This is a genomic window from Cellulosimicrobium composti, assembly GCF_009711085.1.
In the GTDB taxonomy this organism is placed as follows: Bacteria; Actinomycetota; Actinomycetes; order Actinomycetales; family Cellulomonadaceae; genus Cellulosimicrobium; species Cellulosimicrobium composti.
In genome coordinates this window covers 1-57671 of the sequence record NZ_WMKA01000009.1, presented here as the reverse complement: position 1 = coordinate 57671, position 57671 = coordinate 1, and the positions used below count along the sequence as shown (strand labels likewise).

42 protein-coding genes (1 of these 42 running past the window's edge) are annotated in these 57671 nt (G+C 72.7%); 12 read left to right on the top strand and 30 right to left on the bottom strand.

From position 1 onward, the window contains the following. The 3 genes from glgX to GJV82_RS06000 all read left to right on the top strand — a co-directional run. Positions 1 to 1389: the 3' portion of a glycogen debranching protein GlgX gene (gene glgX / locus GJV82_RS06010; protein ID WP_404812932.1), read on the top strand. It extends 912 nt beyond the left edge of the window; only the last 1389 of its 2301 coding nucleotides appear in the window; its start codon lies off the left edge, out of view; its stop codon occupies positions 1387 to 1389. A 32-nt stretch (positions 1390 to 1421) separates the two neighbouring features. Next, entirely contained in the window at positions 1422 to 3176 is a 1755-nt protein-coding gene (locus GJV82_RS06005; RefSeq protein ID WP_155098600.1) for an FAD-binding dehydrogenase, read from the top strand. A gap of 131 nt (positions 3177 to 3307) precedes the next feature. After that, positions 3308 to 4579, top strand: coding sequence for a hypothetical protein (locus GJV82_RS06000; RefSeq protein ID WP_024839250.1), 1272 nt, complete (start codon positions 3308 to 3310; stop codon positions 4577 to 4579). A gap of 124 nt (positions 4580 to 4703) precedes the next feature. On the opposite strand, the gene GJV82_RS05995 is transcribed toward GJV82_RS06000, so the two are convergent. Then, positions 4704 to 5420 (bottom strand): DUF559 domain-containing protein, encoded by a 717-nt coding sequence (locus GJV82_RS05995; protein WP_155098599.1) that lies wholly within the window; start codon positions 5418 to 5420, stop codon positions 4704 to 4706. Between the two features lie 588 nt (positions 5421 to 6008). After that, positions 6009 to 8615: an alpha-glucan family phosphorylase gene (gene glgP / locus GJV82_RS05990; protein WP_318657341.1), complete on the bottom strand. Its 2607-nt coding sequence runs from the start codon at positions 8613 to 8615 to the stop codon at positions 6009 to 6011. A 169-nt stretch (positions 8616 to 8784) separates the two neighbouring features. On the opposite strand from glgP, the gene GJV82_RS05985 reads away from it, so the two are divergent. The 3 genes from GJV82_RS05985 (at position 8785) to GJV82_RS05975 (ending at position 14316) form a co-directional block, all read left to right on the top strand. After that, a complete protein-coding gene (locus GJV82_RS05985) occupies positions 8785 to 10878 on the top strand; it encodes an alpha-1,4-glucan--maltose-1-phosphate maltosyltransferase (protein ID WP_318657340.1) in 2094 nt (697 codons plus the stop codon). A 65-nt stretch (positions 10879 to 10943) separates the two neighbouring features. Further along, positions 10944 to 12677 carry a maltose alpha-D-glucosyltransferase gene (treS, locus tag GJV82_RS05980; protein WP_404812934.1) on the top strand — a complete coding sequence of 578 codons (1734 nt, stop codon included), beginning with the start codon at positions 10944 to 10946 and terminating at the stop codon, positions 12675 to 12677. 100 nt (positions 12678 to 12777) lie between these two features. Then, positions 12778 to 14316: an aminoglycoside phosphotransferase gene (locus tag GJV82_RS05975; protein ID WP_196217191.1), complete on the top strand. Its 1539-nt coding sequence runs from the start codon at positions 12778 to 12780 to the stop codon at positions 14314 to 14316. A 100-nt stretch (positions 14317 to 14416) separates the two neighbouring features. Here the strand turns inward: GJV82_RS05975 and GJV82_RS05970 are convergent, their stop codons facing one another. From GJV82_RS05970 to GJV82_RS05925, 9 genes are all read right to left on the bottom strand, one after another. Next, on the bottom strand, positions 14417 to 15769 hold the full coding sequence (locus tag GJV82_RS05970; RefSeq protein ID WP_155098597.1) for a cellulase family glycosylhydrolase: 1353 nt from the start codon (positions 15767 to 15769) through the stop codon (positions 14417 to 14419). Positions 15770 to 15971: 202 nt separating this feature from the next. Then, positions 15972 to 17384 (bottom strand): cellulase family glycosylhydrolase, encoded by a 1413-nt coding sequence (locus GJV82_RS05965; RefSeq protein WP_155098596.1) that lies wholly within the window; start codon positions 17382 to 17384, stop codon positions 15972 to 15974. A 272-nt stretch (positions 17385 to 17656) separates the two neighbouring features. Further along, entirely contained in the window at positions 17657 to 19537 is a 1881-nt protein-coding gene (locus GJV82_RS20685) for a PfkB family carbohydrate kinase (protein ID WP_318657339.1), read from the bottom strand. Then, entirely contained in the window at positions 19534 to 20814 is a 1281-nt protein-coding gene (locus GJV82_RS05950; protein WP_155098595.1) for an AGE family epimerase/isomerase, read from the bottom strand. The genes GJV82_RS20685 and GJV82_RS05950 overlap by 4 nt, the downstream gene beginning before the upstream one ends. After that, positions 20811 to 23324, bottom strand: coding sequence for a glycoside hydrolase family 2 protein (locus GJV82_RS05945; RefSeq protein ID WP_318657338.1), 2514 nt, complete (start codon positions 23322 to 23324; stop codon positions 20811 to 20813). The genes GJV82_RS05950 and GJV82_RS05945 overlap by 4 nt, the downstream gene beginning before the upstream one ends. Further along, a complete protein-coding gene (locus GJV82_RS05940; protein ID WP_396039108.1) occupies positions 23321 to 24187 on the bottom strand; it encodes a carbohydrate ABC transporter permease in 867 nt (288 codons plus the stop codon). Before GJV82_RS05940 ends, GJV82_RS05945 begins: the two co-directional genes overlap by 4 nt. 47 nt (positions 24188 to 24234) lie before the next feature. Next, complete coding sequence (locus GJV82_RS05935) at positions 24235 to 25173, bottom strand: carbohydrate ABC transporter permease (RefSeq protein WP_155098593.1); 939 nt, start codon at positions 25171 to 25173, stop codon at positions 24235 to 24237. Positions 25174 to 25253: 80 nt separating this feature from the next. Further along, on the bottom strand, positions 25254 to 26537 hold the full coding sequence (locus GJV82_RS05930; RefSeq protein WP_318657336.1) for an ABC transporter substrate-binding protein: 1284 nt from the start codon (positions 26535 to 26537) through the stop codon (positions 25254 to 25256). A gap of 191 nt (positions 26538 to 26728) precedes the next feature. Next, positions 26729 to 27745 (bottom strand): LacI family DNA-binding transcriptional regulator, encoded by a 1017-nt coding sequence (locus GJV82_RS05925; RefSeq protein WP_318657335.1) that lies wholly within the window; start codon positions 27743 to 27745, stop codon positions 26729 to 26731. Between the two features lie 88 nt (positions 27746 to 27833). On the opposite strand from GJV82_RS05925, the gene glgB reads away from it, so the two are divergent. Continuing rightward, positions 27834 to 30059, top strand: a complete 2226-nt coding sequence (glgB, locus tag GJV82_RS05920; RefSeq protein ID WP_155098590.1) for a 1,4-alpha-glucan branching protein GlgB — start codon at positions 27834 to 27836, stop codon at positions 30057 to 30059. 83 nt (positions 30060 to 30142) lie between these two features. Here glgB and GJV82_RS05915 read toward each other — a convergent pair whose 3' ends face one another. The 3 genes from GJV82_RS05915 to GJV82_RS05905 are packed head-to-tail and all read right to left on the bottom strand — an operon-like array spanning position 30143 to position 33341. Next, entirely contained in the window at positions 30143 to 31096 is a 954-nt protein-coding gene (locus tag GJV82_RS05915; RefSeq protein ID WP_155098589.1) for a tetratricopeptide repeat protein, read from the bottom strand. A gap of 20 nt (positions 31097 to 31116) precedes the next feature. After that, a complete protein-coding gene (locus tag GJV82_RS05910; RefSeq protein ID WP_024839257.1) occupies positions 31117 to 32145 on the bottom strand; it encodes a hypothetical protein in 1029 nt (342 codons plus the stop codon). Next, the gene (locus GJV82_RS05905; RefSeq protein ID WP_155098588.1) at positions 32142 to 33341 is read right to left on the bottom strand and encodes a hypothetical protein; all 1200 of its coding nucleotides are present in this window, start codon (positions 33339 to 33341) and stop codon (positions 32142 to 32144) included. The genes GJV82_RS05910 and GJV82_RS05905 overlap by 4 nt, the downstream gene beginning before the upstream one ends. Before the next feature lie 369 nt (positions 33342 to 33710). Between GJV82_RS05905 and GJV82_RS05900 the strand changes: the two genes are divergently transcribed. Together GJV82_RS05900 and GJV82_RS05895 are read left to right on the top strand one after the other, a co-directional pair. Next, positions 33711 to 35141 carry a coiled-coil domain-containing protein gene (locus GJV82_RS05900; protein WP_024839259.1) on the top strand — a complete coding sequence of 477 codons (1431 nt, stop codon included), beginning with the start codon at positions 33711 to 33713 and terminating at the stop codon, positions 35139 to 35141. Between the two features lie 3 nt (positions 35142 to 35144). Further along, positions 35145 to 35594, top strand: a complete 450-nt coding sequence (locus GJV82_RS05895) for a hypothetical protein (protein ID WP_115942933.1) — start codon at positions 35145 to 35147, stop codon at positions 35592 to 35594. A gap of 65 nt (positions 35595 to 35659) precedes the next feature. Here the strand turns inward: GJV82_RS05895 and GJV82_RS05890 are convergent, their stop codons facing one another. From GJV82_RS05890 to GJV82_RS05880, 3 genes are all read right to left on the bottom strand, one after another. Continuing rightward, on the bottom strand, positions 35660 to 36448 hold the full coding sequence (locus tag GJV82_RS05890) for an alpha/beta fold hydrolase (RefSeq protein ID WP_318657334.1): 789 nt from the start codon (positions 36446 to 36448) through the stop codon (positions 35660 to 35662). 144 nt (positions 36449 to 36592) lie between these two features. Then, positions 36593 to 37447 carry an alpha/beta hydrolase gene (locus tag GJV82_RS05885; protein ID WP_318657333.1) on the bottom strand — a complete coding sequence of 285 codons (855 nt, stop codon included), beginning with the start codon at positions 37445 to 37447 and terminating at the stop codon, positions 36593 to 36595. Between the two features lie 19 nt (positions 37448 to 37466). Continuing rightward, positions 37467 to 37772 (bottom strand): hypothetical protein, encoded by a 306-nt coding sequence (locus GJV82_RS05880; RefSeq protein ID WP_024839263.1) that lies wholly within the window; start codon positions 37770 to 37772, stop codon positions 37467 to 37469. Between the two features lie 223 nt (positions 37773 to 37995). Between GJV82_RS05880 and GJV82_RS05875 the strand changes: the two genes are divergently transcribed. The 3 genes from GJV82_RS05875 (at position 37996) to GJV82_RS05865 (ending at position 41332) form a co-directional block, all read left to right on the top strand. Then, positions 37996 to 38961 carry an FKBP-type peptidyl-prolyl cis-trans isomerase gene (locus tag GJV82_RS05875; RefSeq protein WP_318657332.1) on the top strand — a complete coding sequence of 322 codons (966 nt, stop codon included), beginning with the start codon at positions 37996 to 37998 and terminating at the stop codon, positions 38959 to 38961. Between the two features lie 94 nt (positions 38962 to 39055). Then, positions 39056 to 39616, top strand: a complete 561-nt coding sequence (locus GJV82_RS05870; RefSeq protein ID WP_155098587.1) for a phosphoribosyltransferase — start codon at positions 39056 to 39058, stop codon at positions 39614 to 39616. A gap of 624 nt (positions 39617 to 40240) precedes the next feature. Beyond that, positions 40241 to 41332, top strand: a complete 1092-nt coding sequence (locus GJV82_RS05865) for a linear amide C-N hydrolase (RefSeq protein ID WP_155098586.1) — start codon at positions 40241 to 40243, stop codon at positions 41330 to 41332. A 112-nt stretch (positions 41333 to 41444) separates the two neighbouring features. Here GJV82_RS05865 and nrdF read toward each other — a convergent pair whose 3' ends face one another. From nrdF to GJV82_RS05800, 13 genes are all read right to left on the bottom strand, one after another. Beyond that, positions 41445 to 42425: a class 1b ribonucleoside-diphosphate reductase subunit beta gene (gene nrdF, locus GJV82_RS05860; RefSeq protein WP_155098585.1), complete on the bottom strand. Its 981-nt coding sequence runs from the start codon at positions 42423 to 42425 to the stop codon at positions 41445 to 41447. Between the two features lie 231 nt (positions 42426 to 42656). Next, on the bottom strand, positions 42657 to 44783 hold the full coding sequence (gene nrdE, locus GJV82_RS05855) for a class 1b ribonucleoside-diphosphate reductase subunit alpha (protein ID WP_318657350.1): 2127 nt from the start codon (positions 44781 to 44783) through the stop codon (positions 42657 to 42659). A gap of 47 nt (positions 44784 to 44830) precedes the next feature. Continuing rightward, complete coding sequence (nrdI, locus tag GJV82_RS05850) at positions 44831 to 45262, bottom strand: class Ib ribonucleoside-diphosphate reductase assembly flavoprotein NrdI (protein WP_024839279.1); 432 nt, start codon at positions 45260 to 45262, stop codon at positions 44831 to 44833. Between the two features lie 82 nt (positions 45263 to 45344). Then, the gene (gene nrdH / locus GJV82_RS05845; protein ID WP_024839280.1) at positions 45345 to 45590 is read right to left on the bottom strand and encodes a glutaredoxin-like protein NrdH; all 246 of its coding nucleotides are present in this window, start codon (positions 45588 to 45590) and stop codon (positions 45345 to 45347) included. Positions 45591 to 46441: 851 nt separating this feature from the next. Continuing rightward, positions 46442 to 47932, bottom strand: coding sequence for a GH1 family beta-glucosidase (locus GJV82_RS05840; protein ID WP_162289799.1), 1491 nt, complete (start codon positions 47930 to 47932; stop codon positions 46442 to 46444). Positions 47933 to 48059: 127 nt separating this feature from the next. Next, complete coding sequence (gene yicI, locus GJV82_RS05835; RefSeq protein WP_155098584.1) at positions 48060 to 50357, bottom strand: alpha-xylosidase; 2298 nt, start codon at positions 50355 to 50357, stop codon at positions 48060 to 48062. Between the two features lie 49 nt (positions 50358 to 50406). Further along, positions 50407 to 51333, bottom strand: a complete 927-nt coding sequence (locus tag GJV82_RS05830; RefSeq protein ID WP_115942949.1) for a carbohydrate ABC transporter permease — start codon at positions 51331 to 51333, stop codon at positions 50407 to 50409. Beyond that, positions 51333 to 52319: a carbohydrate ABC transporter permease gene (locus GJV82_RS05825; protein WP_115942950.1), complete on the bottom strand. Its 987-nt coding sequence runs from the start codon at positions 52317 to 52319 to the stop codon at positions 51333 to 51335. The genes GJV82_RS05830 and GJV82_RS05825 overlap by 1 nt, the downstream gene beginning before the upstream one ends. An 85-nt stretch (positions 52320 to 52404) precedes the next feature. Beyond that, positions 52405 to 53706, bottom strand: coding sequence for an ABC transporter substrate-binding protein (locus tag GJV82_RS05820; RefSeq protein ID WP_024839285.1), 1302 nt, complete (start codon positions 53704 to 53706; stop codon positions 52405 to 52407). Positions 53707 to 53779: 73 nt separating this feature from the next. Beyond that, positions 53780 to 54832 (bottom strand): LacI family DNA-binding transcriptional regulator, encoded by a 1053-nt coding sequence (locus GJV82_RS05815; RefSeq protein ID WP_155098583.1) that lies wholly within the window; start codon positions 54830 to 54832, stop codon positions 53780 to 53782. Positions 54833 to 55086: 254 nt separating this feature from the next. Continuing rightward, positions 55087 to 56367: an N-acetylglucosamine-6-phosphate deacetylase gene (locus tag GJV82_RS05810; protein ID WP_155098582.1), complete on the bottom strand. Its 1281-nt coding sequence runs from the start codon at positions 56365 to 56367 to the stop codon at positions 55087 to 55089. A 68-nt stretch (positions 56368 to 56435) separates the two neighbouring features. Beyond that, complete coding sequence (locus GJV82_RS05805; protein ID WP_024839288.1) at positions 56436 to 56957, bottom strand: DUF1990 family protein; 522 nt, start codon at positions 56955 to 56957, stop codon at positions 56436 to 56438. Continuing rightward, positions 56954 to 57671, bottom strand: a 718-nt coding sequence (locus GJV82_RS05800) for a YndJ family transporter (RefSeq protein ID WP_155098581.1), incomplete at its 5' end; no start/stop codon positions are given. The genes GJV82_RS05800 and GJV82_RS05805, both read right to left, overlap by 4 nt.

Below are 57671 nucleotides of genomic sequence, written 5' to 3'. Positions count from 1 at the left end.
AACCACACGTGCGAGGGCGGCGCGGACGGCTACCACCTGTCGTGGCGCGGGCTGGACAACGCCGGGTACTACCTGCACGACGGCGCCACGCCGGCGCGGCTCGCGGACGTCACCGGGACGGGCAACTCGCTCGACTTCCGCCGGCCCGCCGTCGTGCGCGCCGCGCTCGACTCGCTGCGCCACTGGGCGCAGGTCGTCGGCGTCGACGGGTTCCGGTTCGACCTCGCGGTGACGCTCGGGCGCGGGTCGAGCGGCTTCGACCCGGACCACCCGTTCCTCGTCGCGCTCCAGACGGACCCGGTGCTGTGCGGGCTCAAGCTCGTCGCGGAGCCGTGGGACGTCGGGCCGGGCGGGTGGCGCACGGGCCAGTTCCCGCCGCCCATGGCGGAGTGGAACGACCGGTTCCGCGACGCCGTGCGCCAGTTCTGGCTCGCGGACGCGCGCGAGGCGTCGCACGGGCGCCCGGGCCACGGCGTGCGCGACCTCGCGACGCGGCTCGCGGGCTCGGCGGACCTGTTCGGCCACTCCGACCCGCCGCTCGTGCGCGGGCCCGTCGCGTCCGTGAGCTACGTGACCGCGCACGACGGGTTCACGCTCGCCGACCTCGTCGCGTACGACCACAAGCACAACCTCGCGAACGGCGAGGGCAACCGCGACGGCACCGACGACAACCGCTCGTGGAACCACGGGCTCGAGGGGCCCGTCGCGACGCCGGACGCGACGGCCGACGGGATCGACGGGCTCGGGGTGGAGATCGCGCCGCTGCGGCGCCGGTCGATCCGCAACCTCCTCGCGACGCTGCTGCTCGCCGCAGGCACCCCGATGATCACCGCGGGCGACGAGATGGGGCGCACGCAGCGGGGCAACAACAACGCCTACGTGCAGGACGACGAGACGTCGTGGGTGTCGTGGGACCTCGCGCCGTGGCGCAAGGACCTGCTCGCGACGGCGCGCCACCTCCTCGCGCTGCGGCGCGAGCACCCGGCGCTGCGTGCGGACGCGTTCTTCACGGGGCGCCCGCGGCCCGCCGCCGGGGACGCGGCGGTCGGGGTGCCGGACCTCGTGTGGTTCGACGCCGACGGCGAGCTCCTCGACCACGCGACGTGGCACGACCCCGCGGTCCGCACGCTCCAGATGCTGCGCACCGCGCCGTCGCCGGGCGACGCGGACGTGCTCGTGGTGCTCGCGGGGTCGCTCGACCCGGTCGACGTCACCCTGCCGGGGGTCCGCGCCACCGCGGGCGGCGGCCCGGAGGTGTGGGAGCTCGTGTGGGACTCGGACTGGGAGCACCCCGGCGACCGCGCGCACGTCGACGGCGACGGCACCGCCCGCGCGGGCGACGTCGTCGGGCTCGAGGCGCTGAGCCTGCGCGTCTACGTGACGCGGTGACCGTCGGCGCCCGCGTGCTCTAGTGTTCGCGCATGAGTGACAGCGTGGTCGACTCCTCCTCCACCCACGGCCCGGTCGAGAGCCCCGACGTCGTCGTCGTGGGCGCCGGCCTCGCGGGGCTCGTCGCGGCGACCGAGCTCACCGCGGCGGGGCGACGCGTCGTCCTGCTCGACCAGGAGCCGGCCGCGAGCCTCGGCGGCCAGGCGTGGTGGTCGTTCGGCGGGCTGTTCCTCGTCGGCTCGCCCGAGCAGCGGCGCATGGGCGTCACCGACTCCGCCGAGCTCGCGTTCGACGACTGGCTCGGGTCCGCGCAGTTCGCGCCCGGCGCCGACCGCGGCGAGGGCCCCGACCGCCACGGGTACGCCTGGGCGCGCGGGTTCGTCGACTTCGCCGCCGGGGAGATGCGCGACTGGCTGCACGGCAAGGGCGTGCGGTGGTTCCCGCTCGTGCAGTGGGCCGAGCGCGGCGGGTACCCGGTGCGCTCGGGCGCCGACGGGTCGGCGGCCGGCGCCCACGGCAACTCCGTGCCGCGGTTCCACGTGACGTGGGGCACCGGGCCGGCGATCCTGGAGCCGTTCGTGCGCGCCGCGCTCGACGCCCGGGCCGCGGGCCTGCTCGACCTGCGGTTCCGGCACCGGGTCACGTCGCTCGTCGTGACCGACGGCGCGGTGACGGGCGTGCGGGCGCAGGTCCTCGCGCCGTCCGACGCGGAGCGCGGGGCGCCGTCGTCGCGCGACGTGGTCGGCGAGGTCGAGATCGCGGCGAGCGCCGTCGTCGTGACGTCGGGCGGCATCGGCGCGAACCACGAGCTCGTGCGCTCGCGCTGGCCGCGGTCCGCCGGCCACCTGCCCGCCCGCATGCTCTCCGGCGTCCCCGACTCGACCGACGGGCTCATGATCGGCGTCGCCGCCGACGCGGGCGCCGCGCTCGTCCACGAGGACCGCATGTGGCACTACCCGGAGGGGATCGCGAACCACTCCCCCGTGTGGACCGACCACGGCATCCGCATCCTGCCCGGTCCGAGCTCGCTGTGGCTCGACGCCGACGGCAACCGGCTGCCCGCGCCGCTGTTCCCCGGCTTCGACGCGCTCGGCGCGCTGCAGCACCTCACCGAGCGCGGCGACGACCACTCCTGGTTCGTGCTCAACAAGGCCGTCATGGAGACCGAGTTCGCGCTCTCGGGGTCCGAGCAGAACCCCGACCTCACCGGCAAGGACGTGCGCCTGCTCGCGCAGCGCGTGCTGCCCGGCGCCGTCGGCCCGGTCGCACGGTTCGCCGAGCGGTCGCCCGAGTTCGTCTGGGCGGACACGCCGGCCGAGCTCGCCGCGGGCATGAACGCGCTCGTCGACGCCACGCCCGGGTCGCGCGGGCACGTGGACCCGGCGTCGCTCGAGCGCCTGGTCCGCCTGCGCGACGAGCAGGTCCGCACCGGGCTCGGCAAGGACCCGCAGGTCGTCGCGACGGCGATGGCCCGCCGCTACCGCGTGGACCGGCTCATCCGCGTCTCGCCCCCGCGCCCGCTCACGACGCCGAAGGACGGCCCGCTGCTCGCCGTGCGCCTGTCGGTGCTCACGCGCAAGACGCTCGGCGGGCTGTGGACCGACACGTCCGCGCGCGTGCTGCGCGCCGACGGCTCCGTGCTGCCCGGTCTGTGGGCCGCGGGCGAGGCGGCGGGCTTCGGCGGCGGCGGGGTGCACGGGCACCGCGCGCTGGAGGGCACGTTCCTCGGGGGCTGCCTCTACTCGGGCCGCGTGGCGGGTCGTGCCCTCGCGGCCGAGCTCGGCTGACCCGCTGGTCGCCAGGTAGAGGCCCGGTCACGCGAGGTAGAGGCCCGGTCGCGCGAGGTAGAGGTGTGGTCGCTGAGAACGTCCGCCGGCATCGGTCGCGCACGGTGCTGCGGCGGGTAGGGTCACCGAGCATGAGCGTGCACGACGACGCGTCCCGAACCGGGCGACCTGCCCTCGCCTCGGGCGCGGGACCGGTCGGGCACGACGATCCGGCCGGTCCGGACGGCGTCGAGCAGCCGGGCACCTACCCGGCGACCGCACCCCTCGACGTCACCGCGTGCGAGCGCGTCTTCCGCCGCAACGGGCTGCCGCTGCTCGTCGAGGGGCACTCGCTGGACCGCGACGTGTTCGGGCGGTCGGCACCGTTCCTGCTCGTCGTGCTGCTCGCCGAGCTCACGGGCGCGATCCGGTCCGGCTGGCCGGCATGGGCGAACGCGCTCGCGCTCGTGGGTGGTGCGACGCTCGTCGCTGCGGCGTACGCAGGGCTCAACGTGCTACGGGGTCGCCGCTGGTCGACGTTGCCGCAGTCGGTAGGGCTTCCCGAGCTCGCGTTCTTCGTCCTCGTACCCGCCCTGCTCCCGCTCGTGTTCGGCGGGCAGTGGGACGAGGCACTGCTCACGGTGGCGGGCAACCTGGTCCTGCTCGGGGCCGTGCGCGTCGTGGTCGGGTACGGGGTGCTGTCGTCGCTGTGGTGGGGCCTCGCGCGGGTGGTCGACGAGCTCGGCGCGTCGCTCCTGCGCCTCGTACGGCTGCTGCCGCTGCTGCTCGTCTTCTCGCTCGTGCTGTTCTACAACGCCGAGGTGTGGCAGGTCTTCGACCGCACCCACGGCGTCGCGGACATCGTGCTCGGCGCGTTCTTCGCCCTGCTCGTCGTGGTCTTCGTCGGTCTGCGCGTGCCGGGAGAGGCGCGCGAGGCGCTCGCGGAGACCGCCGCCGACATGCCGGAGCACGAGCGCGCCGCCCGCTTCACCCCGAGGCAACGAGCGAACCTCGCCGCGATGATCGCGACGAGCCAGCTGCTCCAGGTGCTCGTCGTGAGCCTCGGGATGGGCTTGTTCTTCATGGCGCTCGGCACGCTCACCGTGACGCCGGAGGTCATGGCGCTGTGGGACGTCGACGGCGGCACGTGGGAGCGCACGTTCTCGCTCGCGGGCGGGGGCGGCGTCGGCGGCGCGGACCTCGTCGTCACGCAGACCCTCCTGCGCGTCTCGGTCGCGATCGCGACGTTCACCGGTCTGTACTACGCGATCTCCGTCCAGGTCGACGCCGTCTACCGCGAGGAGTTCGTCGACGGGATCCAGACTCAGCTCGCCGACGTCGTCCGCACCCGCTCCCGCTACCTCGAACTCCTCGGCGAGCCCACGGCCCCATCCCCGGGAGAGCCCCTCTCCTCGTCGAGGTAGAGGCAGGGTCTCGCCAGGTAGAGGCCCGGTGCGCCGAGGTAGAGGCCTGGTCACGACCTCACCTCTCCCTGGCTGGACCAGGGCTCCACCTCGGCTCACCAGGGCTCTACCTCGGCACGGACGTCTACCGGCGTGAGGCACGACGGCGCAGAGCGAGACGGCGAGCCTCCGCGAGCCGGCACCCGACCGCCACCGGGTCGCCCAGGTCCTCCCACGTGAACCGGACGACCGTCCAGCCCGCGGCCACCAGCGCCGCCTCGCGGACGTCCTGGGCGCGCCGGACGTCCTCCGGGTCCCCGTACGCCCCGCCGGAGTACTTCACCGCTCCGTCGAACTCGATCACCACCCGGGCGTCGAGCCAGGCCAGGTCGACGTCGTACGTCCCACGCGCCGTCGTGACCGGCACCTGCGGGGTCGGCGCAGGCAGACCGCCCAGCACGGCCGCGAGCCGCACGAGCGTCTCCCCCGGCGACTCGGACCTCGGGTCCGCGAGCTCCAGGGCGCGGCGTGCGCGCACGACCCCCCGCTTTCCCCGCGACTCCTCGACGATCGAGTCGACGAGCCGTCGGTCCGCCCCCATGCGGAGGGCGGAGTCGACGACGACCAGGCTGCGCTCGAGCGGAAGCGCCCGCGCACAGTCGACCAGCGTGCGCTCGAGGCTCGTCACAGGGACACCGTCGAGCTCCGCGCGATCGCGGACCGGGAGGTCGGTCCAGTGCCGCCGCACCACGGCGTCGCGCTCGCGCTCCACGTTCGGATGGCCGAGCTGCGTCAGGTGCGCGAACGGCGGAAGCCGCCAGGTCCAGCATCCCCAGAGCAGCGCGGCGGTGTCGTGGCTCACCCAGAACGATGTGCTGAGCCGATCGACGAGCCCGCGCACCTGCCCGAGCAGCCACTCCTCCCGCGCAGAGGCCGCGACGTGCGGCGAGGGGAGGTAGACACCACGCCGCACCCGGACGAGCTCACCGTCGCGTGCTCGGGCCGCCAGCTCGGCACGCCGCCGTCGTGCGTACGGTACGGCCGGGGGGACCCGCCGCGGTCCGGTCGTGTCCGCGGTGTAGCGACCGGGTGGCCGCACGGTCGCCGGTGCGCTCGCCGGGCGCCGCCGCGCCACGGGGCCGAAGTCCGTCGGGGAGGCCTGCGTCGTCTCGTCCATCGTCCCAGCGTGCCCGGCTCGACGACATCGCGGGCGCGCGCCCGGACATCTGTGGAAAAGCATGCGCCGAGCGGGTCCTCACGCCCGCGCTCCGCCGTCGTGCACGACCCCGGCGGGAGCCACGGGAAGGGCCCCGCCGACGACGGGGCCCTCCTACCGCTACCACGCCTCTACCTCGCCAGACCAGGGCTCTACCTCGCCAGACCAGGGCTCTACCTCGCGAGATCTGGGGTCCACCTCGCCAGGCCGGGGTCTGCCTCGGTGGCGGGGGCGTCAGGCGTTGGTGACGAGGCCGAGGTCGGCGACGCTCGGCAGGCCGTCGTGCGCCGGCACGACGCGCACCGTGTACCCGAACGGCCCGGACGCGTCGAGCACGACCTCGCCGGCGAACGCGTGCCGCCCCGCCTCGTACGACTCCGCGAGCGCGAGCGGCTCGGCCGTGAACTCCTCGATGACGTCGGCCTCGCTGACGCGCCCGTGCACGACCTGCACCTGCACGTCCTCGGGGCGCAGGTCGCCCAGCGACACGTAGGCGCGCACCGTCAGGCGGTCGCCCACCTGGGGCACCTCGCCGATGCCCGACGAGTCGACGTGGTCGACGCGCACGCGCGACCAGCCCTGGCGCACGTCGTGCTTCCACCGGGCGAGCTCGCGCGCCGGCGCGAGCCCGTCCTCGGCGAGCGCGCGCCCGGCCGCGGCGGCCGGGGCGTACAGGCGCGTGACGTACTCGCCCACCATGCGCGTCGCCTGCACCTTGGGGCCGAGCGTCGCGAGCGTGTGCCGCACCATCTCGAGCCACCGGCCGGGCACGCCGTCGGCGTCGCGGTCGTAGAAGCGCGGCGCGACCTGCTGCTCGACGAGGTCGTAGAGCGCGGCGGCCTCGAGGTCGTCGCGGCGGTCGGGGTCCTCGACGCCGTCGGCGGTCGGGATGGCCCAGCCGTTCTCGCCGTCGTACCACTCGTCCCACCACCCGTCGAGGATCGACAGGTTGAGCCCGCCGTTGAGCGCGGACTTCATGCCCGACGTCCCGGACGCCTCGAGCGGGCGCAGCGGGTTGTTGAGCCAGACGTCGCAGCCCGGGTAGAGCGACTGGGCCATCGCGATGTCGTAGTTCGGCAGGAACACGATCCGGTGCCGCACGGCGGGGTCGTCGGTGAAGCGCACGAGCTGCTGGATGAGGCGCTTGCCCTGGTCGTCCGCGGGGTGCGACTTGCCCGCGACGACGAGCTGGACCGGGCGCTCGGGATGCAGCAGGAGGGCCTTGAGCCGCTCCGGGTCGCGCAGCATGAGCGTGAGCCGCTTGTACGTGGGCACGCGGCGCGCGAACCCGATCGTGAGCACGTCGGGCGAGAGCACGTCGTCGACCCAGCCGAGCTCGGCCGGGGTCGCGCCCCGGTCGCGCCAGGACCGGCGCACGCGGCGGCGCGCCTCGTCGACGAGCCGGCCACGCATCTCGCGGCGGATCGCCCAGAGCTCGCCGTCGCTCACGGCACCGTCCCCGTCGCCGCGCAGCCAGCGCGACGACGCGTCGTCGGCCGTGAGCTCGTCGAGCCCGAGCCGCTCGGCCTGCAGGGCCGCGAGCGCCGGGTCGACCCACGTGGGCGAGTGCACGCCGTTCGTCACGGACGTGATGGGGACCTCGCGCGCGTCGAAGCCCGGCCACAGCCCCTCGAACATGCCGCGCGACACCTCGCCGTGCAGGAGCGAGACGCCGTTCGCGCGCCCGCCGAGGCGCAGGCCCATGACGGCCATGTTGAACACCGTCGGGTCGCCGCCGTCGTAGTCCTCCGCGCCGAGGGCGAGGACGCGCTCGACGGGCAGGCCGTCGACGGCCATGTCGCCGCCGAAGTACTGCGCGACGAGGTCGCGGGCGAACCGGTCGATGCCGGCGGGCACGGGCGTGTGCGTCGTGAACACGGTCGCGGCGCGCACGGCCTCGAGCGCCTCGTCGAACGTCAGGCCGCGCTCGACGAGCTCGCGGATGCGCTCGACGCCGAGGAAGCCTGCGTGCCCCTCGTTGGTGTGGTAGACCTCCGGCTCCGGAGCACCGGTGAGGCGCGACCACAGGCGCAGCGCGCGCACGCCGCCCACGCCGAGCAGGAGCTCCTGCTGGAGCCGGTGCTCGCCGCCGCCGCCGTAGAGGCGGTCGGTGACCTTGCGGGCGGCCTCGTCGTTGCCCGGCACGTTCGAGTCGAGCAGCAGCAGGGGCACGCGCCCGACGGCGGCCACCCACACGTGCGCGTGCAGAGCGCGGCCGCCCGGGAGGTCGAGCGAGACGCGCGCGGGCGTGCCGTCGTCGTCGCGCAGGAGCGTCAGGGGCAGGCCGTCGGGGTCGAGCAGCGGGTAGGTCTCGACCTGCCAGCCGTCGCGCGTGAGGGACTGCTTGAAGTACCCGGCCCCGTACAGGAGCCCGACGCCGACGATCGGCACGCCGAGGTCGCTCGCGCTCTTGAGGTGGTCGCCGGCGAGGATGCCGAGGCCGCCCGAGTACTGCGGCAGGACAGACGTGATGCCGAACTCCGGGGAGAAGTACGCGATCGCGGCCGGGAGGCCGTCGCCGCCGTCCGCCGACGCCTCGGCGACCCGCTGCTGGTACCACAGCGCGTCGTCGAGGTAGTGGCGCAGGTCGGCCGCCGCGGCGCGCACGCGCTCGACGAACGCCCCGTCGGCGGCGAGCTCCGCGAGGCGCTCGGGGCCGAGGGCGCCGAGGAGCGCGACGGGGTCGCCGTGCACGGACGCCCACGCCTCGGGGTCGATGCCGGCGAACAGGTCGCGCGTGGGGGCGTGCCAGGACCAGCGCAGGTTGTGGGCCAGCTCGTCCAGGTCACGCAGCTCGGCGGGCAGCAGGGTGCGGACGGTGAACCGTCGGATCGCTCTCACGGAGACGAGAGTACGCAGGCTCGCGCCGCAGCACACCCCCGTGTGTCACAGCCGTGCAACGCTTGCACGACGTTTCACCCGGTGGTCCGGCGGGCGGCGTCCCGTCCGCCCGACGCGCCGGGCCGCGCCCCGAGTGTCGACCCCCCGCGCCCCTCGCTACGTTGTGCGTGTGACGTCGACCTCTCCGGCCCCCGCGCCGCACCGCCCTCCCGCGCCCGCGCCCGCCGCCCCGATCGGCCGCATCCCCGTGCTGGAGGTGTCCCCCGTCGTCGAGGGCGGCCGCTGGCCCGCCAAGGCCGTCGTCGGCGAGATGGTCCCGGTCGAGGCGACCGTGTTCCGCGAGGGGCACGACGCCGTCGCCGCGACCGCCGTGCTCGTCGCGCCCGACGGCACCGAGCGCACCGCGCGCATGGTCGACGTCGCGCCCGGGCTGGACCGGTTCCGTGCCACGCTCCACCCCGACGTCGTCGGCGACTGGTCGCTGCGGGTCGAGGCGTGGAGCGACCCGTACGGCACGTGGGCGCACGACGCCACGGTGAAGATCGCGGCCGGCGTCGACGTCGACCTCATGCTCGCCGAGGGCGCGCGGCTCGTCGAGCGCGTCCTGTCCGACGCCGTCCCGCTCCCGGGCCGCGACGGGACGCCCGGCGCGCGCACGCCCGAGGACGAGCGCGTGCTCGCCGACGCGCTCGCCGCGCTCGCCGACGGGAGCCGCCCCGCCGAGGCACGGCTCGCGGCCGCGACGTCCCCCGAGGTGCGCGACGTCCTGGACCGCGCGCCCCTGCGCGACCACGTCACGGCGTCGGCCACGTACGCGCTGCGCGTCGAGCGCCCGCTCGCGCTCGCGGGCGCGTGGTACGAGATGTTCCCCCGCTCCGAGGGCGCCCGGCGGCTCAAGGACGGGCGCTGGCGCTCGGGCACGTTCACCGCCGCGGCCCGCCGCCTGCCCGCCATCGCGGAGATGGGGTTCGACGTCGTCTACCTGACGCCCGTCCACCCCATCGGCACGACGCACCGCAAGGGCCGCAACAACTCGCTCACCGCCCTCCCGGGCGACCCCGGCAGCCCGTACGCGATCGGGTCGAAGGACGGCGGGCACGACGCGATCCACCCCGAGCTCGGCAGCGAGCGCACGTTCCGCGCGTTCGTCAAGGAGGCCCGGCGCAACGGGCTCGAGGTCGCGATCGACCTCGCGCTGCAGTGCTCGCCCGACCACCCGTGGGTGACCGAGCACCCGGAGTGGTTCACGACGCGCGTCGACGGGTCGATCGCGTACGCGGAGAACCCGCCCAAGAAGTACCAGGACATCTACCCGCTGAACTTCGACAACGATCCGGCGGGCATCTACGCGGAGGTCCTGCGCGTCGTGCGCGTGTGGATCGACCGCGGAGTCACCGCGTTCCGCGTCGACAACCCGCACACCAAGCCGCTCGACTTCTGGGAGTGGCTGCTCGCCGAGGTCCGCGCGACGAACCCCGAGGTCGTGTTCCTCTCCGAGGCGTTCACCAAGCCCGCGATGATGCACACGCTCGCGCGCATCGGGTTCCACCAGTCGTACACGTACTTCACGTGGCGCAACACGCGCGACGAGCTCGCGGAGTACCTCGCCGAGGTATCGGGCGAGGCCGGCGCGTACATGCGCCCGAGCTTCTGGCCCACGACGCACGACATCCTGCCGCCCTACCTCCAGCACGGGGGCGTCGCGGGCTTCGCCGTGCGCGCGGTCCTCGCCGCGCTCGGCTCGCCCACGTGGGGGATCTACTCCGGGTACGAGCTCGTCGAGAACGTGCCGCGCCCGGGCGTCGAGGAGCAGATCGACAACGAGAAGTACGAGTACAAGCCGCGCGACTGGTCGCAGGCCCCCGAGATCGGCATCTCGACGCTCCTCACCCGGCTCAACGAGATCCGCCGCGACCACCCGGCGCTGCGCCAGCTGCGCAACCTCACGATCCACCCGACGACGAACGACCAGGTGCTCGCGTTCTCGCGGCACCTGCCCGCCGAGCACTCCCCGACGGGCGAGGCGGACACCGTCGTCGTGGTCGTCAACCTCGACCCCCACTCCCCGCAGGAGTCGAACGTGCACCTCGACCTCACCTCCCTGGGGCTGCCGCCGCTCGCGGACGGGCAGGACCCGTGGGCCCCCTCGTTCGTCGCCCACGACGAGCTGTCCGGCGAGAGCTACGGCTGGGGCCAGGACGTCTACGTCCGGCTCGAGCCGATGCGCCAGGTCGCGCACGTGGTCCACGTGAGGACGCCGTGACGTTCCCGCGCGACGCCCGCCCGGTCCCGGTCCCCGGACGGGGACCGGCCGCCGGCCCCGCCCCCGTGCCGCCCGTCACGGCCCCGGTCCCGATCGCGGCGCTCCCCCCGCGCCGCCAGCCCACCCCGCCCGTCGACGCGCGACCCGGCCTGTCCGACGACCCGGACTGGTACCGCACGGCCGTGTTCTACGAGGTCATCGTCCGGGCCTTCTCCGACTCCGACGGCAGCGGGACGGGCGACCTGCGCGGGCTCATCGACCGGCTCGACTACCTGCAGTGGCTCGGCATCGACGCGCTGTGGCTCCCGCCGTTCTACCCCTCCCCCCTGCGCGACGGCGGCTACGACGTCTCGGACTACACGGCCATCGCGCCGCAGTACGGCTCGACGACCGACTTCGCAGAGCTCGTGACGGAGGCGCACGCGCGCGGGATGCGCGTCGTCATCGACCTCGTCATGAACCACACGAGCGACCAGCACCCGTGGTTCCAGGCGTCGCGCGCCGACCCCGAGGGCCCGTACGGGGACTTCTACGTGTGGAGCGACGACGACACGCGCTACCAGGACGCGCGCATCATCTTCGTCGACACGGAGACGTCCAACTGGACGTTCGACCCCGTGCGCCGGCAGTTCTTCTGGCACCGGTTCTTCTCCCACCAGCCCGACCTCAACTTCGAGAACCCGCGCGTCGCCGACGCCATGCTCGACGTCGCGCGGTTCTGGCTGCAGATGGGCGTCGACGGGTTCCGGCTCGACGCCGTGCCGTACCTCTACGAGGCCGAGGGCACCAACTGCGAGAACCTGCCGCAGACGCACGAGTTCCTGCGGCGCGTGCGCCGCATGGTCGACACCGAGTTCCCTGGCCGGATCCTGCTCGCCGAGGCCAACCAGTGGCCGCGCGACGTCGTCGACTACTTCGGCACCGAGGACGACCCCGAGTGCCACATGTGCTTCCACTTCCCCGTGATGCCGCGCATCTTCTACGCGATCCGCGACCAGCGGGCGAACCAGATCCTCGAGATCCTCGCCGACACGCCCGACATCCCGCCCGGCGCGCAGTGGAGCACGTTCCTGCGCAACCACGACGAGCTGACGCTCGAGATGGTCTCGACCGAGGAGCGCGCGTCGATGTACGGGTGGTACGCGCCCGACCCGCGCATGCGCGCGAACGTCGGCATCCGCCGTCGGCTCGCCCCGCTGCTCGACAACTCGCGCAAGGAGGTCGAGCTCGCGCACGCCCTCCTGCTCTCGCTCCCGGGCAGCCCGTGCCTGTACTACGGCGACGAGATCGGGATGGGCGACAACATCTGGCTGCCCGACCGCGACGCCGTGCGCACCCCCATGCAGTGGACCCCCGACCGCAACGCCGGGTTCTCGACCGCCGACCCGGGCAAGGTGTACCTGCCGCTCGTCCAGTCGCTCGTGCACCACTACGGCTACGTCAACGTCGAGGCCCAGCTCGAGCAGTCGACGTCGCTGCTCCACTGGGTGCACGGGATGCTCAAGGTCCGGCGCCGGCACAAGGCGTTCGGCACGGGCGACTTCGTCGCGCTCGAGTGCGACAACGAGTCGATCCTCGGGTTCCTGCGCCGCACCGACACCGAGACGATCCTGTGCGTCGCGAACCTCTCCGCGACCGCGCGCTCGGCCTCGGTGCACGTGCCCGGGCACGCCGGCGCGACGCTCACGGACGTGTTCGGCGGAGCACGCTTCCCCGCGGTCGACGACGACGAGCGCGTCGTCATGACGTGGGGGTCGCGCGACTTCTACTGGCTCGTCGTCGAGGACCCGTCGGTGTGACCACCGTTGCCGCGCGGCCCGTGCCCGGGCACGGCCCTCACCCGGCGGGTGCGGCCCGGCCGTGGTGGCATGGGGGCCGAACCTGACGGAGGAGGCGCGCGTGACGGTACGGCGGACGGACCCGCCCTCGGCGGAGCTCATGGCGCTCCTGGACGCCTGGCTGCCCGCGCGGCGGTGGTACCCGGTCAAGGGGGTCGCCGTCACCCACGTGCCGTGGCTGTCGTTCGTGCTCGAGGTCCCGGCGTCCGCCGCGGCACCCGGCCGGCCCGACGCCGCGTGGCCGGGGACCCGGGTCGAGCTCCACCTCCTGCGGCTCGTCGGGGACGGTGTGGACCTCGTCGTACAGGTGCCCCTCGTGCTCGAGCCGGCGACCTCGCCGGTGGGCCTGACGCCGGGCGGCGCGGCGCCGATCGGGACGCTCGCCCCGCGAGGCGCCGACGACGCCGGCTGGGTCGTGCACGACGGCGCCGCGCACCCCGCGTGCTGGGCAGCCCTCCTGGCCGTGGCGGAGTGGGAGAGCCACGGCACGGCACCGGACGGCGCGAGTCCGGGCGGCGCTCGCCCCGAGGTCGACGCCGACCTCACCGGTGGACGCGCGCTGAGCGTCGAGCAGTCGAACAGCTCGGTGCTGCTGCCGCGGGTCGCCGGCGGGAGCATGCTCAAGGTCCTGCGCGCCATCGCGATCGGGCCCAACCCCGACGTGACCATCCCCCGCGCTCTTGCGGCCCAGGGCTGGGGCGGGGTGCCCCGGCCGCTCGCGTGGCTCGAGGTGACGTGGGACGCAGCGGACGACCCGACCGCCGTCGACCCGCACGCGGACCACCGACCGGACGAGCCGAACGCTGGGGGCGGGGCACCGCCGTCGGGCACCCCGGCGGGCCCGGAGGCGCCCCGCTCCGCGCACCTGGCGATCCTCAGCGAGTTCGTCGAGGGCGCGCGCGACGGGTTCGACCTCGCGTGCTCCTACGCGGGGCAGGACGCCTCGTTCGCCGACCTCGCGGCCGACCTGGGGCGCGTGCTCGCCGACCTGCACGCCGCGCTCCGCCGCGCGTTCGGCGTCGGTTCGCCCGTCGACGCGCGCTGGCTCGTCGCGGACCTGCGCCGGCGTGCGGACGAGGCCGTCGCGTCCTCCAGCGCGCTCGGACGGCGCGCTGCGGACGTCGCCGCGTTCTGGGACCGCACGTCCGCGCGGCTCGCGAACGTCACGCGCGTCCCCGATGCGCTCCCCCGGCTCCAGACGGTCCACGGCGACCTGCACCTCGGCCAGGTGCTGCACGCGCGGCGGTTCGGCTGGAAGGTGCTCGACTTCGAGGGTGAGCCCTTGCGGCCGGTCGCCGAGCGCACGCGCCCGGACCTCGCGCTGCGCGACGTCGCCGGGATCGTGCGCTCGTTCGACTACGCCGCCGCCGTCGGGCGCGCCCGCGACGCCGCATGGGCCGTCCAGGCGCGCACCGCGTTCCTCGACGCCTACGACCGGGCCGACACGGCCGGCGTCGACCGCGCGACGTCCGAGGCCCTGGTACGGGCGCTCACGCTCGACAAGGCGCTCTACGAGGTCGTCTACGAGTCGCGCAACCGCCCGGACTGGGAGCCCATCCCGCTCGCCGCGGTCGACCGCCTGCTCGCGGGCGACGCCTGACCGGCCCGCGAGGACGGCACGGCCCCGCGGGGTCGGCGCCGGGTACGGCGAGGTGGAGGCGCGGCCGTGCCCAACGCCTCCACCTGGCCGACCCGGGATCCTAGCTCGCGGAGCAGTCGACGACCGCTGCCAGCACCGGAGCATCACCACGGCCGGAGAAGCCGTAGGTGATGGTCCCACCGGCCGGCACGCGCGCGTTCCACGACTCGGCGGTGACCGTCGCGGTCCCACCGTCCACGGAGAGCGCCCCGTGCCAGGTCTGCACGAGCTCGCTGCCCGCGGGCACGCGCCACGAGGTGGACCACGTCGAGACGGGCTCGCCGTCGAACTCCACCCGCACCTGACCCTGGTAGCCACCCGGCCACCGGTACTGGATCTCCAGCTCGGCCGTGCAGCCGTCCGCGCGGCTCGCGAAGATCGAAGCCTCGCGCGACGTCTCAGCGATGCCGTCCCGACCGTTGAACAGCCGGGCGCCCCACGCGGACGGCTGGCCCGGGTCGAAGCCCTGGACGAGGTCCAAGTCCTCCACGCCACCGCTGTTGCCGCTCCAGGACCAGCCGAACCACCCGAGGCCGAGGCGCCGCGTCTCCGCGAGGATGGTGTCCTCGTCGACGTCGTTGCCGTAGTGCGCCGGGCCGAACTCGCCGACGATCAGCGGCAGTCCGGCGTCGACGAAGTGCTCCAGGTAGTCCGTGACCACCGCGCCGTCGCCGTACACCTCGTACATGTGGACGGAGAACACGACGTTCGTGTCGGGGTCGGCGTCGAACACCTGCTGCGCCTGGGAGTACATCGTCCGCGACCAGTCCTGGCCCCAGTTCGGGGCGTCGACGACGATCGTGTGCTCGAACCCGATGTCGCGCAGTCGCTGGACCGCGGCCGACGTCTGCGCCGCCCACTCGTCCGCGATCGGACCGTTGCCGATCGGCTCGTTGCCGATGTTGACGAGGATCCTGTCCTCCGTCCCGGCGAGGGTCGGGTACAGGTCCTCCCAGTAGTCGACCGCGCGGTCGAGCGACACCGCCGCAGGCGCGTACTCGTCCCCGTAGCCCGTCGTGTCGTGCACCTCGAGGGCGCACACCAACCGGTTCACGTCGCACTCACGGACGACGCGCGCGACGTCCGCCGGGTCGTTGCGGGTCCACTGGTCCCCGCTCGACAGGACGACGCGCACCGCGTTGGCACCTGTGCCCTTGATGTCCTCGAACGACTGGAACTCGTGGGTGTACCAGGTGTGGGCGTGGTTGATCCCGCGGAGGACGAGGTCGCTCCCGTCCGCCTCGACGAGCCGACCGTCGACGACGTGCAGACCGTCCGCGGTCGCCTCGTCGGCGGCCGCCGGAGCGGCCAGCGCGAGCGCTCCCGACCCGGCGAGGGCGAGCGCAGCGACGTACGCCGGGACCGACGTCGCACGGGTACGGACCTGGAGCTGTCGTGTGCTGTTCTTACTCATCGAACTCCTTCGTTCTGCGCTCGCGCACGAGCGCGCTCACCATCCGTCATCGAATGGACTCCGAGATGAACCGCTTCATGCGCGAGAGGCGCTGCGGCGGACCGGTTCAGCGGTCGGCGGACNCGAGCGCGCTCACCATCCGTCATCGAATGGACTCCGAGATGAACCGCTTCATGCGCGAGAGGCGCTGCGGCGGACCGGTTCAGCGGTCGGCGGACGAGCCGCGCACGACGCACGACGCGCTGTTCTCCCAGCCCCAGCCGTCCCCGTCCGGGTCCGACGACGCGCTCGCGCAGTACGGGTACCCGTTCGGTGCCGTGCTCCCACCCCCGGAACCACCACCGGAACCCGTGTCCACGGAAGAGCCGCGCACGACGCACGACGCGCTGTTCTCCCAGCCCCAGCCGTCCCCGTCCGGGTCCGACGACGCGCTCGCGCAGTACGGGTACCCGTTCGGTGCCGTGCTCCCACCCCCGGAACCACCACCGGAACCCGTGTCCACGGAAGAGCCGCGCACGACGCACGAGGCGTTGCTCTCCCAGCCCCAGCCGTCCCCGTCCGGGTCCGACGACGCGCTCGCGCAGTACGGGTACCCGTTGGGGGCCGTGCCGGCTCCGCCGTCGCCACCGCCGTCGCCCCCGTACACGGAGGCCACGGGCGCGTTGCGGGCCTTGAGCCCGTCGGCGCCGTTGACGAACCGCTGCCCCCACGGCGTGAGCGAGTTCGCGGAGAACCCGTTCACCATGTCGAGATACTCGACGCCGCTCCCGTTGCCGGACCACGACCAGCCGAGCATCCCGAGACCCTGGGACCTCGTGTAGCTCATGATCGTGGCCTCGTCCGGGTTCCCGTCCGAGTGGTTGTCGCCGAACTCGCCGACCATGATTGGCAGGCGTCGGCTCGTGAAGGAGTCGAGGTAGGCGCGCACTTCGGCTGCGGTGTCGAAGACGCCGTACATGTGGATCGAGAAGACCACGTTGCTGTCCGCCGCCGCGACCGTCTGGGCGTTGTCGCGCATGGTGAAGGACCAGTCCTGGCCCCAGTTCGGGGCGTCGACGACGAACGTGTGGCTGAGGCCGGCCCCGCGCAGGGTCTGGATCGCCGCGATGGTGTCCCTGGTCCAGTTCTGGTAGCCGGAGTTGCCGAAGGGCTCGTTGCCGATGTTGATCATCACGTACCGCTCCTGGCCCCGCAGGGCCGAGGCGATGCTTGTCCAATACTGGGCCGCGCTCGCGAGGGAGCGCGCACTGCCGTCCTCGCCATACCCCGTGGTGTCGTGGTTCTCGAGGACGCACACGAGCTGGTTCTGCTTGCACCGCTCGATGACGGCGCTCACGTCGGAGGCCGAGTTGGTCCCGTACCGGCCGCCCGAAAGAACGACGCGCACGGTGTTCGCGCCAGCGGCGCGGATGTCGGCGAAGGACTGCGTCTGCGACGGGTACCAAGCGTGGGCATGGTTGACGCCGACCGGCACGAACTGGTTGCCGTTCGCGTCGTAGATCTTCCCGCCTTGAACGGAGAACCCGTCGCTCGCCGCGCTGGCTCCTTGCGCGAACGCGGGTACGACGAACAGAGCGAGCACCGCGCTCAGGACGATGGCGAACAGTCGTCTCATGAAAGTTCCTCCTGGTCCGGGCGTCATCGCCCGGGCTTCTTGGTGGACGTCGTCGTCAGGCTCGGCATCGAGCCCCTCACGAGGCCGCGGATTGGCCGCGTGACACCACTAGCACTGAAGCGCTTCACGTCGAACGTAGTGCATTGTCGAGGACATTGCTAGAGCCTCGCGAGAACACGGATATCTCGACGCTCATGGGGAGGTCAGATCGCGGCGCGGGGCAGTTGCGGATGCCCCGCGCCGCTGGGTCTTCCGGGTGTCGCAGCAGACGCTCAGCTGCGCGAGCGCAGTTTCTCGTAGGCGTGCCGGACGACGTCCGCGCCCGGCTTGCCGTACATGCAGTAGTCGTCGTTCGCTGCCGCCTCGGCCTCGGTGTAGAGCGGCGACGGCCAGTCCCACAGGAAGTAGCCGGAGACCCAGGGTCGTCGGCCGCACGCGTCGAACATCTCCGCGAGCCAGGCCGCCTGAGCCTCGCCCGACGGCGGCCCGGCGAGAGTCCAGTCGTTCGGTCTCTCCGGTGAGCCCTCGCGGCTGGGGCATCCGGCCTCGAGGAAGACGAACGGCTTGTCCTCGCGCGCGACGACAGCCTCGATCCGGTCGAGGTGGTGCTCCCACGTCCCGGCCGGGTAGTAACCCGAGCTGCCGATCACGTCGACCGCGTCCCACCAGGTGACGCGGTCCTCCTGGTACTTGTCGCAGTTGTACGTCACCAGGCCGTCGTAGACCTCGCGCACGGCTGCGACGAGGGCCCGCCACTGTGCGTCGCGCCCGTCGGCGCGCACCATCTCGCACCCGACGCAGAGCATCTCCGCGCCCTCCTCGGCGGCAATCCGCGCGTGGTGCACGATGAACTGCGTGTACGACGTGAACCACTCGTCCCACGAGGGCTCGCCCGGGACGTCTTCGTCGAAGAAGCCGATGAAAGCGCGCCAGGTTCCGTCGGCGGAGTCGACGACCGGTTTGAGGCACACCTTCCAGCCGCGCGCCTTGGCGGCGCGGATCGCCGCCCGGACCTCGTCGTCGGTCACCGTCGGCTCGTCGCCGTAGCGGACCGTGGTCGACTGGGGCGTGTCCTGCTTCGCGGAGAACGTCACGGCGACCCAGTCCACGCCGAGCCCGTGCAGCTCGTCCATGGAGCGCTCGGCTCCCGGACCGGTCCAGGTCCCGCGCACACCCGTCCAACCCCAGGTCATGCCCGTGACGGGTGCCCCGGCGAACGGCGCGGGCCGTACCGGCCCTTCGGCGGCGCGAAGCTCGGCCCGGGTCGGCGGATTCGCCCCCGCACGAGACACCGTGACCGACGCGGCGACCGCCGCAGACCGTGCCGCGGTCCGCACCGCCGCGTCCGACAGCCGGCGCAGGAGTTCCGCGCCTCCCGGGCCGCGCACCCCGCGCGTCGCGAGCGCGTCGAGCAGCGCCCCGGTGAACGTGTCACCTGCGCCGACGGTGTCGACGACGTCGACCGCACGGCCCGGGACCTCGAGGAGGCGGCCGTCGTGCCGCACGAGGGTCGCGCCGTCGCCTCCGCGTGTCACGACGACGAGGGCCGCGCCCCACGCCGACCAGCGGCGCGCGACGTCGAGCGGGTCGGTTCCGGGGGCGAACCACGCGAGGTCCTCGTCGCTCACCTTGACGACGTCGGCGAGCGCGACGATCTCCTCGACGCGCGCCCGGACCTCCGCGGGGTCGTCGACGAGCGCGGGACGCACGTTGGGGTCGTACGAGACGACGGCGGAGGGGCGCGCCCGGCGCACGACGTCCCGGACCACGTCGGCGCCCGGGGACAGCACCGCCGCCACGGAGCCGACGTGAACGACCTCCGCGTCGCCGAGCTCCACCTGCCCGAGCTCCCACGCGAGGTCGAAGGCATACGTCGCCCGCCCCTGGGCGTCCAGGGACACGGTCGCGGCCGACGTCCGGCCCGTCGACGGCACGTGCGCGTCCACCTCCACGTCGCTCGCGACGAGCCACTCGCGGACCAGGGCGCCGCGGTCGTCCGGCGCGAGCGCCGTGGCGAGCGACACCTCACGACGGAGCCGACCGAGCGTGAGCGCGACGTTTGCGGGGCTTCCGCCGGGCAGGTCCCGGGTGGTTCCCGGACCGTCGGGGACGACGTCGACGAGAGCCTCACCGACCACGAGGAAGCGCGTCACGGGGCCACCTGCCCGTCGTGGACGGCGCGCGCGATCGACGGGCCGAGCGGGAGCCGCGGCAGGAGCGTCGCCTGGACCGCGTGGTAGAGGTCGGGCTTGCCGGGCCACGTGGTCCCCGCGGGGCGGTTCGTCGGGTCGAGCTCGTGGTGCCAGGATCCTCCGTCGTGGTCGACCACGAAGGTCACCGCGTAGTCCCACCAGGTCGCGTACAGGTCGGCGTAGCGGGCGTCGCCCGTCCGTCGGTGCAGGGCGTCCGCGGCGGCGATCGCCTCGGCGACGACCCAGTGCATGCGCTCGCGCACGACGGGCGCCCCGGACCAGTCGGTCGTGTAGACGAACCCGTCCGCGCCGTCCACGGCCCAGCCGTCGGCCACGGCGCGGTCGAACAGCGCGGTCGCCGTCGGGCGCAGGTCGGACGGCGCGAGCGTGCCCAGTGCGCCCTCGAGGTGCAGCAGGAGACGGGACCACTCGAGCCCGTGCCCGACGGTCGCCCCGTAGGGCTTGAACGGGTCGGCGGGCCGGTCGGCGTTGAGCTCCAGGTGCGGCGTCCACGTGGCGTCGAAGTGCTCGGGCAGCCGGCCGTCGTGGTCCTCGGCGAGCCGCACGACGAGCCGGGTCACGCGCGTGGCGCGGTCGCGCCACGCGACGTCGCCGGTGGCGTCGGCGACGGCGAGCATCGCCTCGACCGCGTGCATGTTCGCGTTGAGGCCCCGGTACGGGTCGAGGACGGTGAACGATGCGTCCCAGGTGTCGACCACGAGCCCGGTCGCGTCGTCCCAGAAATGCTCGAGGAACACGGAGCACGCGTCCGTGAGCAGGGCCCGTGCGCCCGGCAGGCCGGCCAGGGTCGCGCTCGACGCGGCGAGCAGGACGAACGCGTGGTCGTACGCGGACTTGCCTGCGCCGAGGTCGGGTGCGCCCTGCGCGTCGAGGGCGTGGAACCACCCGCCGTGCTCGGCGTCGTGCAGCGGTCCCAGCAGGCCGTCGAGGGCCCCGCGCGCTACCGGTTCGCACCCGGGCACGCCCAGCATCGCACCGAGCGCGTAGACGTGGACGGTCCGGCACGTGATCCACGTCTGAACACCTGCCTCCGGGTCGGGGGTCCCGGTCTCGTCGAGGTAGGCCGCACCTCCCCCCGGCGCGACGACGTGACGCCCGAACGCGAGCAGCGATCGCGTGTGGGCATCGAGCCAGGCGACGTGCGTCTCGCGCTCGGTCCAGGCGAGCTCGTCGCGCACACCGCCGTGTGGCCGGGGGTCGATCGTCGGCGCCGTCATGCTGACACCACAGGCCGGCGCGACATGAGCTGGTTGACGCTGCGCAGGACCCGCGGGTCGGCGAGCGCGGACTTGTCCAGCGCTTCGGGGGCCGTCACGTGGAAGGTCACGCTCTCGCCTGCGAGGAGGTCCACCAGCATGTCGTCCACGACGGCGTCGGGGTGCACCTTGTCTGCGAGCAGCGACAGGCCCCGCACGAGGGTGTCGGTCGTGACCCGGACACGTGCCCCGTCGTCCGTCGAGGTGACCTCGACGTGCAGCGCCGGGCTGCGCAGGGCACTGTCGCGCGGTTCGGAGTAGAACCACGTTGCGCTCTCGTGCCCGAGCGACGCGACGAGCAGCTCGCCGGCGGCGTCACCCGGGACGGCGAGGTCGGCCGGCAGCGGGATCGTGGCCGTCGCGCGCGCGGCGACGTCGACGGGGATCTTCGTCGCCTCGATCTCGACGCCGTCGTAGCGGGTCCGACGGACGACGAGGTCGCCGCGCCACTGCTCGGCGGAGTCGTTGACGACCGCGACGACGAGCTGCCCGTCCGTACCGCGCGGCTGGATGGTGAGGAGCCGGTCGGCGAACGCCTGGCGCAGCGCGAACAGGAGCGGCTTCTGGCGGCCGTCACCGTCGACCGCCGCCCACGAGGTCACGGGCCAGCAGTCGTTGAGCTGCCACACGACCGCCCCCATGCACCGCGGAGACCACGAGCGGTAGTGCTCGAGCGCCGTGCGGACGGCGGTCGCCTGGTTCCAGGACATGGCCCAGTGCCAGTCCTCCATCGCGTCGGGCAGCGGTACGTGGGCGACGAGCCCGTCGGTGAGCTTGTCGTTGCCCTGCATCGCCTTCTGGTGGACGAGCATCCCGGGCGACTCGGGCGTCAGGGGGTCGTCGCTGATCGCGCGCGTGAGGGTGGACCAGGTGGGAGGCCCCTGCCAGCCGAACTCGGCCATGAAGCGCGGCACGGTGTCGCGGTAGTGCGGCCAGTCCTGGCGGTTCCACAGCTCCCACTCGTGCATCGAGCCGTGCCGTGGGTCGTTCGGGTGCACGTCGAGGCTGCCCGACCACGGGCTCGACGGCGTGTAGGCACAGTCCGGGTCGAGCTCGGCGACGACGCGCGGGAACAGCTCGGTGTAGTACCCGAGACCCCATGTGCGCCCGTCGAGGCGCTGCTGCCAGCTCCAGTCGTGGAAGCCCCAGATGTTCTCGTTGCTGCCGTTCCACAGCACGAGCGACGCGTGGTGCCCGAGGCGGGCGACGTTGTCGCGCACCTCCGCCTCGACCTCCGAACGCAGCGGCTCCTCCTCGGCGTACGCGGCGCACGCGAAGAGGAAGTCCTGCCAGGTGAGCAGGCCCCGCTCGTCGCACAGGTCGTAGAAGTCGTCCGACTCGTAGATCCCGCCGCCCCACACGCGCAGGAGGTTGAGGTTCGCGGACACCGCCTGGTCGATGCGCGCGGCGTAGCGCTCGCGCGTGACGCGGTGCGGGAACGCGTCGTCCGGGATCCAGTTCGCCCCGCGAACCCAGACCGGCACGCCGTTCACGACGAACCGGAAGGACGTGCCGTCCTCGTCGGGTTCCATCTCGAGAGTCGCGGTGCGGAAGCCGACGCGGCGGGCGGACTCGTCGAGGGGTGCGCCCTCGGCCAGCAGCTCGACGGTGACGTCGTAGAGCGGCTGGTCGCCGTGCGTGCGCGGCCACCAGAGGTCGACCTGCGGCACGACGACGTCGACCTCGGCCGTGCCGCCGTCGGCTGGCACCTGGACCCGGACCCCGGCGACGGACGCCGCGAGGGTGAGCGGCGCGCGACCGCGACCTGTGCCGGAGCGCTCGACCTCCACGACCACGCGCACCCGGCCCGCCGTCGGTGCCGTGGACTCGCCCACCACCGTCGCGTGGACGCGCACTTGGGCGAGTCGCGCCACCGACCAGGACTCGAGGCGCACGGGGCGCCAGATCCCGGACGTCGTCGTGTCGGGACCCCAGTCCCAGCCGAAGCTGCACGCCATCTTGCGCATGGCGTTGAACGGGTGCTGGTTGACCTGCGGCCGGTAGCCCAGGAGCAGGCTCTGCCGGTCGGCGTACGGGACGGGGGCGGAGAACCGGACCACGAGCTCGTTCTCGCCCTCGACGAGCAGCGGACCGACGTCGAACCGGTAGGTGCGGTGCATGTTCGCCGTCGTGCCCACCACCGTCCCGTTGAGCCGGACCTCCGCGACGGTGTCGAGGCCGTCGAAGACGAGGTCGTGCCGCTCGTGCCCGTCCGGGGCCCACGCGAAGCGCGTGGTGTATGCCCAGTCGGTGCGACCGATCCACGCCTGGAGACGCTCGTGGTCGTCGAGGTAGGGGTCGTCGATCAGGCCTGCGGCGAGGAGGTCCGTGTGCACGCTCCCCGGGACCGTTGCCGGGACGTCGGAGACGGTCGTCCCCACGGGAATCGCCCCCCCGACGGCGCTCACCGTCCAGCCCTCGTGCAGCTCGCGGCGGGTCGCCCTGAGGGCGGATGTCTCGGTGAAGGTCACTTCGTGGCTCCTGCGGTCAGGCCGTTGTAGATGTGTCGCTGGAGGAGGAGGAAGGCGATCAGGGTCGGGACGATCACGAGGATCGTGCCGGCGGCGATGACCTCCCACTCCGACCCCGTCGGTCCCTTGAACCGGAAGAGGGTCGTCGAGATGACGCCGAGCTTGCTCGACGGCATGTAGAGGAAGGGGATGTAGAACTCGTTGTAGATCGCGATGCCCTTGATGATGACGACGGTGGCGATCGCCGGCTTGAGCAGCGGGAAGACGATCCGTGCGTAGATCGTCAGGCGGTTCGCCCCGTCCAGCATCGCGGCCTCGTCGAGCGAGCGCGGTATGGAGCGCATGAACTGCAAGAAGATGTAGATCGCGATGATGTCCGTGCCCATGAAGAGCACGATTGCGGCCCAGCGGGTGTTGAAGAGTCCGAGGCCGTTGATGATCTGGAACGTCGCGACCTGCGTGGTGACCGCGGGGACGAGCGTCGCCAGCAGGAACCCGGCCATGACGAGCTTCTTGCCGCGGAAGTCGAACCGGTCGACGGCGTACGCGGTCATGGTGCCGATGAGGATCGTCCCGGCGAGCGCGACGACGAGGATGATCATGGTGTTCACGAAGCCCGCGAGCATGTCGCTGTCGGTGAAGGCCCTCGTGAAGTTCGAGAAGTTGAACCAGTTCTGGGGAAGGTCGAGCGGACCGCTCGTCACGTACTCCTCGCGGGACTTGAAGGCCGCGAAGAAGATCGTGAGGATCGGGACGACGGCGGCCGCGCACGCGACGACGAGACTGATGTACTTCGCCGTCGTGGCCAGCGGGCCGGCGACCGGCGCGACGCTCCTCGAGAACCGGGCGGCAGCCCCGCGCATCTTGTCCGCTGCGGTGATCCGGGTCGGCGCGGGTGCGGTGGGGGCGCTCATACCAGGTCTCCCTTCTCGTCCGGGAAGAACTTGCGTTGGATCGCGCTGATCACGAGGACGATGATCAGCAGCACGACGGCCATCGCGGACGCGAGACCGACCTTGGAGTACCGGAACGCCGTGTCGACGGTCTGGATGACGAACGTCTCGGAACCGTTGGCGCCCGACGTCATGATGAAGGGGATCTCGAAGACCGAGAGTGCGCCCGAGACGGCGAGGATCAGGGACAGACCGACGATCTGCTTGATGCCGGGGAAGATGATGTAGCGGAACTTCTGCCACGAGGTCGCGCCGTCGAGGTCCGCGGCCTCGTACACGTCATCCGGAATGGCCTGGATGGCGCCGAGGAACAGCACGAAGTTCAGGCCCAGGTAGCGCCAGACCGAGGTCCCCGCCAGCGAGTAGTTGACGATCGACGGGTCGCCCAGCCATAGCGGCGTGTCCTTCAGCCCTACCACGCCCAGCAGAGCGTCCAGCGTCCCGTCCGGGCGGAAGAAGTAGAGGAAGACGAGGCCGATCGCCACGCCGTTCAGGAGGTACGGGAAGAAGATGACGCCCTTGAAGAAGTTCCGGAACCGGGTGCTGAAGCTGAGGATCGTCGCGAAGTAGAGCGCCAGCGCGAGCTGGACGAGAGCCCCGACCAGGTAGTAGAGGCTGACGAAGAAGACCCGGAACAGCTCGGGCCGCGTGAAGATGTCGACGTAGTTCTTGAACCCGACGCCCTCCTTCACCGCGTCGAGACCGTCCCAGGACGTGAAGCTGTACCAGACCATGTTCGCCACCGGCAGGTAGGTGAACACGAGCAGCAGCCCGAGCGGGACGACGAGGAACAGCCACGGGGTGAGCGACCCGGACCGCTGCCTCGGTGGTCGGGAGGTAGCACTCCGCTTGCGCGGCTCGGTCGGAGTCGCCACGGTCGGACTGGTCACAGCCATGTCATGCTCATTTCGGTCGAGACGGGCGTGAGACCCCCGGCGGGGCGGCCGGGGGCCTCACGCGAACCAGGACTCCTGCGTCAGCCGACGACGTTCGCGCGCGCGGCCGCCCAGCGGGAGTTGAGGTCGGCAAAGAAGGACTCCTTGTCACCGTCCGCGGCGCCGCGAGCGACGTCGACCAGCTGCTTGCGGTACTTGTCGCCCCAGAGGTCGATCTCCGCCTCGTTGCTGATGTCGTTGTCCCACGTCTCCTCACCGGCCGGGGCCGGGGAGAGCTCGATCTGGTTGACGCCCAGGGCGTCGAACGTGGCCAGGCTGTCCGGTGCAGGCGCACCGACGACCGGCGAGATACCGCCCTGCTCCGCGGCGAACGTCGACTCGTTCAGGAACCAGTCGACCCAGGCGCGTGCAGCCTCCTTGTTCTCGGAGTGCTTCGAGATCGCGAGCTTGTAGTCGCCCGAGACGGTCGACGAGAACGTGCCCTCGGTCTGCCACGGCATCGGCCAGAAGTCGATGTCGTCCGCGGACCCACCGGCGGCCTCGGCCGCGTCCTGCATCTGGGGCACGGCCCACGAGCCGAGCACCATCGCGCCGACCTTGCCGGTGCCGAGGAGGGTCTTGGACTCCTCCCAGTTGGTCGTCGTGGGGTCCTCCTCGGTGACGCCAGCTGCAACGACGTCGTAGAGCAGCCCGTCGATCGCGTACTGCTCGTTGCCCTCGGCCCACGGGTCGTCCTGCGAGGTGCGGATGCTCACGGCGTCGGTCCCCGCGATCGTCCCCTGGTTGTTCTGCCACTGGGTGAGCGGCCAACCGTCGGTGTAGTTCGTGTAGTACGGGACGGCGTCGGTCTTCTCGCCGATCTGCTTGAGCGCTTCGACGAACGCCTCGGGCGTCGTGGGCGGCTCGGTGATGCCGGCCTGCTCCCAGACCTTGGTGTTCACGACGTAGCCCATCGCGGTGCCGAAGGTCGCTATGCCGTAGACGTCGCCGTCGTAGGCCTGCTCGTTGACGAAGCGGTACTCCTGCGAGAGCTCGTCGACCGTGCCGAGCGGCTCGAAGAACTGCGGGAGCTGGTCCTTGCTCACCGAGTTCGGGATGAGGAGCACGTCACCGTAGTCCTGCGTGTTCAGGCGGATCGAGACGTCACCCTCGTAGTCCGTGATCGCCTCGAACTCGACCGTCACGCCCGGGTTCTCCGCCTGGAACAGCTCGGCGTAGTCCTGGAGCGTGGTGTCGACGATGTCCGTGCGGTTGGTCAGGACCGTGATCGTGCCCGAGAGCTCGCCGTCCTCACCGCCGCCGCTCTCGCCCGAGCTGCTCGAGCACGCACCCAGCGCCATCGTCAGCGCTGTCACGGTGAGCACGGCGACAGTCTGCTTCCTTGCCATGTCGTTCCACTCCTTGGTCGTCGTTGACGTCGCGTGCGACAGGCCCACCGGTCCGGGCGATCACTGGCGACACGACTAGTGAAGCGCTTAAGTTCGCGTAAGTCCAACCTCGTTCTGTAACGAACTGGTATCGACGCCTTCAGGCGTGCAGGGAGTGCTGAAGCGCGTCAGGACGAGCGACGTGCCGTCGTACCTCTCGGGCGCAGCGTCGGGATCGAGTCGAGGAAGCTCCCCCCGACCTCACCCGCGATCCGGTCGAACAGACGGCGAGCGACGTGCGCGCCGTAACGCGTGACGTCGTGGCTCAGCGCCGAGAGGCGCGGGAACGTCGCCTCGCACAGCGGCGAGTCGTCCCACGCGATCATCGACACCTCCTGCGGCACCCGGACACCGATCTCGCTCGCGACCCCCAGCCCCGCGACCGCCATGACGTCGTTGTCGTAGATGATCCCCGTCGGCCGGTCCGCGCTCGTGAGGAGCGTCCGCGTCGCCACCGCCCCCTGGACGGCCGAGTAGTCCGTGCGCACGATCGTTCCCTCCGCGCCCAGCGCCGCGATCTCCTCGCGGAACGCCGCGTCGCGGATCCCCGTGTGCCCGAATCCCTCCAGACCCGCGACCCGGGCGATCCGGCGGTGCCCGACGGCATGCAGGTAGCGCACCGACTCGCGCATCGCCGCGGCGTCGTCCGTCCACACACTCGGCAGACCGCCCGCGAGCGCCGGGTCCCCCACCACGACCGCAGGAAGCGCCTCGGGCTCGGAGAACATCGCGATCCGCGGGTCGTCGACGCTCGGATCGACGAGGATCACCCCATCGACGCGACGCGCCGCGCGCCACGCACGGTACGCCCGCAGCTCGGTCTCCTGGTCCGGGACGACCTGCAGGAGCAGCGCGTACGACCGCTTCGACAGCTCGGACTCGATGCCCGCGAGAAACTGCATGTAGAACGACTCGACCCCGAGCATCCCGGGGTCGCGCGCCAGTACCAGTCCGACGGTCTCCGTCCGTGCCCCGGAGAGAGAGCGCGCGGCCGAGCTCGGCGCCCAGCCCAGCTCGGCCGCGATCCCCAGGATCCGGGCTCGGGTCGCCTCCGACACGCCGGGCCGGTTGTTCAACGCGTACGACACCGCACCCGTCGAGACCCCGGCCTCCCGGGCGATGTCCGCGATGGTGATCCTTGCCACGGCACTCCTTCCTCCGGGTCGCGAGCCTACTGCGACCACCCGGCGAGCCCGGCGCGTGGCGGTGCCGCAGACGTGGAAAGGTTGCCCCATGACCGGGTCCGCCGCCTCCCCCACCCCACTCCCCGTCGTCGTGCCGCCGGACACGCTCGCCGCGGCGGCGGCCGGACGCACGTTCGACCCGCACGCCGTGCTCGGCCCGCACCTGGCGCCCGACTCCGACGACGCGCGCGCCGTCGTCCGGGTCCTGCGCCCCCTCGCCGACGAGGTCGTCGTCGTCACGACCGACGGCGAGCACGCGGCCGCGCACGAGCAGGACGGGGTCTGGGCCGCCGTCGTCCCGGTGCACCAGGACCCCGACGGCACCCGGCACGCCCCCGACTACCGCGTCCGGGCGCGCTACGGCCACGAGGCCACGACCGCCGACGACCCCTACCGCTTCCTGCCGACTCTCGGCGAGGTGGACCTGCACCTCATCCGGGAGGGCCGGCACGAGGAGCTGTGGCGCGCGCTCGGCGCGAACGTGCGCACCTACCCCAGCGCGCTCGGCGACACCACGGGCACCGCGTTCGCGGTCTGGGCGCCCAACGCGCGCGCGGTCCGCGTCATCGGCGACTTCAACGGCTGGGGCGCGACGCACCCGATGCGCTCGCTCGGCTCCAGCGGCGTCTGGGAGCTGTTCGTCCCCGGTGTCCGCGCGGGCGCGCGCTACAAGTACGAGATCCTCGGCCCCGACGGGTCGTGGCGGCAGAAGGCGGACCCGCTCGCCAAGGCGACCGAGGTGCCGCCCGCGACGGCGAGCGTCGTCGTCGAGTCGCAGTTCACGTGGACCGACGACGCGTGGCTCGCCGAGCGCGCGGCGCACGACCCGCACACGCAGCCGCTGAGCATCTACGAGGTGCACCTCGGCTCGTGGCGCCAGGGCCTGTCCTACCGCGACCTCGCGGAGCAGCTCACGGCGTACGTCGTCGAGCAGGGCTTCACGCACGTCGAGCTGCTGCCCGTCGCCGAGCACCCGTTCGGCGGGTCGTGGGGCTACCAGGTCACGGGCTACTACGCGCCGACGTCACGATTCGGCCACCCCGACGACTTCCGCTACCTCGTCGACCGCCTGCACGCGGCCGGGATCGGCGTCGTCGTCGACTGGGTGCCCGCGCACTTCCCGCGCGACGAGTGGGCCCTCGCCCGGTTCGACGGCACACCGTGCTACGAGCACGCCGACCCCTTGCGCGGCGAGCAGCCCGACTGGGGCACGTACGTCTTCGACTTCGGGCGCAACGAGGTCCGCAACTTCCTCGTCGCCAACGCGACGTACTGGCTCGAGGAGTTCCACGTCGACGCGCTGCGCGTCGACGCCGTCGCCTCCATGCTCTACCTCGACTACTCGCGCGGGCCCGGGCAGTGGCACCCCAACGTGCACGGCGGGCGCGAGAACCTCGAGGCGATCGCGTTCCTCCAGGAGGCGAACGCCACCGCGTACCGGCGCACGCCCGGCGTCATGATGATCGCCGAGGAGTCCACGGCCTGGCCGGGCGTCACGCGCCCCACGTCGGCGGGCGGGCTCGGGTTCGGGCTCAAGTGGAACATGGGCTGGATGAACGACTCCCTGCGCTACGTCGCGGAGGAGCCCATCAACCGGCGCTACCACCACCACGAGATCACGTTCTCGATGGTGTACGCGTACTCCGAGCAGTTCGTGCTGCCCATCAGCCACGACGAGGTCGTGCACGGCAAGGGCTCGCTCTACGGCAAGATGCCCGGCGACGACTGGCAGAAGCGCGCCGGCGTGCGCGCGTTCCTCGCCTACCAGTGGGCCCACCCCGGCAAGCAGCTGCTCTTCATGGGCAGCGAGATCGGCCAGCACTCCGAGTGGAACGAGGGCCGCTCGCTCGACTGGGACGGCCTCGCGGCCGACCCCGGGCGGCAGGGCGTGCAGCGCGCCGTGCGCGACCTCAACGCGCTCTACCGCGCGACCCCGGCGCTGTGGGAGCTCGACCACGACCCCGCCGGGTTCGAGTGGCTCGACGCCGACGACGCCGACCACAACGTCCTCGCGTTCCTGCGCCGCAGCCGCGACGGCGGCGAGGTCGCGGTCGTCGTGAACTTCGCCGGGACGCCGCACGAGGGCTACCGCGTCGCGCTCCCGGCGGGCGGCGCGTGGCGCGAGGTGCTCAACACCGACGCCGAGGCCTACGGCGGCTCCGGGGTCGGCAACCTCGGCGAGGTCGAGGCCGAGCCCGTGCCGTGGAAGGGCCGCGCCTGGTCGACGACCCTGCGGGTCCCCCCGCTCGGCGCGCTCTACCTCGTCCCGGCCTGACGCGCCCGCGCGCACGACGGCGGCCGGTCACCCCGCAGGGTGGCCGGCCGCGGTCGTGCGTGCCCGGGGACGCCGGGTGTCGCTCAGTAGAGGCTGATCGCGAGACGCTGGCGCGCCTTGGCGACGCGCGGGTCCGTCGTGCCGACGATCTCGAAGTAGTCGAGGAGGCGCACGCGCAGCTTCTCCTTCGCGTCCGCGTCCGCACCGGGCAGGAGGTCGAGCAGGCGCCCGAGCGCGTCGTCGACGTGCCCGCCGAGCAGGTCGAGGTCAGCGATCGCGAGCTGCGCGTCGACGTCGCCGGGCGCGTCGGCGGCGGCGGCGCGCACGGCCGCGAGGTCGGCGTCGCGCGTGCGCTGCAGGAGGCGGACCTGCGCGAGGCCCGCGACCGCGAGCGCGTCCCGCGGGTCCTGCTTGATCGCCTTCTCGTAGGCGGCGACGGCGGCGTCGAGGTCGTCGCGCTCGATCGCGTCGTACGCCTCCTGGTGCAGCGGCGGGAGCTCGGGCTCGGGCTCCGGCGCCGGCGCGGCAGCGGCCTCGGGCTCGCCGTCGCCCCCGCGGGCCGGGGCCCGGCCCGTGACGCCGTTCGCCTCCGCGGCCTGCAGGACCTGGTCGAGGACCGCGCGCACCTGCTCCGCGGGCGCCGCGCCCTGGAACAGCGGGACGGGCTGCCCCTGGAGCACGGCGACGACGGTCGGCACGCCCTGGACCTGGAACGCCGCCGCGATCTGCGGGTACGTCTGCGCGTCCACGCGCGCGAGGAGGAAGCGCCCGGCGTACTCGTCCGCGAGCGCGCCGAGCTCGGTGCCGAGCTGGGCGTTCGCCTGGTCCGTCGGGATCCAGAGCAGGACGACGACCGGGTACTGCGTCGAGTCCTGGACGAGCTGGCCGAACGACTCCTCGGTGACGTCGACGACGTACCCGCCCGCGGCGGGCGCGCCGCCCTCCTCACCGGGAGGCGGGGACTGCGGCCGGGTCAGCGCGGAGAGGTCGACCGCTCCGCGCACGTCGAACGCGGGCTGCTGAGTGGGTTCGCTCATGGTCGCAATCCTACGGAGCGTCAGGAGTTCGCGACCGACGTCGCGACGTGCTCGTTGCCCACGACGCGGATCTTCTCCTCCGACCCGGCCGGCGGCACGTAGAGCGCCACGACGTCGACGTACCCGACCTTGAGCACGTTCGTCGGCGTCTTGTCGCCGTAGAGCGCCTTGATGGTCTCCGTGTCCGGCGGGACCTGCGCGCCCTCCTCGGCGGTCATCGACTCCTGCGACGTCATCGCGCCCACGACGAGCGCGCCGCCGTCCGCGGTGCGCACGGCCCGGACCTGCTCGTCGGGGTTCGGCGTGAACGTCAGCGCGTACTTCCCGGCCGCCGGCTCGAGCGCCGTCGTCCAGGCCTGCGCGCGCTCGGCGAGCAGGGTGCGGAACGAGTCGTCCTCGAACGTCTCGGCGAACCCGGAGCCCGTCCCGAGGTTGAGCACGTCCGCGTACTGCGCGACGGCGTCCGTCGGCGTGACGAGGAGGCTCGAGTCGTCGGGCGCGACCGCCTCGCTCCCGATGCTCGGGTCGGCGAAGCTCGGCATCGTCACGCCGGGGAGCAGGCGCACCCACGCCCAGAGCCGGTAGTTCTGGCGCGCGGCGCCCTGCTCGAGGACCGACAGGCGCGGAGTCTGCAGGCTCTCGGGCTGGACGCTCACGGCGTACGACGTGCGCGGCCAGGTCTGGGTCGTCGGGATGACGACCTGCTGCGCCTCGGTCGGGAGCTCGGTCACGAGGTCCGCGTTGCCGCGCGCGGCGGCCACGGCGAGCTGGCTCGTCCGGATCGCGAGCGCGGGTCCCGTCACCCGGGCGTCGAGCCCCGCGGGGTCGTTCGTCTCGCTCGCCGCCGCGAGCGCCGACGCCACCGCGTCGAGGACGACCGTCTCCTGCGTCTCGGTGAGGACCGGCGGCGGCGGGTCCTGCGTGGGGTCGGGCTGCGGGGTCGGCAGGGGCGAGGAGCAGGCGGCGAGCAGGAGCGCGCCGACCAGGCCGCCGGACACCCCGGCGAGGTGACGGCGCGCGCGAGCCGTGCCGCGGGTGGTGCGGGTCATCGGGTGCTGTCCTTCGTCTCGTCCGGGTCGCCCTGCGGCTCGGCGGTCGTCCCCGCCGCGGTGCCGCCCGGCGTGAAGCCCCACGCACGGCGCCACGCGTCCGCGCGCGTGCTCGCGCTGTCCTGGGCCGTGGGGTGGCCGGCGGCCGCGTCGACGGTCGGCTGCGCCGCCGTCCGGGGGCGGCGCTCGCCGCGCGCCACGATCGGGATCTGGCCCGTGAGCCACGCGCGGCGGGGCTTCTGCCCGCGGGCCTGCTGCTGCGCGAGCCGCTCGGCCTCCTCGCGCTCGCGGAGCTCGCGGCGCGTGAGCATCCGGACCTGCGCGGTGTCGGTCGGCGCCTCGGCGCCGTTCCCCTCGTCCTCGACGGGCGCGGCAGCCGGTGCCACGACCGGGGTCGACGACGTCGCGGAGCCGCGGCCCGAGCCTGCGCGGCGCGAGGGTCGGAAGCTGGCCGCGCCGATGCCGAGGCCGAGCAGGAGGAGGACCACGCCGCCGACGACGCCGGGCCACAGGAACGGCGTCTCGACCTCGCGCGGCCAGGAGAGCTCGAGCGTCGGGGCGACCGCGCCCTCGCCCACGCCGGCCGCGAGGAGCTGCCAGCGCCCGGGCTGGTCGGACCAGCGCAGGCTCGCCGAGCCGGCGCCGCTGGACTCCTCGAACCACATGTCCGAGCCGGCGGGGTCGAGACCGACGACGGGCGCCTCGGCGGCCTCGCCCGCGGCGGGGGCCTCCTCGTCCGCGGGCGTCTCCCCGTCCGCGGGCGTCCCCTCGCCCGCGGGCGTCTCCTCGTCCGCGGGCGTCTCCTCGCCCTCGGGCGTCTCGCCCTCGGCGGGCTCCTCGCCCTCGGCCGGCTCCGCGGGAGCGGCCTCGACGGCGCGCGTCGCGAGCGTGTCCCAGTCGGCGAGGCCGGTGACCACGCCGTGCGCCTGCTCGCCGACCCAGCCCGTGACGTCCACCTCGCGCCCGATCGCGAGGGTGACCTGCTGCTCGCCGGGCGCCGTGGCACGGATCGTCACGTCCTCGGCGACGAGGTCGAGCACCCCGGGCTCGGTGACGAGCAGCGTGCCGTCCCCCGTGTACGCCGTCGTCGCCACGGCCGTGTCGCTGTCACGCCACACCGTGGCGGACGCGACACCGAGGCCGATGGCGACGAGCCCTCCTACCACCAGGAGGGCAGCGATGATTCGTTGCAGCACCGAGCTTCCCTTCGTCGACCGACGTTCCAGGATAGGTGCGAAACCCCTCGTGGATCGACCGAGAGGGACCGGGCGCGGATCCTCACGAACCGTTCACGGAGCCCTCCCGCGGCGGTCTCATCGTCGTCGGCGACCCGCGCACGAAACTCGTCGGCGCGGTGCGCGCACCCACCGGCCGGGAAGCCCCTCGCGCAGGGGTGCGACCATCGCCTCACCTGGCCCGACGCGGGTACCCAGGCCCGCGAGTCCCCCGTATCCTGGTCGCAGCACGGCGGGGCCGTGGCACGTGCGCCGCGCCCTCCTTCCCCAGGAGGGGAGACGCCGCCCGGCGGTGGAAGCCGCGACGAACCAGCACCGGAGGTCATCGACGTGTCCGACGAGCGCACGCTCTTCCCCATCACGATGCGCGGCTACGACCGCGTCCAGGTCGAGGCACAGCTCGCGAAGCTGGAGAAGGCGGTGGAGGACGCGCGGGCGCGCGTCGAGGCCGCCGACGCCCGCGCCATGCAGCTCACGAGCGAGCTCGCCGACGCCCAGCGCCAGCTCCGCGAGGCGGACCGCCCGTCCTACGCGGGCCTCGGCTCGCGCATCGAGCAGCTCCTGCGCTCGGCGGAGGAGCAGTCGGCGGACATCCTCTCCCAGGCGAACTCGCAGGCGGCCGACATCATGGCGCGCGCGAAGCTCTCCGCGGGCCAGGTGCGCTCTCGCGCCGAGAACGAGGTCGCCGAGCTCCTCAACAGCGCGCGCCTCGAGGCCGAGGAGATCCGGTCCACGAGCGCGTCCGAGGCCGAGGGCACGCTGCTGAGCGCGCAGCGCCGCGCCGAGGAGCTCGTGGGCTCCGCCGAGCGCGAGGCCGCGCGCATCCAGAGCGCGATCGCCACGGAGGAGAGCGAGCGCCGCGCGTCGCTCGAGCGCGAGCTCGGCACGATGCGGGCGACGGTCGAGCGCGAGACGACCGAGCTGCGCGTGACGACCGAGCGCGAGGCCGCGGAGCTGCGCGCCCGCGTCGCCGCGGAGACCGCCGCCCAGCGCGAGGCCGCGGAGCGCGAGTCCGCCGAGATGCTCGAGAACGCGCGCCGCGAGGCGCAGCGCCAGGTGGACGAGGCCCAGCGCAAGGCGACCGAGGCGGCCAACGCCGTGACGTCGGAGATGGAGCAGCTGCGCGACCAGGCCCGCACCGCCCTCGCCGACGCCGAGCTCGAGGTCGTCCGCCGCCGCGAGGAGGCGGAGCGCGAGAACGCGGAGCGCCACGCGGCCGCCAAGGCGGAGACGGAGAAGCTCGTCTCGACCGCCGAGGAGCACGCCGCCGAGGCGGAGAAGCGCGTCGCGCTCGCGCTCGAGCAGGCGGAGAAGGTCCGCTCGGAGTCCGACGCCTACGTCAAGGACCTCATGTCGACGGCCCGCCGCAACGCCGACCAGATCGTCGCCGAGGCGCGCGCGTTCGCGGAGCAGACCGTGTCGGACGCGAAGGCGGAGGCCGAGCAGCAGCGCAACGTCGCGCAGCGCCAGCTCGAGGACCTCACGCGCCAGCACGACTCGATCAACACGTACCTCGACGAGCTGCGCGGCCTCCTCGGCGGCGGCGACGCCGAGGCGAAGGCACCGGTCAAGAAGGCGGCGGTCCCCGCCGGCACGCCCGCGCAGCAGGCCCGCGCCGCGACGCTCATGACCGCGGAGTTCCCGGTCGTCGCGGAGGAGCCGGCGCAGCCCGCCGGCTCGGGCACGTCGAGCAAGCGGCGTCCGGCGAGCCCGGTCGACGCGGACGCGGACGCCGAGTCCGACGCCCCGGCGCCGGCCTGACCCGTGGCACCGGCAGCGGACCCCTCGGGCCGCTCCGGGTCCGCTGCCGACGACTGGCGTCGGCAGCGGACCGAGGCCGCCGCGCACCAGCAGCGTGAGCTCGACCGGCAGCGGGCCCGCGAGAGCGCGGCGGCCCGCGCGCTCCTCGCGGACTTCGTGGCCCGGGCGCGCGAGCGCGGCCTGGCGCCCGAGCCGCTGCGGGCGCGCTCGTTCGACGGGAGCACCACCTACCGGACCCCGCTCACGGGCTGGTACCTGCGCCGCAACCGCAGCGTCGCGGTCGGCGAGGACGGGGAGTTCTACGTGCTGAGCGTCCCCGGCAGCGTGCTCGGCCGGCTCCGCGGCGTGAGCGTCGAACCCTCCGACCCGCCCCTCGTCCTGGGCAAGGGCGGCCGCGACGGCGAGTCGATCGACCTCGCGGACGCGCTCGCGCTCGTGCTCGACGGCGCCTGACGGCACTGCCCGCTGGGAGGCGCCGCGCGCTCCGGACGGCGGCGCGCGTCAGACGGCGGCGCGCGTCAGACGGCGGCGCGTGCGAGCACGTCCGCCAGGGCGTCGGCCACCGCCGCGGGGTCCTCGACCGCGCTGAGGTGACCCACCCCGGGGACCTGGACGAGCTGCGCGGACGCGGCGGCCGCGGCCATGTGCTCGGCCTCGCCGACGGGCGTGATCACGTCCTCCTCCCCCACGACGACGGCGACCGGGCCCGCGAACCCCTCGAGGACGTGCGTGCGGTCGGGCCGGGACGCCATGGCGCGCTGCGACCACGCGACGCCGTCGGGACGCTGCCCGCGGATCCACTCCTCGACCCGCGCCGTGAGCGGCTTGCGCGCGGTTTTGCTCGTCTCGCCGAGCATCGCGCCCGGCATGCCGAGCACGGCGTCGACCGTCTGCGACCGCTCGGCCTCGTCGGCGATGCGCAGGCGGTTCGCACGCGCGTCGTCGGTGTCCGCGGTCGACTTCGTGTCGACGAGGCCGAGACCGGCGACGAGGCTCGCGTGCCGCTCCGCGAGCGCCAGCGCGACGTACCCGCCCATCGACAGGCCCGCCACGACAGCGCGCGTGATGCCCGCGGCGGTGAGGGCGGCGGCGGTCGCGTCGGCCGACGCCTCGATCGACGGGGGCTTGCCGGTGAGCGGGCTCGCGCCGAGCCCCGGCAGGTCGACCGCGACGACGGTGGGCTCGCCCGGGAGCGCCGCGGCCACGTCGGCCCACATGCGATGGTCCAGCGGGAAGCCGTGCAGCAGCACGAGCGGGGTCCCGTACCCCTCGCGCAGGGTGTAGGTCTCGAGCGGTGCCGTCGTCACGTCGTCCTCCTCGGGTCGTGCTCGTGCCAGGGGTCCTCCCACGCTCCCACGCCCGCCGCGCGTCCGCCGGAGGAGGGGGACGCACTCGCGGGCGCGGGCGCGTCGTCGGTGGGGCGGCGGCGTCGGCCGGTGGGGGCCGCGGCGTCAGTCGGCGACGCCGTCGCCGCGGCTCGCGTCGTAGCTCGCCTGGTCGGTGTCGGCGGTGTCGCGGTCGGCGGTCGCGGCCGCGGGGCCGTCCCCGGACCACTCGGTCGGCAGCGGCAGCGGGAACCCGGGCCGGACATGCCCGACGATCTCGTCGAGCACGCGCCGCACCGACGACTCCCCCACCCACAGGTGCTTCGCGCCGTCGACCCCGATCACCTCGGCGTTCCGCACGCGCGCGAAGCGGCGCCGCGCCTCGTCGGGGCGCAGGTAGTCGTCGAGCTCGGGCACGAGCACCACGAGCGGCTTGCCGAACGCGTCCCAGCGGTCGAGGTCCTCGTCGGTCGCGCGGTGCAGCGGCGGCGAGAGCAGGATCGCGCCCTCGACCGCGGGGTCCGCGCCGTGCTTGAGCGCGAGCTCGGTGCCGAACGACCACCCGACGAGCCACGGGTGCGGGAGGTCGTGGAACTCGGCGAACTCGATCGCCGCGGCGACGTCGAAGCGCTCGGCCTCGCCGCCGTCGAACGCGCCCTCGCTCGTCCCGCGCGGCGACGACGTCCCGCGCGTGTTGAAGCGCAGCACCGCGAGGTCGGCGAGCGCGGGCAGGCGCCACGCGGCCTTGCGGTACACGTGGGAGTCCATGTAGCCGCCGTGCGTGGGCAGCGGGTGCAGCGTGACGAGCGTCGCGACGGGGTCGCGGTCGGCGGGGAGCGCGAGCTCGCCGACGAGCGTGAGCCCGTCCGCCGTGTGCAGCTCGACGTCCTCGCGCCGCGCGGGCAGGACCGTCAGCGAGCGGATCGGGGTCGGTCCCGACGCGTCGGCGCCGGTGGTCGCGGGATCGGGTGCGGTGCTCACCGGGCCGAGCCTAGTTCGTTCAGCGCGGGCGGCGCCGCCCGCGCGCCTGCCAGCACGACGTGTGCCAGTGGCGGCGGTGGTCGAGCGCCGTCTCGGCGCCGAAGAACGAGTCGTCCTGCCAGGCCACCACGTGGCCGGTGCCCGGCGGGATCTCCTGGTTGCAGCCCGGGCACAGGTAGGTCTTGGTCCCGCCGCGCACCGTGCGCACCTGCCACTCGCCGTCGGCCCCGGACTCGCGCCGTGCGCCGCCGAGGGCGCGGTCGAGGTCGAGGGGCGCGGGCTCCGCGCCCCAGGGTCGCTTGCGGGACGGTCGACGGGACGGCATGCGCCCATTCTCCCCCGGGTCGCCGCACCCGCCCGCGAGTGCCCGGCCCGCCGACCGCTCCCAGCGGGTGCCCAGGCGGGACCGCTAGAGTGTCCGCGCCGGTGCTGCACCCGGCACTCGGCAGCGAGGCTCCCCGACCCGGGACACCGCCCGACCGCCGTCGTGCGGGTGCGGCCCAGACCCGACGGCCCCGCGCCGTCCCACCGACCCGAAGGACCCCCTCGTGAAGCACCGCACCCTGCGCGGCGTCGCCGCGCTCACCCTGGGCGCCGCCCTCGTCCTGTCCGGCTGCTCGTCGGAGGACGGATCCGGTGACGAGACGTCGCCGAGTGCGTCCGAGACCGACGACGCCACGTCGTCGCCGGAGGACGTCGCGGCGCTCGAGGCCGTGACGGTCTCGGGCGACCCGGGCGCCGAGCCGACGGTGGAGTTCGAGGCGCCGCTCGAGGTCTCCGGTGCCGTCGCGCTGTCCCTCGGGGACGGCGACGGGGACGAGATCGCCAAGGGCCAGGAGGTCACGCTGCACCAGGCGGCGTACTCCGGTGCCGACGCGTCGAAGCTCGGCTCGACGTGGGAGGACGACTCCGCCCAGCCGATCGTCCTCGACGACCAGGTGTACCCGCAGCTCCTCGACGTGCTCGTCGGCAAGAAGGTCGGCACGCGCTTCCTGTTCGCGGCCCCCGGCCAGGACGGCACCGCCGTGCTCACCGTGGCCGAGGCCACCGCGGTCCGCGACGCCCCGGTCGCTCCCGACCCCGCGGACGTGCCGGACCGCGCCGAGGGCGAGGCCGTGACGCCGGCGGACGGCCTCCCGGTCGTCACGCTCGACGGCGCGGGCATGCCGTCGATCGAGATCCCCGAGGGCTACACCGCTCCGACGGAGCTCGTCGTGCAGCCGCTCATCAAGGGCAGCGGCCCGGAGGTCACCGAGGACCAGACCGTCATCGCGCACTACACCGGCTGGAAGCTCGACGGCGAGAAGTTCGACTCGTCCTGGGACCGCGGCGAGCCGTCGACCTTCCCCCTGAGCGGCGTCGTCGCCGGCTGGACGCAGGGCCTGTCGGGGCAGACCGTCGGGAGCCAGGTGCTCCTCGTCATCCCGCCGTCGCTCGGCTACGGCGCGAGCGAGGGCCACGAGCTCCAGAACGAGACGCTCGTCTTCGTCGTGGACATCCTCGCGGCGTACTGACGTCGCCGCGACGAGGGCCGCACCCTGACCCGGGGTGCGGCCCTCGTCGCGTCCGGTGACGGGGCGCGCGAGCAGGCCGACGTAGGCTCGACGCATGACGGACGCCTCCACGACCCCGGTCCCCTCCGTGCCCGACGACGTCACCGCCACGAGCGCGGGCGTCCCGCCCGAGCGCGAGGTGCTCACGTGGGAGACGTTCGGCGTCGCCGCGCGCGAGCTCGCCGAGCAGGTCGTCGCGAGCGGGTTCCGCCCCGAGGTCGTCGTCGCGGTCGCGCGCGGCGGGCTCCTGCCGGGCGGCGCGGTCGCGTACGCGCTCGGCACCAAGGGCGTCGGGACGCTCAACGTCGAGTTCTACACCGACATCGGCCAGACCCTCACGGACCCGCGCGTGCTGCCCCCGCTCATGGACACGTCCGACCTGCCGGGCGCGCACGTGCTCGTGGTCGACGACGTCGCGGACTCGGGCCGCACGCTCGCCCTCGTCATGGAGATGCTCAGCGCGCACGGCGCCGAGGCGCGCTCCGCGGTGCTCTACACGAAGCCGCGCACGATCATCCAGCCGGACTACTCGTGGAAGGACACCGACCTGTGGATCACGTTCCCGTGGTCGGCCGATCCGCCGGTCGCGGGCGCGCAGGCGCGACCGAACGACTAGGCGCGGCCCTGCGCCGGACAGCGCCAGGCCCGTGCCGGCGTCGAAGAGGTGCGCACGGTCCAGGTCGACCGTCACCGACAGGCGCTCCCCCGGCCGTCCGGCCACCGCGGACCGCGGCGCTGCCGTTCCTCGATCACCTGTCCGAGGTCCGGCTGCACGTCCTGAGGCGGTGCGGGCACGTCCCGGCGGTCGAGCACCCGGACGCCTTCCACCGTCTGCTGGCACAGTTCCTCGTGCCGTAAGAAAGGCGCCGCAGCGGGCGGCCCCGCGCATTCTTCGCCACCGGCACGGGCCCCGCCCGACGCCACGAGGACGCGTTGTTCCGGAGCCTGCAATGCGGTCGGACAATTGCCGTCTGTACGCCCGTCCCGGCAGTTCGGATCCGGAGGAGACCCGGTCGCGGACGTCTCCTCAGGAAGGGGACGTGCCACCCGTCCCGGGCGTCGTGGCGCGCCGACGCGCCCCGACGGACGGGTGACGCACGGGGTGACGCCCGGGTGGATCACCGGGGTGAATTCATCTCCTTGTCCGTCGCGTTCGGCGCAGGCCGGATAGCCTCCAAAGAGCCTGCGGGTCCTCGCGGACTCAGGCGGGCTCACATTGACGAGAGGATGTGCAGCGCTCATGTGCACACGAGTTGTCTGGCCTGATGCCAATGGTGCCGTCATCGTCGGCCGAAACATGGATTTCCACATGGACCTGCTCACCAACCTCTGGAAATACCCCCGCGGCATCGAGCGCTCCGACGGTGTCCACGGCAACCTGACCTGGAGAGCGAAGTACGGGAGCGTCGTCGCGACGGCGTTCGACCTGATCGCGACCGACGGCATGAACGAGGAAGGGTTCGCGGGCCACATCCTGTGGCTGGCGGAGTCCGACTACGGCAAGCCGGCGGCCGACGCCACGCAGCTCAGCCAGGCGGTGTGGCTGCAGTACTACCTCGACAACTTCGCGACGGTGGCGGAGGCGGTCGCCTGGACGAAGGAGTCGCAGGTGCAGATCGCCCAGCTCTTCGACCCGACCGGGCACCTGGTCCCCACGCTGCACCTGGCGATCGACGACGCGACCGGCGACTCCGCGATCATCGAGTACACGGACGGCACGCCGAAGGTCTACCACGGCCGCGAGTACCAGGTCATGACCAACTCCCCCACGTTCGACAAGCAGCTCGAGCTCGTCACGCAGGTCGAGGGCCTCGGCGGGGACAAGCCGCTCCCCGGCTCGACGCTGGCCAGCGACCGCTTCGCGCGCGCCTCGTTCTACGTGGCGCACCAGAAGCAGCCGAAGACCCAGATCGAGGCGATGTCGGCGATGTTCAGCATCATCCGCAACGCCGCGCAGCCGTTCCGCACGCCGGAGGAGGGCAAGCCGGACGCGTCGCAGACCATCTGGCAGGTCGTGCTCGACCTCACGAACAAGCGCTACGCCTACGAGTCCACCACCCGGCCGAACATCGTGTGGGTGGACTTCGCCGATCTGAGCTTCAACGAGGGCACCAAGGTCCTCAAGCTCGACCTGGTGGGACGACTCGCGCTCGAGGGCGGCCTCTCGGGCAACGCGAGCCACCACTTCGCGGATGTCGGCGAGGTGGGCCGGGAGGTGCTGGCCACCGGCACCGAGGCCCTCGAGCTCGTCGCCCGCAAGCAGGACGAGTTCGCGGCGGTCGCCCAGGCCGTGCAGAGCCTCGTGGGCAAGAAGAAGGACCAGGCTGCGTGACGCGCGACGGCCCCACCACCGGGGCCGTCGCCGAGCCGACACGACAAGGCCCGGACCGCGACATCGCGGTCCGGGCCTTCGGCTCGCTCGGCGAGCGCGTCGGTGACGAGCCCTAGAAGTCCCAGTCGTCGTCCGTCGTGTTGACGGCCTTGCCGATGACGTACGACGACCCGGACCCGGAGAAGAAGTCGTGGTTCTCGTCGGCGTTCGGCGACAGCGCGGAGAGGATCGCCGGGTTGACGTCGGTCTCGTCCTTGGGGAACAGCGCCTCGTACCCGAGGTTCATGAGCGCCTTGTTCGCGTTGTACCGCAGGAACTTCTTGACGTCCTCGGTGAGCCCGACGCCGTCGTAGAGGTCCTCCGTGTACTGCACCTCGTTGTCGTACAGCTCGAAGAGCAGCTCGAACGTGTACGCCTTGAGCTCGTCGTGCTCCTCCGGGGAGAGCTTCTCGAGGCCCTTCTGGAACTTGTAGCCGATGTAGTACCCGTGCACCGCCTCGTCGCGGATGATGAGGCGGATGAGGTCGGCCGTGTTCGTGAGCTTGGCGCGCGACGACCAGTACATCGGCAGGTAGAAGCCGGAGTAGAACAGGAACGACTCGAGCAGCGTGCTCGCGACCTTGCGCTTGAGCGGCGAGTCGCCCTTGTAGTACTCCATGACGATCTCGGCCTTGCGCTGGAGGTTCGGGTTCTCCTCCGACCACCGGAACGCGTCGTCGATCTCGCGCGTCGAGCACAGCGTCGAGAAGATCGACGAGTAGCTCTTGGCGTGCACCGACTCCATGAACGCGATGTTCGTGTACACCGCCTCCTCGTGCGGCGTGAGCGCGTCCGGGATGAGCGACACCGCGCCGACCGTGCCCTGGATCGTGTCGAGCAGCGTCAGGCCCGTGAACACCCGCATCGTGAGCTGCTGCTCGGACTCGGTGAGCGTGTGCCACGACTGGATGTCGTTCGACACCGGCACCTTCTCGGGCAGCCAGAAGTTCCCGACGAGGCGGTCCCACACCTCGAGGTCCTTCTCGTCCTCGAGACGGTTCCAGTTGATCGCGCTCACGCGATCGATGAGCTTGAGCTTCCCCGTGGGCGACATCTGCCTTCTTCTCTCCTGCTGACCCCGGACCGACCGGGAGGTGGCTACGAAACGAACGCTACGCCGTCGTGCACCGCGCCAGGCGTGCTGGTGACGGACGGACGAGCGGGGACCGGAAGGGATGCGGGCGCCGGTCGTGGCGGGCCTGGCGGGAGGCCGCGAGGCACGAGCGGCCGGCTGGTAGACCGGTGCCCGCATCCCTGGAGAGTCACCGCGACGGTGACCCGAGGACTAGAGCATGCACGAGACGCAACCCTCGACCTCCGTGCCCTCCAGGGCCATCTGGCGGAGACGGATGTAGTAGAGCGTCTTGATGCCCTTGCGCCACGCGTAGATCTGGGCGCGGTTGACGTCGCGTGTCGTGACCGTGTCCTTGAAGAACAGCGTGAGGCTCAGGCCCTGGTCGACGTGCTGCGTCGCGGCGGCGTACGTGTCGATGATCTTCTCGTAGCCGATCTCGTACGCGTCCTGGTAGTACTCGAGGTTGTCGTTCGTCAGGTAGGGCGCCGGGTAGTAGACGCGCCCGATCTTGCCCTCCTTGCGGATCTCGATCTTCGACGGCACCGGGTGGATCGAGGACGTCGAGTTGTTGATGTAGGAGATCGAGCCCGTCGGCGGGACGGCCTGGAGGTTCTGGTTGTAGATCCCGTGCTCCATGACGGAGGCCTTGAGGGCCTTCCAGTCGTCCTGCGTGGGGATGTGCACGCCGGCGTCGGCGAAGAGCTGGCGCACGCGCTCCGTGGCGGGCTCCCACACCTGGTCGGTGTACTTGTCGAAGTACTCCCCCGTCGCGTACTTCGACTCCTCGAAGCCGCCGAACGCGCGGCCGCGCTCGATCGCGAGGCGGTTGGACGCCGCGATCGCGTGGTAGGCGACCGTGTAGAAGTAGATGTTCGTGAAGTCGATGCCCTCGGTGGACCCGTAGTGGATCCGCTCGCGCGCGAGGTAGCCGTGGAGGTTCATCTGGCCGAGGCCGATCGCGTGGCCCGACTCGTTGGCGCGCTTGACCGACGGCACGGACTCGATGCTCGTCTGGTCGGAGACGGCGGTGAGCGCGCGGATCGCGGTGTCGATGGTCTTCGCGAAGTCGGGCGAGTCCATCGTCTTGGCGATGTTGAGCGAGCCGAGGTTGCAGGAGATGTCGCGGCCGACGTGGTCGTACGAGAGGTCCTCGTTGAACGTCGACGGCGTCGAGACCTGGAGGATCTCCGAGCACAGGTTCGAGTGGGTGATGCGGCCCTTGATCGGGTTCGCCTTGTTCACCGTGTCCTCGAACATGATGTACGGGTAGCCGGACTCGAACTGGAGCTCGGCGATCGTCTGGAAGAAGTCGCGCGCCTTGATCTTCGTCTTGCGGATGCGGGAGTCGTCGACCATCTCGTCGTACTTCTCGGTGATCGAGATGTCGGCGAACGGCTTGCCGTAGACGCGCTCGACGTCGTACGGCGAGAAGAGGTACATGTCCTCGTTCTTCTTGGCGAGCTCGAACGTGATGTCGGGGATCACGACGCCGAGCGACAGCGTCTTGATGCGGATCTTCTCGTCCGCGTTCTCGCGCTTGGTGTCGAGGAACCGCAGGATGTCCGGGTGGTGCGCGTGCAGGTACACGGCACCGGCGCCCTGGCGCGCGCCGAGCTGGTTCGCGTAGGAGAACGAGTCCTCGAGCAGCTTCATCACGGGGATGACGCCGGACGACTGGTTCTCGATGTGCTTGATCGGGGCGCCGTGTTCGCGGATGTTCGACAGGAGCAGGGCGACGCCGCCGCCGCGCTTGGAGAGCTGCAGCGCGGAGTTGATGCCGCGCGCGATGGACTCCATGTTGTCCTCGATGCGCAGCAGGAAGCAGGACACGGGCTCGCCGCGCTGCGCCTTGCCGACGTTGAGGAACGTCGGGGTCGCGGGCTGGAAGCGGCCCGAGATGACCTCCTCGACGATGTCGAGCGCGGCCTGCTCGTTGCCGTCGGCGAGACCGAGCGCGACCATGCAGACGCGGTCCTCGAAGCGCTCGAGGTACCGCTTCCCGTCGAACGTCTTGAGGGTGTACGACGTGTAGTACTTGAACGCGCCGAGGAACGTCTCGAACCGGAACTTCTTGGAGTACGCGAACTCGAACAGCGACTTCACGAACTCGCGGTCGTACTTCGCCAGGACCTCGGGGTCGTAGTACTGGTGATCGACCAGGTAGTCGAGCTTCTCCGCGAGGTCGTGGAAGAAGACCGTGTTCTGGTTGACGTGCTGCAGGAAGTACTGCCGCGCGGCCTCACGGTCCTTGTCGAACTGGATCTCGCCGTTCGGACCGTAGAGGTTCAGCATCGCGTTGAGCGCGTGGTAGTCGAGCTGCGCGCTCGTCAGCGGCACCTGCTGGGGCGCGAGCGCGGCGTCACCCGCCGCTGCGCTCGCGGAGTTCACGCCGGAATCCGTGACTGTCGTTGCCAAAATCGTCCCAATCCGTCGCGGACGCGCACGGCGTCCTCGGCTGTTCCCAGGAGTTCGAAGGCGTACAGGTAGGGCACCTGGCACTTCGCGGAGATGATGTCGCCGGCGATGCAGTACGCGTCACCGAAGTTGGTGTTGCCCGCGGCGATGACGCCGCGGATCAACGACCGGTTGTGCACGTCGTTGAGGAACTTCACGACCTGGCGCGGGACGGCACCGCCCTCGTTGCCGCCCCCGTAGGTCGGGACCATGAGCACGTACGGCTCCTCGACGCGCAGGAAGCCCTCGGTCGGACGCAGCGGGATGCGCTGGACGTCCATGCCGAGGGCCGGCAGGTCGAGCCGCTGGACGAACCGGTGCGTGTTCTCGCTGACGCTGGAGAAGTACACGAGCGACCCCACGGGGACGCACCTCCGTCCTGCCCTGCTCCGCCTGCTCTGTGCTACGGGTTCCGGGGCGCCTCGCGGCGACCCGGGAGGCCGGTCAGGCGACGACCGGGGAGACCTTCTGCGCGAGGGCGTTGATCTGGTCCGGACGGAACCCGGACCAGTGCTCGTCCCCGGCGACGACCACGGGCGCCTGCAGGTAGCCGAGCCCGCGCACGAGCTCGAGCGCCTCGGCGTCCTGCGTGATGTCGACGACCGAGTACTCGATGCCCTTCTTGTCCAGAGCGCGGTACGTCGCGTCGCACTGAACGCAAGCCGGCTTGCTGTAGACCGTGACGCTCATGGTGGTGACTCCTCGTCTCTCGCGCTCTGTCCTGGGCGGGTCCTCGGGGAGGGAGAAACGTCTCTGACCTCGAAGGACACCGGTGGAACTACGACTGTGTGATTCGCCAGAAGGCCTCCGGCCCCCTGGGTGTGCAACCACTATACCTAGTGGTCGACACCGCGCCACCGCACTAGATGTCGTGGTCGAACTTCACCCACCGGGGTGTGCTAGGGGCCATGGATCCATGGTCCCAGGACCCTCTGACACCCCCTCGGAGGGGGTCGTCCACAGCCCGTCGTCCACCGCCGCGGAGCCGGGAGAACCGCGTCTTCGCGCGGTCGGCGAGCACCCGTCCACAGGGTGGGGACGACGTCGGTCCACACCCTGTGCGACCCGTCGCGCGCGCCCGCGGACCCCTCCGCACCCACCGGGACCGCCCTTCGAACGCCCGGTCGAAACCACCCTAATCCGGACAGGACGCTCCTCGAACTCGTCGGCGTGTCGCGCCCCGTCGGCGTGTCGCGCCACCGCCCCGTCAGGTGCGAGAAACGTCACCGCGGCGGGCACCGCACGAGCCGCCGCTCGGACGCTCCGGAGCACGGGCGAGAGTCGGCCCGTCCGCTGGGACGAGGCCCCGGTCCACCCGGGCACGACGACGGACGAGCGGGCGGGCCGGAGCGGGCGGGGTCGCGGGTCGTGGCGGGTCTGGCGGGAGCCGCGAGGGACGAGCGGCGGATGGTAGACCCGCGACCCCGCCCGCGGAGGCCCGGCCGCGGACCCGACCCACGACGACGCCCGCCCACGAGAACGCCCGCTCACGACGACGCCCGCCCGGAGCGGACTCCGGGCGGGCGTCGGGGCGGGACGGCTCAGGCGGTCTCGTCGACCCCGGGCAGCACCGACGACGTCGCGAGCCGGCGGTACCAGTGCGCGGAGTCCTTCCACGTGCGCTCGAGCGTGTCGTAGTCGACGCGGATGATGCCGAACCGGCGGTCGTAGCCGTAGCCCCACTCGAAGTTGTCGAGGAGGGACCACGCGAAGTACCCGCGCACGTCGGCTCCCGCGTCGATCGCGGCGCCGACGGCGTCCACGTGGTCGTGCAGGTAGGCGACACGGCGGTCGTCGTGGACGCGGCGCGTGCCGTCGGCGTCCACGGTCACCTCGTCGTGGAACGCGGCGCCGTTCTCGGTGACCATGAGCGGCTGGTCGGGGTAGGTGCGCGCGAGGGAGACGAGGAGCTCGGTCATGCCGGCGGGCTCGATGTTCCAGCCCATCGCGGTGTACGGGCCGGGCTGCTGGACGAACTCGACGTCGTCGACGCCGATCCACGGGCTGTGGGTGGACGCGCCGTGGCCGTCGTTCTCGGACCGCTCGCCCTCGCCGGAGAAGTGGCGCACGCGCACGGTCGAGTAGTAGTTGACGCCGAGGATCGACAGCGGCTGGCGCACGGTCTCCAGGTCGCCGTCCTGCACGAACGACCAGTCGCTCACGTGGGCGGTGTCGGCGAGCAGGTCGGCGGGGTACTCGCCGTCGAGGACGGGGCCGAGGAAGGCGCGGTTGGCGAGGGCGTCGATCTTCCGCACGGCGTCGAGGTCCGCGGCGGACGTCGGGTCGTCGGGGCGGATGACGTGGAGGTTGAGCGTGACGGACGTCTTCGCGTCCTCGCCGAGCTCGTCGCGGATGGCCTGGACGGCGAGGCCGTGCGCGAGGTTGAGGTGGTGGACGGCCGCGAGCGCCGCGGCGGGCTCGGTGCGGCCGGGCGCGTGCACGCCGGAGCCGTAGCCGAGGTAGGCGGAGCACCACGGCTCGTTGAGCGTCGTCCACGTGTCGATCCGGTCGCCGAGCTCGCGCGCCATGTGGCGGGCGTACTCGGCGAACGCGTACGCGGTGTCGCGGTTGGCCCAGCCGCCGGCGTCCTCGAGCTCCTGCGGGAGGTCCCAGTGGTAGAGCGTGACGACGGGCTTGACGCCCTTCTCGAGGAGCGCGTCGACGAGGCGCGAGTAGAACGCGACGCCCTCGGGGTTGAGGGGGCCGGTGCCGCCGGGCTGGACGCGGGACCACGAGATGGAGAACCGGTAGGCGCCGAGGCCGAGGTCGGCGATGTGCTGCACGTCCTCCTGCCACCGGTGGTAGTGGTCGTCGGCGACGTCGCCGGTGTCGCCGTTGAGGGTGCGGCCGGGGGTGTGGGAGTACGTGTCCCAGATGGACGGGGTGCGCCCGCCCTCGGCGGCGGCGCCCTCGATCTGGTAGGCGGCGGTGGCGGAGCCCCAGAGGAAGTCGGTGGGGAACGTCCGGCGGCCCGACGGCGCGGCGGCGGTCTGGGCGTCGACGTCGACGGGGGCGGTGGTGTCGGTGGTCACGGAGGTCCTCGCTGGTCGGTCGTCGGACGGCGCGGTCCGCGACGGTGGTCGGGTCGGTGGCCGGTGGCCGGGCCGGGCGGACGAACCATGGGAGCGCTTCCATGGTTCGTCCGCCCAGGATACGTCCTCAGCCGAGGTCGATCGTCACGCTCGTCGCGCCGTGGGCGTCCGCCGTCGCGGAGCCGGCCCGCACGGACCAGCCCGCCACGGCGTCGTCGGACGACACGGTGAGGGTCGCGCCGGACCGGCGCACGCGGAACGCGGCCCCGGGTGCGCCGTCGGCGGCCGGGACGACGACGCGCTCGTCGTACCCGTCGGGCAGCTCGAACGCGTGCAGCGTGACGCCGTCGGCCCAGTCGTAGTCGGGCCGGTCGGTGCGGGCGCCGACCGGGAGGACGGTGCCCGGGCGAACGAGCACCGGGAGCGAGTCGAACCCGTGCGTCTCGGTGACCCAGCGCGGGCCCGTCACGGTCTCGCTCAGGGCCGGGCCGTCGTCGGGCTGGACGAGACGCGTCCACGTGCCCTCCGGCACGTAGTACTCGACGCGTCCGTCGGCGCGGAAGACCGGCGCGACGAGCAGGGCGTCGCCGAGCAGGTACTGCGTGTCCGCGGTGTACCCGGCGCGGTCGTGCGGCAGCTCGAGCGCGAGCGGTCGCATCATCGGCACGCCGTCCGTGTGCGCCTCCTCGGCCACGCGCGCCAGGTACGGCATGAGCGAGAGCTTGAGGTGCGTGAACTTGCGCGTGACGTCGACGGCCTCGTCGTCGAACGCCCACGGCACGCGGACCGAGCCCGAGCCGTGCAGGCGCGAGTGCGAGGACAGCAGGCCGAACGCCGTCCAGCGCTTGAAGACGCCGGGGTCCGGCGTGCCCTCGAACCCGCCGATGTCGTGGCTCCAGTACCCGAAGCCCGACATCGACATCGACAGGCCGCCGCGCAGCGACTCGGCCATCGACGCGTACGTCGAGTCGCAGTCACCGCCCCAGTGCACGGGGAACTGCTGCCCGCCCGCCGTCGCCGACCGGGCGAAGAGCACCGCCTCGCCCTCGCCGCGCGTGCGCTCGAGCAGCCGGAAGACCGCCTCGTTGTAGAGCTGGGCGTAGTAGTTGTGCATCTTGCGCGGGTCGGAGCCGTCGTGCCACGCGATGCCGTCGACGGGGATGCGCTCGCCGAAGTCGGTCTTGAAGCAGTCGACGCCCTGGTCGAGCAGCGCCTCGAGCTTGCCGACGTACCACGCGGTCGCCTCGGGGTTCGTGAAGTCCACGAGCCCCATGCCCGCCTGCCACATGTCCCACTGCCACACGGAGCCGTCCTCGCGCCGGACGAGGAACCCCTGCTCGGCGGCCTCGGCGAACAGCGGCGAGCGCTGCGCGACGTACGGGTTGATCCACACGCACACCTTGAGGCCACGGTCGTGCAGACGGCGGAGCATGCCCTCGGGGTCGGGGAACGTGCGCGGGTCCCACTCGAAGTCGACCCACTGGTACTCGCGCATCCAGAAGCAGTCGAAGTGGAAGACGGACAGCGGCAGGTCGCGCTCGGCCATCCCGTCGATGAACCCGTTCACGGTCTGCTCGTCGTAGCTCGTCGTGAACGACGTCGTGAGCCACAGCCCGAACGACCACGCGGGCACGCGCGCCGGGCGCCCCGTGAGCGCGGTGTAGCGGCGCAGCACGTCCTTGGGCGTCGGACCCTGGATGACGAGGTACTCCAGCGCCTGGCCCTCGACGGAGAACTGGACGCGCGTGTTCACCTCGGAGGCGACCTCGAACGAGACCTTTTCCGGGTGGTCGACGAACACCCCGTAGCCCTTGGTCGTGAGGTAGAGCGGCACGGACTTGTACGCCTGCTCGCTCGACGTCCCGCCGTCCTCGTTCCAGATGTCGACGACCTGCCCGTTCTTGACGAAGGGCCCGAACCGCTCCCCCAGGCCGTACACGAGCTCGCCCGGCTCGAGCGCGAGCTGCTCGTGGGTCCACGCGCCGCCGTCGTCGGACGTCACGTGCCCGACCGACTTCGGCAGCGACGACGTGAGGACCTCGCCGTCCGCCTCGAAGTCGACGCGCCACCGGTCGCCGCGGTGCACGCGCACGGCGAGGTCCTTGGACCGCAGGACCGCGACGTCGTCGTGGACCTCGACCTCGGGCCGGAACCCCGGCTCGCCCGTGACCCGGAACGCCGGGCCGCGACGTACCGCGCCCTGGTGGTGCTCGACGCGCACCCGGATGACGCCCGGGGCGGGCGACGAGTACGTCGTCGTGAGCATGGGGCGGTTGAGCGTGTCGCCACGGCCGCGGATCTTCGCGGTCGGCGCGTACACGGTGAGCATCCCGGCCGCCTCGTCGGCGCGGACGTCGTCGACCTCGACCGCGTAGAGCGGGTGCATGCCCGGTCGGACCTGCCAGTACCCGTCGGTGAACTTCATCGGTGGTGCTTCCTTCGTCGGTGCGTGCGTCGGGGTCTCGGGGGCCGCGTCACTTCACGGCGCCGGCCGTGACGCCGCGGGTGAGCGTGCGCTGGAAGATGAGGAAGAAGACCAGCGCGGGGATCAGCGACACGAGCGCGCCCGCGTTGGTCGTCGGGGCGTCCATCATCCGGTCGCCCTGGAGCGACGCGAGCGCGATGGGGATGGTCTGCGTGTCGTTGGTCGTGAGCATCACCAGCGGGATGAAGAACTCGTTCCACGTCCAGATGAAGAAGAAGATCATGAGGACGCCGAGCGTGGGCTTGACGATCGGGTACACGACCTGCCACAGGATCCGCCAGCGGCCGGCGCCGTCGAGCTGGGCCGCCTCGAGCAGCGCGGGCGGGAACGTGCCGAGCACGGACGCGAGCAGGTACGTGCCGAACGCCGCCTGGATGACGGTGAAGATGATGATGATCGACCACGGCGAGTTCGACAGGCCGACCTTCTGCGCCATGTCGAACAGCGGGTAGATGAGCGCCTCCTGCGGGAGCATGTTCGCCACGAGGAAGAGCGTGACGATCCACAGGCGGCCCTTGATGCGCCCGACACCGATCGCGTACGCGCTGAGCAGCGACAGGAGCGTGCCGAACACCGCGACGAGCGCCGAGATGAAGACGGAGTTCCAGAGCTTCTGCGGGAAGTTCGTGCGCGTCCAGAAGTTCTGCACGCCGTCGAGGTACAGCTCGCTCGGGATGCTCAGCGGGCCGTCCTGCGAGTACTCGGCCGGCGACTTGAACGCGTTGAGCACCATGATGACGAACGGCGACAGCATGAGCAGGGCGACGACGACCGCCGCGGCGAGCACGAACCAGCGGCCGACGCCGCGGCGGTAGCGCTCGTCCGGGCGCGTTGCCCGGACGGGACCGCGCGCGGCGGACGACGGCGCGGCGGCGGGTGCGGCGCCCGCGGTCGGGGTGGTGGTGACGGTGGACATCAGCGGCCCTCCTGCTCACGTCGCTCGGCGCGGTTCTGGAGCGCGAGGATCACGACGGCGACGAGGATGATGACGAGGGTGAGCACGGTCGCCACCGCGGCGCCGTAGCCGACCTTCGACTTGTCGAAGAAGTTCAGGTACGAGTAGTAGCTCGGCACGAGGGTCGAGCTCTCGGGGCCGCCGCGCGTGAGCACGTAGATCGGCCCGAACACCTTGAGCGCCGCGACCGTGCACGTGAGCGTGACGACGAACGTCTCGGGGCGGATCTGCGGGATCGTGATGGCCCGGAAGCGGCGCCACCACCCCGCGCCGTCGAGCTCGGCGGCCTCGTACAGCTCGGGGTCCACGCGCTGGAGCGCGGACATGAAGATGACGACGGGGTAGCCGACCTGCACCCAGATGAGCACGAGCATGACGCTCGGCAGGGCGGTCGTCGTGTCGCCCAGCCAGTTCGGCGGGCTGTCGATCCCGATCCCCCGCAGGATGACGTTGAGCGCGCCGGTCTGGGAGTTGAGGATCCAGTTCCACAGCACGCCCGCGACGGCGACCGGCAGGATCTGCGGCAGGTAGTACGTCGCGCGCAGGAACGCCGCGACGCGCGGCCCGAAGCGCCGCCCGAGGTAGTCGAACAGCACGGCCGCGAGGACGAGGCCGATGAGCGTGGGCACGACGACCATCGCGAGGATCATCGCGATCGAGTTCTGGAACGACGTCCAGAACGCCGAGTCGTGCAGGAGGTCGGCGTAGTTGCCGAGCCCGTTCCACCGCATGGGCGCCATGCCGCCGCGCCACTTGAACAGGCTGTAGTAGACGTTCATCGCGAACGGGTAGCCGATCACGACGACGAACGCCACCGCGCCGGGCAGGAGGTAGGGCAGGTACGGGACCCAGGCGGGACGACGACGGCGGCGGGCAGCCGGCGTGCGCGTCGCCGCGGGCGCGGGGCGGGGCCCGGCCTGGGGCTCGGTGTCGGTGCGGGTGGTCATGACGGTCTCTTTCGCGGGAGGGCGTCGGGGCGGGGGCCGGGCCGGCCGGGCGATCGCGGATCGCCGCGGCCGGCCGGGCGTCCGCTCAGCTGTCGAGCAGGTCGGCCTTGCCGTCCACGTAGGCGGACTCGAGGCCGTCGAGCACCTCGGTCGGCGACTTCGACTGGTTGATGAGCGACTGGAGCTCGCTGACGATCACGTCGTAGTAGCCGGGGACGGGCCAGTCGGGGTAGAACGCGAGGCCGTCGTCGTCGAGGATCGCCTGGAAGTTCTCGGTGAGCTGCTGCGTGCGCTCGTCGGTGATGACGGACGCGTCACCGGCGACGGGCAGACCGCCCTTCTCCGCGAGGATGTCCTGCACCTCGGGGCGCAGCGTGATGTCGATGAACTCCTCGGCGAGGTCGGGCGAGTCCGCGTTCGTCGGGACGACCCACAGGTTGCCGGACGAGCCGACCTGCAGCGTGCTGCCCGGGAAGTTGAACTGGCCCCAGTCGGCGTCCATCTCCTCGACGATGCGGCCGAACCACCACGAGCCGGAGACCATCATCGGGTAGGTGCCGTTGATGAACGACACGCCCATGTCCTCGGCGGTGAGCGCTGCGGAGTCGGACGCGACGTAGCCGGCCTTGATCCACTCGTCGAGCGTCTCGGTCGCCTGCGTCATCTCCGGGCCGTGGAAGTCCGGGTCGCCGTCGAACAGCTGGTACTGGTCCACGAAGTCGCGGTCGGCGTTCGCGAGCACGAGCTCGTACCAGAGCTGGCCCATCGGGTACTCGGCGCCGGCCTCGGCCAGCGGGGTCACGCCGTGGTCGGCGAAGGTCTGCATGACGGTCTCGAGCTCGTCGAGCGTCGTGGGCACCTCGAGCCCGTGCTCGGCGAACATGTCCTTGTTGTAGTAGACCTGCACGAACTCGCCGTAGTTCGGGACGCCGTACCAGTCGCCGGAGCCCATGAGGCCCTGCTCGTCGTAGGTGGCCGTCGTCTGGAGCGAGCCGCTGAGCTTCTCGTCCCAGCCGCGCTCGGCCGCCGCGTCGGTGAGCGGGGTGAGCAGGCCCTGCGCCGCGAGCTGGCCCGCGGTCGCGTTGCCCTTGTTGTACTCCATGACGTCCGGCACGTCGTCGCCGGTGAGGACGATCTTGGCGTTCTTCTGGATCTGCTCGAACGTCTGCTTCTCGACGACGACCTCGACGTCCGGGTTCTCCTCCTCGAAGATCTCGATCGCCTTGGCCCACGCCTGGCCCATCGCCGAGTCGTCGTTCTCGTAGTGCCAGATGGTCAGGGTCTGGTCGTCCGACCCGCCGGCGCCGCCGGCGTTCCCGCACGCCCCGAGGGCGAGCGGGAGCGCTGCCACGGCAGCGACGAGCGAGATCTTCCGGGATCGCAGCATGTGCGTGTCCTCCTCATCGAGTTCCGGCGCGACTGCCGGAGGGTGACCGGGCCTCGCCCGGTCGGTCGGTGGATCAGCGAGCGGCAGGCTCGCGGTCGTCGTCCGGCGCCCGGCCCGCCGCGGGGGCGACGCTGCTGCCGGGTTCGAGGACGCACGGGATGAGCACGTTCGGCGTGCTCGGACGGGAGCCGTCCACGAGGGACAGCAACTTCTGGACGCCCAGGCGGCCGAGCTCGGCGCCGGGCGCGTGCAGCGTGGTCAGCGGCGGGTTGCTCATCTCCCCGACGCCGGGCGACGTGACGATCGACAGGATCGAGATGTCGGCGGGGATCGCGAGCCCACGCTGCTGGAGCTCGGCGACGACGCCGAAGGTCGCGATCTCGTTCATGGTGACGAAGGCGGTGAGCCGCGGCTCGCGCTCGAGCAGCGTCGCGACCGCTTCGCGCCCGGCACGCGGGGACTCGTCCACGCGCAGGGCGTGCGGCTCGAGGCCGCGCCGGCGCATCGCCGCGACGAAGCCCTCTTCGGCGCGGAACGTCGGCGCGTAGCCGTCGTCGGCGGAGGCCTGGGAGTGGTTGACGAACGCGACGTGCTCGTGGCCGAGCTCGACGAGGTGCGCCACGGCGTCGTCCGTCGTGCGCTCGAAGTCGATGTCGACCGACGGCCGGTCGGAGACGTCACGCGTGCGGCCGATCATCGTGTACGGCACGCCGGCCTCGTGGAGGACGTCGACGCGCGCGTCGTCGAGCGCGACCTCCATGAGCAGCACGCCGTCCGCCATCCCCTGGCGCACGAGGTCGCGGACCTCCGGAGCCTGGGTCGTGCGGAAGGGCCACAGCACGAGGTGGTACCCGTTCTCGCGCGCGGTCTCCGCGGCGGACGACACGAACTCGGCGACCGTGCCGCCGAGCCCCTTCTCCATCGCCGGGTAGATGAGCGCGAGCACGTGGCTGCGGCGCGACGCGAGCCCGCGGGCCATCGCGTTGGGCTGGTAGCCGAGCTCGGCCATCGCCTCCTCGATGCGCCGGCGCGTCGCGTCGGAGACGGGACGGGTGCCGGACAGCGCGTACGAGACCGTGCTCAGCGAGACCTGGGCGCGTCGCGCCACGTCCTGCATCGTCGCCATCGATCCACTCCCCTGTGGTCCGGTCCGTCGCCTCGTCCGTCGAAGCGCTTCGTCGAAACGCATCGTCGAAGCGCTTCGCTGTTACGAGTATTGGTTGAACAAAACGGTGGAGTCAAGTCCGTCGCGCGGGATCGCGCTCTCCGGCTACGCGTGGGAAGGATGACCTGCGGGGACGCCGAGGGGACCGGACGGCCACGGCCGTCCGGTCGACGGGGGTGCGCGCCTCAGGCGCAGGGCGCCTGGCGCGCTGCGGCTCAGGCGGAGAGGTCGATCGACTCGCCCGCGCGCAGCACCTCGCGCACCGTCAGGTCGGCGTCGGTCACGACGACGTCCGCGCGGCGACCCGCGACGAGCCCGCCGCGGTCGTCGAGGCCGAGCACGCCGGCAGGAGTCCAGGACGCGGCACGGACGGCGTCGACCAGCGGCACGCCCGCACCGACCGTCTCGCGCACCACGTCGATCAGGTGGTACGTGCCGCCCGCGATCGAGCCGCCGTCGGTCAGCCGCGCGACGCCGTCCGCGACCGTGACGCGCATCGGGCCGAGCTCGTACGCGCCGTCGGCCATGCCCGCCGCGGCCATCGCGTCGGTGACGAGCGCGACGCCGTCCGGACCGGCGACCGCGCCGTCGACGCCGACGTGGGGCCCGACGAGCTCGACGACGCTGCGGATCGTGCCGTGCGCGAGGTGGGTGCCGTCGGCGACGAGCTCGACGACCATCTCCCCGCGCGCGGCCGCCGCGAGGCACGCCGCGACGGGGCCGGGCTCGCGGTGGTGCAGCGGCCGCATCCCGTTGAACAGGTGCGTGGCGGTCAGGCGCGCGCCCGGTCGGCCCGCGGCCGCGAGCGCCGCGACGCCGGACGCGATCGCGGCCTCGGTCTGCTCGGTGCTCGCGTCGGTGTGCCCGATCGACGGCACGGCCCCGACCTCGACGAGCGTCTCGATCACTCCCCCCGGCCCGACGACGCCGGGCACCTCGGGCGCGACGGTCATCGTGCGCAGGTGACCGCGCGCCGCGGCCGCGATCGCGCGCACGAGCTCGGGGTCGCCGTCGAGCATGTCGTGCGGGTTCTGCGCCCCGCAGCGGACCTCGGACAGGAACGGGCCCTCGAGGTGGATCCCGACGATCTCGCCCGCGTCGGCGAGGTCCGCGAGCGTCGCGGTGCGCTCGAGCAGCACGTCGCGCGGCGCGGTCACGAGGGACGCGACGAGGCTCGTCGTGCCGTGCCGCAGGTGCTCGCGCGCGCCGACGAGCGCGTCGGCCGCGCTCGTCGCGTCGGGGAAGCTCGACCCGCCGCCGCCGTGGTCGTGCACGTCGACGAGGCCTGGGAGCAGCGTGGCCCCGTCGTCCGCCGGCAGGTCCGCGTACCCGGCCGCGGCGGCCTCCGCCCGGCGCCCGACCCACGCGACGCGCCCGCCCTCGACGGCGACCACACCGTCGTCGAGCACGCCCGTCGGGGTGACGACGCGGCCCACGAGGACGCGCGCCGGGAGGGGCTGCTGGTCGGGACGGGGGGTGCTCGCGGCGTCGGTCATGGGCCTATTCTGGCGCACTTCGTACACCCGGCGTGCAAACCCGTCGGAGCGTGGGACGGGGCGGGCGGTCAGCGGTCGCGGGACGCGAGGACGCGGCGCGCGCCGCGCCCGAGGTGCAGTGCGAACAGCCGCTGGAACGTCGGCACGGCGAGGACGAGCGGGCGCACCCACCACAGCGCGGGACGGCTGAACACGTCGATGCTCCACCACAGGTCGCCCGCCTCGTCGCGCTCGACGGCGAACCGCTCCTCCCCCACGAACGCGTGACCCGGGAGCGTGCCGTAGGCGAACGCGACGCGCCGTGCGGAGCGCTCGACCCACACGACCTCGCACGGCTCGTGCAGGCGCACGCGCCCGAGCCCGAGCCGGGTCGTGACGCGCACCCCCGGCGCCGCGACGGGGGCGTCGGTGTCCAGCCGCACGCGCGCCGCGGCGTGCACGCGCCACGTGAGCAGCTGCTCGCCGAGCCAGGCGAGGTCCTCGGGCGTCCGCGCGCGGTCGCTGAGCCGGCGCCGCACGTGCAGGTGCCGGTAGCCCGCGGGCCACGAGTCCGTGCGCGTCGCGCCGACCTCCGGGTAGGTGAACGTCATGCGGGTCTCCTCCTCGCCCCCGCGCGGGGGCTCGTGCGGTCGTGGTCGGTCGGGGCCGCGCCTCCGTGCGCGGCACGGTCGCGCGCGAGCAGGCGCAGGCCGAGCAGCGCGCACAGGACGAAGCCGAGCGCGTTGGCGACGCCGTGCGTCGCCGCCATGAGGTCGAGGCCGGGGTGGGCGAACCCGAGCGCCTCGCCCGCGGCCCACCACAGCGCGAGCACCATCGCGAGGGACACGACGACGGCGCTCGTCACGAGCAGGGCGCGGGCGGCGGCCGGGTGGCCGCCCGGGCGGACGGCCGAGCGCACGACGGCGGCCGCCGTCGCCCAGAGCGCCAGCGTCAGGACGACGGCACCCACGAGCTCGGCGGCGTCGCCCACGAAGTAGCCGAGCAGGACGAGCGCCGTCCCGGCGGGCACGCCCCACGCCCCGGCGACGGCGAGCCGGTCGGCGGCGGCGAGCCGGGCGACGGCCCCGGCGACGAGCGCCGCGCCGAAGCCCGCGTAGAGCATGTGGGGCACGGTGAGCGCGAGGTACGTCCCCGAGAAGCCGAGCAGACCCCAGCCGGCGCGCTCCGCGACGAGCGCGCTCGCCCCGACCGCGGGCAGCACGAGCGCGGTCACGGTCGCGGCGGTGCTCGGGGGCCCGGCCGGCGAGGCGCCGCCCCGGTGCCCGCCCAGCGCGCGTGCCGCGAGGCGGGCCCCCGCGGCGAGC

Bases quoted from the DNA above. Each gene is read 5' to 3' on its own strand.
- GJV82_RS06005 (WP_155098600.1), top strand. From the start codon at position 1,422: ATGAGTGACAGCGTGGTCGACTCCTCCTCCACCCACGGCCCGGTCGAG.
- GJV82_RS06000 (WP_024839250.1), top strand. From the start codon at position 3,308: ATGAGCGTGCACGACGACGCGTCCCGAACCGGGCGACCTGCCCTCGCC.
- GJV82_RS05970 (WP_155098597.1), bottom strand. From the start codon at position 15,769: ATGAGTAAGAACAGCACACGACAGCTCCAGGTCCGTACCCGTGCGACG.
- GJV82_RS05965 (WP_155098596.1), bottom strand. From the start codon at position 17,384: ATGAGACGACTGTTCGCCATCGTCCTGAGCGCGGTGCTCGCTCTGTTC.
- GJV82_RS05950 (WP_155098595.1), bottom strand. From the start codon at position 20,814: ATGACGGCGCCGACGATCGACCCCCGGCCACACGGCGGTGTGCGCGAC.
- GJV82_RS05940 (WP_396039108.1), bottom strand. From the start codon at position 24,187: ATGCGCGGGGCTGCCGCCCGGTTCTCGAGGAGCGTCGCGCCGGTCGCC.
- GJV82_RS05935 (WP_155098593.1), bottom strand. From the start codon at position 25,173: ATGGCTGTGACCAGTCCGACCGTGGCGACTCCGACCGAGCCGCGCAAG.
- glgB (WP_155098590.1), top strand. From the start codon at position 27,834: ATGACCGGGTCCGCCGCCTCCCCCACCCCACTCCCCGTCGTCGTGCCG.
- GJV82_RS05915 (WP_155098589.1), bottom strand. From the start codon at position 31,096: ATGAGCGAACCCACTCAGCAGCCCGCGTTCGACGTGCGCGGAGCGGTC.
- GJV82_RS05910 (WP_024839257.1), bottom strand. From the start codon at position 32,145: ATGACCCGCACCACCCGCGGCACGGCTCGCGCGCGCCGTCACCTCGCC.
- GJV82_RS05880 (WP_024839263.1), bottom strand. From the start codon at position 37,772: ATGCCGTCCCGTCGACCGTCCCGCAAGCGACCCTGGGGCGCGGAGCCC.
- GJV82_RS05870 (WP_155098587.1), top strand. From the start codon at position 39,056: ATGACGGACGCCTCCACGACCCCGGTCCCCTCCGTGCCCGACGACGTC.
- GJV82_RS05865 (WP_155098586.1), top strand. From the start codon at position 40,241: ATGTGCACACGAGTTGTCTGGCCTGATGCCAATGGTGCCGTCATCGTC.
- nrdF (WP_155098585.1), bottom strand. From the start codon at position 42,425: ATGTCGCCCACGGGGAAGCTCAAGCTCATCGATCGCGTGAGCGCGATC.
- nrdH (WP_024839280.1), bottom strand. From the start codon at position 45,590: ATGAGCGTCACGGTCTACAGCAAGCCGGCTTGCGTTCAGTGCGACGCG.
- yicI (WP_155098584.1), bottom strand. From the start codon at position 50,357: ATGAAGTTCACCGACGGGTACTGGCAGGTCCGACCGGGCATGCACCCG.
- GJV82_RS05830 (WP_115942949.1), bottom strand. From the start codon at position 51,333: ATGTCCACCGTCACCACCACCCCGACCGCGGGCGCCGCACCCGCCGCC.
- GJV82_RS05825 (WP_115942950.1), bottom strand. From the start codon at position 52,319: ATGACCACCCGCACCGACACCGAGCCCCAGGCCGGGCCCCGCCCCGCG.
- GJV82_RS05820 (WP_024839285.1), bottom strand. From the start codon at position 53,706: ATGCTGCGATCCCGGAAGATCTCGCTCGTCGCTGCCGTGGCAGCGCTC.
- GJV82_RS05815 (WP_155098583.1), bottom strand. From the start codon at position 54,832: ATGGCGACGATGCAGGACGTGGCGCGACGCGCCCAGGTCTCGCTGAGC.
- GJV82_RS05810 (WP_155098582.1), bottom strand. From the start codon at position 56,367: ATGACCGACGCCGCGAGCACCCCCCGTCCCGACCAGCAGCCCCTCCCG.
- GJV82_RS05805 (WP_024839288.1), bottom strand. From the start codon at position 56,957: ATGACGTTCACCTACCCGGAGGTCGGCGCGACGCGCACGGACTCGTGG.